The sequence below is a fragment of the Acinetobacter sp. A3 genome, from assembly GCF_012371415.1.
Classification (GTDB): Bacteria; Pseudomonadota; Gammaproteobacteria; order Pseudomonadales; family Moraxellaceae; genus Acinetobacter.
On record NZ_JAAZQW010000002.1, the window covers coordinates 1 to 53,156 of the forward strand.

At 42.1% G+C, this 53,156-nt stretch carries 48 protein-coding genes, 3 tRNA genes and 1 pseudogene; 33 read left to right on the forward strand and 19 right to left on the reverse strand.

The annotated features are described in order from the left end of the window. The 12 genes and pseudogenes from HHA42_RS01200 to HHA42_RS01255 all read left to right on the forward strand — a co-directional run. A pseudogene (locus HHA42_RS01200) lies at positions 1-120 on the forward strand (elongation factor Tu); the annotation flags it as partial. Between the two features lie 51 nt (positions 121-171). After that, positions 172-247, forward strand: a tRNA-Trp gene (locus HHA42_RS01205). A 74-nt stretch (positions 248-321) separates the two neighbouring features. Beyond that, entirely contained in the window at positions 322-762 is a 441-nt protein-coding gene (gene secE / locus HHA42_RS01210; RefSeq protein ID WP_168417626.1) for a preprotein translocase subunit SecE, read from the forward strand. 7 nt (positions 763-769) lie between these two features. Further along, the gene (nusG, locus tag HHA42_RS01215; RefSeq protein ID WP_004975770.1) at positions 770-1,303 is read left to right on the forward strand and encodes a transcription termination/antitermination protein NusG; all 534 of its coding nucleotides are present in this window, start codon (positions 770-772) and stop codon (positions 1,301-1,303) included. Positions 1,304-1,420: 117 nt separating this feature from the next. Next, positions 1,421-1,849, forward strand: a complete 429-nt coding sequence (gene rplK, locus HHA42_RS01220) for a 50S ribosomal protein L11 (RefSeq protein ID WP_168417625.1) — start codon at positions 1,421-1,423, stop codon at positions 1,847-1,849. Positions 1,850-1,852: 3 nt separating this feature from the next. After that, positions 1,853-2,548, forward strand: coding sequence for a 50S ribosomal protein L1 (gene rplA / locus HHA42_RS01225; protein ID WP_168461829.1), 696 nt, complete (start codon positions 1,853-1,855; stop codon positions 2,546-2,548). Positions 2,549-2,867: 319 nt separating this feature from the next. Further along, positions 2,868-3,374 (forward strand): 50S ribosomal protein L10, encoded by a 507-nt coding sequence (gene rplJ, locus HHA42_RS01230; RefSeq protein WP_019836123.1) that lies wholly within the window; start codon positions 2,868-2,870, stop codon positions 3,372-3,374. Positions 3,375-3,422: 48 nt separating this feature from the next. Further along, positions 3,423-3,794: a 50S ribosomal protein L7/L12 gene (gene rplL, locus HHA42_RS01235; protein WP_168417622.1), complete on the forward strand. Its 372-nt coding sequence runs from the start codon at positions 3,423-3,425 to the stop codon at positions 3,792-3,794. Between the two features lie 307 nt (positions 3,795-4,101). Further along, positions 4,102-8,190: a DNA-directed RNA polymerase subunit beta gene (gene rpoB / locus HHA42_RS01240; protein ID WP_168417621.1), complete on the forward strand. Its 4,089-nt coding sequence runs from the start codon at positions 4,102-4,104 to the stop codon at positions 8,188-8,190. Positions 8,191-8,327: 137 nt separating this feature from the next. Continuing rightward, positions 8,328-12,527: a DNA-directed RNA polymerase subunit beta' gene (gene rpoC / locus HHA42_RS01245; RefSeq protein ID WP_168417620.1), complete on the forward strand. Its 4,200-nt coding sequence runs from the start codon at positions 8,328-8,330 to the stop codon at positions 12,525-12,527. A gap of 154 nt (positions 12,528-12,681) precedes the next feature. Then, the gene (locus HHA42_RS01250; RefSeq protein WP_168417619.1) at positions 12,682-13,242 is read left to right on the forward strand and encodes a hypothetical protein; all 561 of its coding nucleotides are present in this window, start codon (positions 12,682-12,684) and stop codon (positions 13,240-13,242) included. A 111-nt stretch (positions 13,243-13,353) separates the two neighbouring features. Then, the gene (locus HHA42_RS01255; protein ID WP_168417618.1) at positions 13,354-13,710 is read left to right on the forward strand and encodes a DNA transfer protein p32; all 357 of its coding nucleotides are present in this window, start codon (positions 13,354-13,356) and stop codon (positions 13,708-13,710) included. Between the two features lie 104 nt (positions 13,711-13,814). Here HHA42_RS01255 and HHA42_RS01260 read toward each other — a convergent pair whose 3' ends face one another. Continuing rightward, on the reverse strand, positions 13,815-14,666 hold the full coding sequence (locus tag HHA42_RS01260) for an alpha/beta hydrolase (protein WP_168417617.1): 852 nt from the start codon (positions 14,664-14,666) through the stop codon (positions 13,815-13,817). Positions 14,667-14,874: 208 nt separating this feature from the next. After that, positions 14,875-15,360 (reverse strand): DUF4442 domain-containing protein, encoded by a 486-nt coding sequence (locus HHA42_RS01265; protein WP_167845719.1) that lies wholly within the window; start codon positions 15,358-15,360, stop codon positions 14,875-14,877. 121 nt (positions 15,361-15,481) lie between these two features. On the opposite strand from HHA42_RS01265, the gene HHA42_RS01270 reads away from it, so the two are divergent. From HHA42_RS01270 to htpG, 5 genes are all read left to right on the forward strand, one after another. After that, positions 15,482-16,357 carry an alpha/beta fold hydrolase gene (locus HHA42_RS01270; RefSeq protein ID WP_168417616.1) on the forward strand — a complete coding sequence of 292 codons (876 nt, stop codon included), beginning with the start codon at positions 15,482-15,484 and terminating at the stop codon, positions 16,355-16,357. A gap of 107 nt (positions 16,358-16,464) precedes the next feature. Beyond that, positions 16,465-17,841 carry a Na+/H+ antiporter NhaC family protein gene (locus HHA42_RS01275; protein ID WP_168417615.1) on the forward strand — a complete coding sequence of 459 codons (1,377 nt, stop codon included), beginning with the start codon at positions 16,465-16,467 and terminating at the stop codon, positions 17,839-17,841. Positions 17,842-18,412: 571 nt separating this feature from the next. Further along, positions 18,413-19,015 carry an OmpW family outer membrane protein gene (locus tag HHA42_RS01280; protein WP_168525151.1) on the forward strand — a complete coding sequence of 201 codons (603 nt, stop codon included), beginning with the start codon at positions 18,413-18,415 and terminating at the stop codon, positions 19,013-19,015. 206 nt (positions 19,016-19,221) lie between these two features. Then, positions 19,222-19,527 (forward strand): lysozyme inhibitor LprI family protein, encoded by a 306-nt coding sequence (locus tag HHA42_RS01285; protein ID WP_252726288.1) that lies wholly within the window; start codon positions 19,222-19,224, stop codon positions 19,525-19,527. A gap of 94 nt (positions 19,528-19,621) precedes the next feature. Continuing rightward, positions 19,622-21,538 (forward strand): molecular chaperone HtpG, encoded by a 1,917-nt coding sequence (htpG, locus tag HHA42_RS01290; protein WP_168525155.1) that lies wholly within the window; start codon positions 19,622-19,624, stop codon positions 21,536-21,538. A 129-nt stretch (positions 21,539-21,667) separates the two neighbouring features. Here the strand turns inward: htpG and HHA42_RS01295 are convergent, their stop codons facing one another. The 4 genes from HHA42_RS01295 to HHA42_RS01310 all read right to left on the reverse strand — a co-directional run bounded on the left by HHA42_RS01295 (position 21,668) and on the right by HHA42_RS01310 (position 25,133). Further along, positions 21,668-22,750, reverse strand: coding sequence for a hypothetical protein (locus tag HHA42_RS01295; RefSeq protein WP_354667081.1), 1,083 nt, complete (start codon positions 22,748-22,750; stop codon positions 21,668-21,670). 168 nt (positions 22,751-22,918) lie between these two features. Then, positions 22,919-24,433 (reverse strand): hypothetical protein, encoded by a 1,515-nt coding sequence (locus HHA42_RS01300; protein ID WP_168525159.1) that lies wholly within the window; start codon positions 24,431-24,433, stop codon positions 22,919-22,921. A gap of 10 nt (positions 24,434-24,443) precedes the next feature. Beyond that, a complete protein-coding gene (locus HHA42_RS01305) occupies positions 24,444-24,623 on the reverse strand; it encodes a hypothetical protein (RefSeq protein ID WP_168417609.1) in 180 nt (59 codons plus the stop codon). A gap of 345 nt (positions 24,624-24,968) precedes the next feature. Then, positions 24,969-25,133, reverse strand: coding sequence for a hypothetical protein (locus tag HHA42_RS01310; protein ID WP_168525161.1), 165 nt, complete (start codon positions 25,131-25,133; stop codon positions 24,969-24,971). Between the two features lie 373 nt (positions 25,134-25,506). Between HHA42_RS01310 and HHA42_RS01315 the strand changes: the two genes are divergently transcribed. Continuing rightward, on the forward strand, positions 25,507-25,707 hold the full coding sequence (locus HHA42_RS01315) for a dodecin family protein (RefSeq protein ID WP_168417607.1): 201 nt from the start codon (positions 25,507-25,509) through the stop codon (positions 25,705-25,707). 102 nt (positions 25,708-25,809) lie between these two features. Here the strand turns inward: HHA42_RS01315 and HHA42_RS01320 are convergent, their stop codons facing one another. Beyond that, a complete protein-coding gene (locus HHA42_RS01320) occupies positions 25,810-26,511 on the reverse strand; it encodes a DsbA family oxidoreductase (protein ID WP_168525163.1) in 702 nt (233 codons plus the stop codon). Between the two features lie 207 nt (positions 26,512-26,718). On the opposite strand from HHA42_RS01320, the gene HHA42_RS01325 reads away from it, so the two are divergent. Further along, positions 26,719-27,468 (forward strand): hypothetical protein, encoded by a 750-nt coding sequence (locus tag HHA42_RS01325; RefSeq protein ID WP_168525165.1) that lies wholly within the window; start codon positions 26,719-26,721, stop codon positions 27,466-27,468. Between the two features lie 113 nt (positions 27,469-27,581). Then, complete coding sequence (locus HHA42_RS01330; RefSeq protein WP_168417604.1) at positions 27,582-27,854, forward strand: hypothetical protein; 273 nt, start codon at positions 27,582-27,584, stop codon at positions 27,852-27,854. 128 nt (positions 27,855-27,982) lie between these two features. Here HHA42_RS01330 and fadA read toward each other — a convergent pair whose 3' ends face one another. Both fadA and fadB read right to left on the reverse strand, forming a co-directional pair. Continuing rightward, entirely contained in the window at positions 27,983-29,155 is a 1,173-nt protein-coding gene (fadA, locus tag HHA42_RS01335; RefSeq protein ID WP_168417603.1) for an acetyl-CoA C-acyltransferase FadA, read from the reverse strand. Between the two features lie 12 nt (positions 29,156-29,167). After that, on the reverse strand, positions 29,168-31,321 hold the full coding sequence (gene fadB, locus HHA42_RS01340; protein ID WP_168525167.1) for a fatty acid oxidation complex subunit alpha FadB: 2,154 nt from the start codon (positions 31,319-31,321) through the stop codon (positions 29,168-29,170). Positions 31,322-31,802: 481 nt separating this feature from the next. Between fadB and lpxO the strand changes: the two genes are divergently transcribed. Both lpxO and HHA42_RS01350 read left to right on the forward strand, forming a co-directional pair. Beyond that, entirely contained in the window at positions 31,803-32,717 is a 915-nt protein-coding gene (gene lpxO, locus HHA42_RS01345; protein WP_168417601.1) for a lipid A hydroxylase LpxO, read from the forward strand. A 115-nt stretch (positions 32,718-32,832) separates the two neighbouring features. Beyond that, the gene (locus tag HHA42_RS01350) at positions 32,833-33,249 is read left to right on the forward strand and encodes a PH domain-containing protein (protein ID WP_168525169.1); all 417 of its coding nucleotides are present in this window, start codon (positions 32,833-32,835) and stop codon (positions 33,247-33,249) included. Between the two features lie 89 nt (positions 33,250-33,338). Here the strand turns inward: HHA42_RS01350 and HHA42_RS01355 are convergent, their stop codons facing one another. After that, positions 33,339-34,403: an AAA family ATPase gene (locus HHA42_RS01355; protein WP_168525171.1), complete on the reverse strand. Its 1,065-nt coding sequence runs from the start codon at positions 34,401-34,403 to the stop codon at positions 33,339-33,341. Between the two features lie 185 nt (positions 34,404-34,588). Between HHA42_RS01355 and uvrC the strand changes: the two genes are divergently transcribed. The 3 genes from uvrC (at position 34,589) to pgsA (ending at position 38,007) form a co-directional block, all read left to right on the forward strand. Continuing rightward, positions 34,589-36,388, forward strand: a complete 1,800-nt coding sequence (gene uvrC, locus HHA42_RS01360; protein ID WP_168460423.1) for an excinuclease ABC subunit UvrC — start codon at positions 34,589-34,591, stop codon at positions 36,386-36,388. Positions 36,389-36,520: 132 nt separating this feature from the next. Beyond that, positions 36,521-37,315 (forward strand): thioesterase family protein, encoded by a 795-nt coding sequence (locus HHA42_RS01365; protein WP_168525173.1) that lies wholly within the window; start codon positions 36,521-36,523, stop codon positions 37,313-37,315. A 104-nt stretch (positions 37,316-37,419) separates the two neighbouring features. Beyond that, complete coding sequence (pgsA, locus tag HHA42_RS01370) at positions 37,420-38,007, forward strand: CDP-diacylglycerol--glycerol-3-phosphate 3-phosphatidyltransferase (RefSeq protein WP_168460419.1); 588 nt, start codon at positions 37,420-37,422, stop codon at positions 38,005-38,007. Positions 38,008-38,067: 60 nt separating this feature from the next. Here pgsA and HHA42_RS01375 read toward each other — a convergent pair whose 3' ends face one another. Continuing rightward, positions 38,068-39,870 (reverse strand): ABC transporter ATP-binding protein, encoded by a 1,803-nt coding sequence (locus tag HHA42_RS01375; protein WP_168525175.1) that lies wholly within the window; start codon positions 39,868-39,870, stop codon positions 38,068-38,070. 145 nt (positions 39,871-40,015) lie between these two features. Here HHA42_RS01375 and HHA42_RS01380 point away from each other — a divergent pair, with 145 nt between their 5' ends. Then, positions 40,016-40,633, forward strand: coding sequence for an alpha-ketoglutarate-dependent dioxygenase AlkB (locus HHA42_RS01380; RefSeq protein WP_168525177.1), 618 nt, complete (start codon positions 40,016-40,018; stop codon positions 40,631-40,633). Between the two features lie 35 nt (positions 40,634-40,668). On the opposite strand, the gene HHA42_RS01385 is transcribed toward HHA42_RS01380, so the two are convergent. The 4 genes from HHA42_RS01385 to recN all read right to left on the reverse strand — a co-directional run bounded on the left by HHA42_RS01385 (position 40,669) and on the right by recN (position 44,340). Beyond that, positions 40,669-41,451, reverse strand: a complete 783-nt coding sequence (locus HHA42_RS01385) for an IclR family transcriptional regulator C-terminal domain-containing protein (protein ID WP_168525185.1) — start codon at positions 41,449-41,451, stop codon at positions 40,669-40,671. 123 nt (positions 41,452-41,574) lie between these two features. Further along, positions 41,575-42,018, reverse strand: coding sequence for a Holliday junction resolvase RuvX (gene ruvX, locus HHA42_RS01390; protein ID WP_168417592.1), 444 nt, complete (start codon positions 42,016-42,018; stop codon positions 41,575-41,577). After that, positions 42,011-42,565, reverse strand: coding sequence for a YqgE/AlgH family protein (locus tag HHA42_RS01395; RefSeq protein ID WP_168417591.1), 555 nt, complete (start codon positions 42,563-42,565; stop codon positions 42,011-42,013). Before HHA42_RS01395 ends, ruvX begins: the two co-directional genes overlap by 8 nt. A gap of 113 nt (positions 42,566-42,678) precedes the next feature. Next, positions 42,679-44,340: a DNA repair protein RecN gene (gene recN, locus HHA42_RS01400; RefSeq protein WP_168525187.1), complete on the reverse strand. Its 1,662-nt coding sequence runs from the start codon at positions 44,338-44,340 to the stop codon at positions 42,679-42,681. Between the two features lie 478 nt (positions 44,341-44,818). On the opposite strand from recN, the gene HHA42_RS01405 reads away from it, so the two are divergent. The 3 genes from HHA42_RS01405 to HHA42_RS01415 all read left to right on the forward strand — a co-directional run bounded on the left by HHA42_RS01405 (position 44,819) and on the right by HHA42_RS01415 (position 47,041). Continuing rightward, positions 44,819-45,142, forward strand: coding sequence for a pyrimidine/purine nucleoside phosphorylase (locus tag HHA42_RS01405; protein WP_168417589.1), 324 nt, complete (start codon positions 44,819-44,821; stop codon positions 45,140-45,142). Between the two features lie 178 nt (positions 45,143-45,320). Next, positions 45,321-46,070: a 23S rRNA (guanosine(2251)-2'-O)-methyltransferase RlmB gene (rlmB, locus tag HHA42_RS01410; RefSeq protein WP_168525189.1), complete on the forward strand. Its 750-nt coding sequence runs from the start codon at positions 45,321-45,323 to the stop codon at positions 46,068-46,070. Between the two features lie 41 nt (positions 46,071-46,111). Beyond that, on the forward strand, positions 46,112-47,041 hold the full coding sequence (locus HHA42_RS01415; RefSeq protein WP_168417587.1) for a DMT family transporter: 930 nt from the start codon (positions 46,112-46,114) through the stop codon (positions 47,039-47,041). Here HHA42_RS01415 and coaE read toward each other — a convergent pair. The 4 genes from coaE to pilB are packed head-to-tail and all read right to left on the reverse strand — an operon-like array spanning position 47,038 to position 51,485. Next, positions 47,038-47,646, reverse strand: a complete 609-nt coding sequence (gene coaE / locus HHA42_RS01420) for a dephospho-CoA kinase (RefSeq protein ID WP_168525191.1) — start codon at positions 47,644-47,646, stop codon at positions 47,038-47,040. The genes HHA42_RS01415 and coaE overlap by 4 nt on opposite strands. Before the next feature lie 9 nt (positions 47,647-47,655). Next, entirely contained in the window at positions 47,656-48,516 is an 861-nt protein-coding gene (locus tag HHA42_RS13575; protein WP_168525193.1) for an A24 family peptidase, read from the reverse strand. Then, positions 48,516-49,742, reverse strand: coding sequence for a type II secretion system F family protein (locus HHA42_RS01430; RefSeq protein ID WP_168417584.1), 1,227 nt, complete (start codon positions 49,740-49,742; stop codon positions 48,516-48,518). The genes HHA42_RS13575 and HHA42_RS01430 overlap by 1 nt, the downstream gene beginning before the upstream one ends. 30 nt (positions 49,743-49,772) lie before the next feature. Then, entirely contained in the window at positions 49,773-51,485 is a 1,713-nt protein-coding gene (gene pilB / locus HHA42_RS01435; protein WP_168417583.1) for a type IV-A pilus assembly ATPase PilB, read from the reverse strand. Between the two features lie 277 nt (positions 51,486-51,762). On the opposite strand from pilB, the gene tpiA reads away from it, so the two are divergent. From tpiA to HHA42_RS01455, 4 genes are all read left to right on the forward strand, one after another. Then, positions 51,763-52,554, forward strand: a complete 792-nt coding sequence (gene tpiA, locus HHA42_RS01440) for a triose-phosphate isomerase (protein ID WP_168417582.1) — start codon at positions 51,763-51,765, stop codon at positions 52,552-52,554. A gap of 13 nt (positions 52,555-52,567) precedes the next feature. After that, positions 52,568-52,897, forward strand: coding sequence for a preprotein translocase subunit SecG (gene secG, locus HHA42_RS01445; protein WP_168417581.1), 330 nt, complete (start codon positions 52,568-52,570; stop codon positions 52,895-52,897). 53 nt (positions 52,898-52,950) lie between these two features. Continuing rightward, positions 52,951-53,035, forward strand: a tRNA-Leu gene (locus HHA42_RS01450). Between the two features lie 49 nt (positions 53,036-53,084). Next, positions 53,085-53,156, forward strand: a tRNA-Met gene (locus HHA42_RS01455).

Genomic DNA, 53,156 nt, shown 5'->3' on the forward strand with positions numbered 1-53,156 from the left:
AACGTAGAAATGTCAGTAGAATTAATCCACCCAATCGCAATGGACGCTGGTTTACGCTTCGCGATCCGTGAAGGTGGCCGTACTGTAGGTGCGGGTGTTGTTGCTAAAGTAACAGCATAATTATAGAATGTGTAAAACAGGTCGGGAGCTTTGGCTCTCGATCTGTGCTGTAGGTCAGTAGTTCAATTGGTAGAGCGTCGGTCTCCAAAACCGAATGTTGGGGGTTCGAGTCCCTCCTGGCCTGCCACTTTTTTTAAAAGAAGCTTGATGTCGGCTAATCTAGTCATATAATAAGTCGCGAATTCTACGACGAGTACAAAAATGTCGAATGATAAATCGCGTGACGCATTAAGCGACGCGCCAATCCCTCAAAGAAATAATTCTGCTGAAGTTGTTCAATCAGGTTCTCCATTAGACTATGTGCTATGGGGTGTTGCCTTGGTTTTATTCATCGCAGCGATGATGGTAAATCAACATCTTCCGGCATATTGGGCACCAGCAAATGATATTTGGGTGCGTGTTGGGGTAATTTTGACTTGTATCGTTGTGGCATTAGGTTTATTATACGCCACCCATCAAGGCAAAGGCTTTGTTCGTTTGCTTAAAGATTCGCGCATTGAATTGCGTCGAGTCACTTGGCCTACTAAGCAAGAAACAGTAACCACATCGTGGCAAGTGCTCGTGGTTGTTGTGGTCACCTCAATTGTGTTGTGGTGTTTTGACTATCTGTTAGGCTGGGCAATCAAGTTTATTATCGGGTAAAAGAGCTATGAAACGTTGGTACATTATTCATGCCTATTCAGGTTATGAAAAACAAGTGATGCGTTCGCTTAATGATCGAATCCAGCGTAGCGCTGTTGCCGATAGCTTTGGTGAAGTTCTTGTTCCTACCGAAGAAGTGGTAGAAATGAAGGATGGTAAGAAACGTAAGTCAGAGCGTAAGTTCTTTCCAGGCTATGTATTGGTCGAAATGGAAATGAACGATGAAACTTGGCACATTGTTAAAGAATGTCCAAAAGTTTTAGGTTTCATTGGTGGTACAGCGGAAAAACCTGCGCCAATTACGCAAAAAGAAGCTGATGCGATTCTTGCACGTGTACGCAATACTGGTGAGGCACCTCGTCCAAAAACGATGTTTGAACCAGGAGAAGAATTACTTGTTATTGACGGTCCATTCACAGACTTTAAAGGTGTGGTGGAAGAAGTTCAATATGAGAAGTCACGTTTAACGTTGACGATTAATGTATTTAACCGACCTACACAGGTTGAGCTGGAATTTCGCCAAGTCGAAAAATCAGTTTAATTTAGGTTGGTTGTAAAACGCCCGATTTATTATGAGTCGGGCATTGTTGTTGTAACGGTATCGTTACTTGAAAATATTGGGGAGCCTAGCGGCGTTTGTACCCAGAGGTAATTTGAAATGGCTAAGAAGATTGACGGCTATATCAAGCTGCAAGTCCCAGCTGGTAAAGCGAATCCATCTCCACCTATTGGTCCTGCACTAGGTCAACGTGGTGTTAACATCATGGCATTCTGTAAAGAATTCAATGCTGCTACACAAAAAGTTGAACCAGGTTTGCCAATTCCTGTAGTGATCACTGTGTACAACGACAAGTCGTTCACATTCATCATGAAAACTCCTCCTGCTGCTATTCTTCTTAAGAAAGCTGCAGGCATTCAAAAGGGTTCAGCTGTACCTAACAAAAACAAAGTTGGTAAGTTGACTCGTGCTCAGTTAGAAGAAATCGCGACTACTAAAGAGCCAGATTTAACTGGTGCTGATTTAGACGCGCGTGTGCGTACCATTGCTGGTTCTGCACGTTCTATGGGCTTGGATGTGGAGCTATAAGACATGGCAAAGTTAACTAAGCGTCAAAAAGCTATTGCAGCTGCAGTAGAAGCGAACAAAGTTTACACTTTGGAAGAAGCGGTTGAAGTATTAAACAGCCTTCCTGCTGCAAAATTCAAAGAATCTTTGGATGTTGCTGTAAACCTAGGTGTTGACCCACGTAAATCTGACCAGGTTGTTCGCGGTGCGACGACTCTTCCTGCAGGTACTGGTAAAACTGTACGTGTAGCTGTTTTCGCTCAAGGTGCTGCTGCAGAAGCGGCTAAAGCTGAAGGCGCAGACGTAGTTGGTTTCGATGATCTAGCTGAAAGCATCCAAGCGGGTAATCTTGACTTTGATGTTGTAATTGCTGCTCCAGATGCAATGCGCGTTGTAGGTAAGTTAGGTACGATTCTTGGTCCACGTGGCTTAATGCCAAACCCTAAAGTGGGTACTGTAACTCCTGACGTTGCAACTGCAGTTAAAAATGCAAAAGCAGGTCAAGCACGTTACCGTGTAGACAAAGCGGGTATCATCCACGCTGCGATTGGCCAAGTAGGTTTTACTGCTGAAGCTGTTCGTTCAAACGTTGAAACTTTAGTTGCTGACTTGAAAAAGTTAAAGCCTGCAACTTCTAAAGGTGTTTACATCAAAAAGATCACTTTAAGCTCAACTATGGGCCCTGGTCTTACTATTGATGTACAAAACGTTTCTAACTAAGTCTGACTTAGCAAGAATTTTAAAGTCCTGAAAAGTCTCCTTCTTCCTCTGGGAGAAGGTTGGGATGAGGGTTAAACCTCTCCCTAGCCTCTCCTAGCAGGAGAGGGGATATTCAGGCGGACTTTGAATTGGTAAATGAGAATTTATCAGCGTCAAAGACCTCAGGCGAAAGTGGTTTTATGCTGCTTTCTTAATATCCCAGCCTGGGTAGACGCGGTGGTGTGATTTATTCATCCTCCGCGTGTAAATTCAGTTTTGAATTTACGAATTGGGAGTGTACTTCGTGTAAGTACATAAATCACCGTTAGGAGGTTTTACAATGGCTCTTCTTATCGAAGACAAAAAACAGATCGTAGCAGAAGTAAACGAAGTTGCTTCTAAAGCGTTCTCAGCTGTTGTTGCTGACTATCAGGGTTTAAGCGTTGAGCAATTAACGGCTCTACGTGTTGAAGCGCGTAAATTAGGCGTTACTACACGTGTTGTACGTAATACTTTGGCAAAACGCGCTCTTCAAGATACGCAATTCACGATCTTGAACGACAACCTTGTTGGCCCAACAATTTTAGCTTTCTCGACTTCTGAAGACGACATGGGTGCAGCTGCACGCTTGTTCGAAGAATTCGCTAAAACAAACAAAGCATTTGAACTTAAAGCTGCTGCATTTGACGGCAAACTTTACCAAGGTGCTGAAGTTAGCGTAATTGCGAATCTTCCGAACCAAGAAAAAGCGCTTACTATGCTTGCAAACGTTCTTCAAGCTCCTATTTCGAAATTGGGTCGCCTTATTACTGCGCTCAAAGAGAAAAACGAGTCAGAAGCTGCATAAGCTGAAATTTATTTCCACACCATTCAATTTCCATTTGGAGTTATTCTCATGGCTTTAACTAACGAAGAAATCTTAAACGCAGTTGCTGAAAAAACTGTTCTTGAACTTGTTGAACTTATCTCTGCTTTTGAAGAGAAATTCAATGTATCAGCTGCTGCTGTAGCTGTTGCTGCTGCTCCTGGCGCTGCTGCTGGTGCTGCAGAAGAGCAATCAGAATTCAATGTTGAGTTGACTTCTTTCGGTGCGAACAAAGTTGCTGTAATTAAAGCAGTTCGTGAAGCTACTGGCCTTGGTCTTAAAGAAGCTAAAGACATCGTTGAAGGCGCTCCTTCAGTGATCAAAGAAGCTGTTTCTAAAGAAGAAGGTGAAGAGCTTAAGAAGAAACTTGAAGAAGCTGGTGCTACAGTTACACTTAAGTAATCTTAAGGGGAGTCGATTATTTTACAATCGGCTCCAAAAAATGGCTGATGGCTCTTGGGTCATCAGCCTTTTTGCGTTACAATTATCGGCTCGATTTTTGTTTGAATGATGGAAAAACCATCAAAAAGAATATAAATCAATATAATCAAACGCTTACCAATATTTTTCCATATTTGAAAATATTGTTAAGCGTTTTAATACCACTAAAAATTGCAGCATTTGTAAAGAGTGGTGGCCATATCGGCCTGCGTAATTCCTTCTAAACCCGTTCTGCAGGCGGGTTTAGTTTACTTTCCGAGGACTCCAGATGGCATACTCATATACCGAAAAGAAACGGATCCGTAAGAATTTTGGTAAATTGCCCCAAGTGATGGATGCACCGTACTTGCTTTCGATTCAAGTCGACTCGTACCGTACATTTCTACAAGATGGCAAAACTCCAAAAAGCCGCGAAGATATCGGTCTCCAAGCCGCATTTCGTTCAGTTTTTCCTATAGAAAGTTATTCTGGCAATGCTGCTTTAGAATTTGTTGAGTATAGTCTTGGTAAGCCTGAGTTTGACGTGCGTGAGTGTATTCTCCGCGGCTCAACTTATGCGGCACCAATGCGCGTAAAAATTCGTTTGATCATTAAAGATCGCGAAACAAAATCAATCAAAGATGTGCGTGAACAAGAAGTCTATATGGGCGAAATGCCTTTAATGACGGATAACGGTACTTTCGTAATTAACGGTACCGAGCGTGTGATCGTATCTCAATTACACCGTTCACCAGGTGTGTTCTTTGACCACGATAAAGGTAAAACCCACTCGAGCGGTAAAGTGTTGTATTCAGCACGTATCATTCCTTACCGTGGCTCATGGTTAGACTTTGAATTCGATGCCAAAGACTTGGTGTATGTACGTATTGACCGTCGTCGTAAATTATTAGCGACTGTGGTATTGCGTGCATTAGGTTATAGCAACGAACAAATCCTAGACTTGTTCTTTGAGAAAGTACCTGTCTACTTAGACATGGGTAGCTACCAGATTGACCTTGTACCAGAACGCTTACGTGGCGAAATGGCGCAATTCGACATCACTGATGCTGACGGTAAAGTGATTGTTGAACAAGGTAAACGTATTAATGCGCGTCACGTACGTCAAATGGAAGCTGCTGGCCTAGAAAAACTTTCAGTTCCAGATGAATACTTGTACGAACGCATCACGGCAGAAGACATTGCTTTACGTGATGGCGAAGTGATTGCTGCAAACACGCTGTTAAGCCATGAAGTCATGGTTAAAATTGCTGAAGGCGGCGTAAAACAGTTCAATATTCTGTTCACCAATGACATCGACCGTGGTTCTTTCATTGCCGATACTTTACGTGCAGATACTACAACGGGTCGTGAAGATGCGCTTGTAGAAATCTACAAAGTGATGCGTCCAGGTGAGCCACCAACGAAAGAAGCAGCTGAAAATCTGTTCAATAACTTGTTCTTCTCTTCTGAGCGTTATGATTTATCGCCAGTTGGTCGTATGAAGTTTAACCGTCGTTTGGGTCGTCCTTACGAAGTGGGTACAGATCAGAAGTCGCGTGAAGTTGAAGGTATTTTGTCAAATGAAGACATTACCGACGTACTGAAAACCTTAATTGAAATCCGTAACGGTAAAGGTGAAGTCGACGACATCGACCACTTAGGTAACCGTCGCGTGCGTTCAGTAGGTGAGATGACAGAAAACCAATTCCGTGTTGGTTTAGTGCGTGTAGAACGTGCTGTTAAAGAGCGTTTGTCTCAAGCTGAAACAGACAACTTGTCTCCGCAAGATTTAATCAACGCGAAGCCAGTGGCTGCTGCAATCAAAGAATTCTTTGGTTCAAGCCAATTGTCTCAGTTCATGGACCAAAACAACCCATTGTCTGAAATCACGCATAAGCGTCGTGTATCTGCGCTTGGTCCAGGTGGTTTGACACGTGAACGCGCAGGCTTTGAGGTGCGTGACGTACACCAAACTCACTATGGTCGTGTATGTCCAATTGAAACGCCTGAAGGTCCAAACATTGGTTTGATTAACTCACTTTCTGTGTATGCCAAAGCCAACAATTTTGGTTTCTTGGAAACACCATACCGTAAAGTCGTTGAAGGCCGTGTGACTGAAGAAGTTGAATACTTATCTGCAATTGAAGAAGTCGGCACAATTATTGCGCAAGCGGATTCAAGCGTAGACCAAGATGGCAACTTAACAGAAGAATTCGTATCTGTACGTCACCAAGGTGATTTCGTGCGTATGCCACCAGAGCGTGTAACGCACATGGACGTATCTGCACAACAGGTTGTTTCTGTTGCAGCATCACTGATTCCATTCCTTGAGCACGATGACGCCAACCGTGCCTTGATGGGTTCGAACATGCAACGTCAAGCGGTTCCAACTTTAATTGCCGACAAGCCACTTGTTGGTACAGGTATGGAAGCCAACGTAGCGCATGACTCAGGTGTATGTGTGATCGCGAAACGTGGTGGTCGTATTGAATATGTTGATGCGTCACGTGTGGTGATTCGTGTTAACGAAGAAGAAATGATCGCAGGTGAAGCAGGTGTGGATATCTACAACCTGATCAAATACACGCGTTCGAACCAGAACACTTGTATTAACCAAAAAGTTTTGGTGAAGATGGGTGATAAGGTTGGTCGTGGTGATGTATTGGCTGACGGTCCATCGACTGATGGCGGTGAGCTTGCGCTTGGTCAGAACATGCGCGTTGCGTTCATGACTTGGAATGGTTACAACTACGAAGACTCGATCTTGCTTTCTGAGCGTGTACTTCAAGAAGACCGTCTAACGTCGATTCACATTCAAGAATTGTCATGTGTTGCACGTGATACCAAATTGGGTGCTGAAGAAATCACAGCTGATATTCCAAACGTAGGCGAAGCTGCACTGTCTAAATTAGACGAGTCAGGTATTGTTTATATTGGTGCTGAAGTGACTGCGGGCGATATCCTTGTAGGTAAAGTAACACCTAAAGGTGAAACGCAATTAACACCTGAAGAAAAATTGCTTCGTGCAATCTTTGGTGAAAAAGCGGCTGACGTTAAAGATTCATCGCTTCGCGTGCCATCAGGTACTAAAGGTACAGTGATTGACGTTCAAGTGTTTACCCGCGATGGTCTTGAAAAAGACGAACGTGCGCAAGCAATTGAAAAAGCACAGTTAGATGCATATCGCAAAGACTTGAAAGAAGAATACAAAATCTTTGAAGAAGCTGCACGTGAACGTATCATCCGTTTATTGAAAGGCCAAGAGTCTAACGGTGGCGGTACAACCAAACGTGGCGACAAGCTTTCTGAAGATATGTTGTCAGGCTTGGCTTTAGTGGATTTACTTGAAATTCAACCAAGTGATGAAGCGATTGCTGAACGCTTAACGCAAATTCAAACCTTCTTGAAAGAGAAGAGCTTTGAAATTGATGAGAAATTTGCTGAGAAGAAACGTAAACTTTCTACAGGCGATGAGCTCACTACAGGCGTGTTGAAAGTTGTTAAGGTGTACTTGGCTGTTAAACGTCGCATCCAACCGGGTGATAAGATGGCGGGTCGTCACGGTAACAAAGGTGTTGTATCTAACATCTTGCCAGTAGAAGACATGCCGCACGATGCTAACGGTGTACCTGTTGACATCGTATTGAACCCACTAGGTGTACCATCTCGTATGAACGTGGGTCAGATTCTTGAAACACACTTGGGTATGGCAGCCAAAGGTTTGGGTGAGCAAATTGACAAGATGCTCAAACAACAACGTGAGATTGCTGAACTACGTGCGTTCCTAGACAAGATTTATAACAAAGTGGGTGGCGAGCAAGAAGATCTTGACAGCTTAACTGATGATGAAATCTTGGTATTGGCGGGTAACTTGCGTGCAGGTGTTCCATTGGCTACTCCAGTATTTGATGGTGCTGAAGAAGGTCAAATCAAAGAATTGCTTGAACTTGCTGAATTACCACGTTCTGGTCAGACCGTATTGTATGATGGACGTACAGGCGAGAAATTCGACCGTCCTGTGACTGTAGGTTATATGTACATGCTCAAACTTAACCACTTGGTGGATGACAAGATGCACGCACGTTCTACAGGTTCTTACTCACTTGTAACGCAACAGCCGTTAGGTGGTAAGGCACAATTCGGTGGTCAGCGTTTCGGTGAGATGGAAGTCTGGGCACTTGAAGCATACGGTGCTGCTTATACGCTGCAAGAAATGCTCACTGTGAAGTCGGATGACGTTGAAGGTCGTACCCGCATCTATAAGAACATTGTAGATGGCAACCATTATATGGATCCGGGCATGCCTGAATCATTTAACGTATTGACCAAAGAGATCCGTTCTTTAGGTATCAACATTGAACTGAAAAATGGTGACTAAGTAACCATTGCATCCCCCTTGCGAAGCCAAGCTTCTCACCGTTTTAAATGGGCAAGGGTGGATGATTCAGTTAAAAAACAATATTTGTGACCCAGTTGGGCTGTGAAAACCAAGCGCCCAGCACACGGAGAAAAAAATTGAAAGACTTGCTCGATATCATGCGCAAAAAGACGGATTCAGACGGTCATGCTCCAGTAGAGTTTGATCGTATCCGTATTGGTCTTGCGTCACCAGAAATGATTAAGTCATGGTCTCACGGTGAAGTTAAAAAGCCAGAAACCATTAACTATCGTACGTTCAAACCAGAACGTGATGGTTTATTCTGTGCCAAAATTTTTGGTCCAGTAAAAGATTACGAATGCTTGTGTGGTAAATACAAGCGTATGAAATACAAAGGCGTCATTTGTGAAAAATGTGGCGTAGAAGTAACGACTGCAAAAGTTCGTCGTGAGCGTATGGGTCACATCGAACTAGCTTCTCCAGTTGCACACATTTGGTTCTTAAAATCACTTCCGAGCCGTATTGGTCTATTGTTAGACATGACTTTACGTGATATCGAACGTGTATTGTATTTTGAATCTTATGTGGTGACTGACCCAGGTATGACACCATTTGAGAAATACCAACTTCTCAATGACGAAGAATACTTCAATGCTTTAGAAGAGCATGGTGATGAATTCACAGCGAAAATGGGTGCTGAAGCGGTTCAAGATTTGTTGAAAGACATCGATCTTGAAGCTGAAATTGCGCGTTTACGTGAAGAAATTCCACAAACAACTTCAGAAACTAAGCTGAAAAAAGCATCTAAGCGTTTGAAGTTGATGGAAGCGTTCAAAGAGTCGAACAACAAGCCAGAATGGATGGTGATGAATGTACTGCCTGTACTTCCACCAGACCTTCGTCCGCTTGTACCACTTGAAGGTGGTCGTTTCGCGACTTCTGACTTGAACGACCTTTACCGTCGTGTGATTAACCGTAACAACCGTTTGAAGCGTCTTCTTGACCTTGCAGCGCCAGACATCATCGTACGTAACGAAAAACGTATGCTACAAGAGTCAGTAGATGCGTTGCTAGATAACGGTCGTCGTGGTCGTGCAATTACTGGTTCTAATAAGCGCCCGCTTAAATCTTTGGCAGATATGATCAAAGGTAAGCAAGGTCGTTTCCGTCAGAACTTACTTGGTAAGCGTGTTGACTACTCTGGTCGTTCGGTAATTACTGTAGGTCCAAACCTACGTCTGCACCAATGTGGTCTTCCGAAGAAAATGGCACTTGAGCTATTCAAGCCGTTCATCTTTGCCAAACTACAAGCTTCAGGTCAAGCAACTACCATTAAAGCTGCGAAGAAAATGGTTGAGCGTGAAACGCCAGAAGTTTGGGACGTTCTTGCATCTGTGATTCGTCAACACCCAGTGATGTTGAACCGTGCGCCAACGCTTCACCGTTTAGGCCTTCAAGCATTTGAACCGATCCTGATTGAAGGTAAAGCGATCCGTCTTCACCCGCTTGTCTGTGCTGCGTTTAACGCCGACTTTGACGGTGACCAAATGGCGGTACACGTACCATTAACACTTGAAGCTCAGTTAGAAGCGCGTGCGTTAATGATGTCGACCAACAACATCTTATCTCCTGCGAACGGTGAGCCAATCATCGTACCTTCTCAGGACGTGGTCTTGGGTCTTTACTACATCACACGTGATGCTGTAAATGCCAAAGGTGAAGGCATGGTGTTTGCGGATACTCACGAAGTAAACCGTGCGCTTGCAACAGGTCAGGTAGATTTACACGCTCGCGTAAAAGCTCGTGTACACCAAACTGTAATCAATGAAAATGGCGAGCGTGAGCAACAAACGATTGTTGTCGACACTACACCAGGTCGTTGCTTACTTTGGGAAGTTGTGCCTGAAGGTTTAAGCTTTGAGCAAATTAACCTTGAGATGAACAAAAAGAATATCTCGAAGTTAATCAACTCTTGCTACCGTAAATTGGGTCTAAAAGATACAGTTATCTTCGCCGACCAATTGATGTACTTGGGCTTCCGTCAAGCGACACGTTCAGGTGTGTCTGTGGGTATGGAAGACATGGTTATTCCGCCACAAAAACAAGCAATTATTGAAAAGGCAGAAACTGAAGTTCGTGAAATTGAACAACAGTTCGAGCAAGGTTTCGTAACTGCAGGTGAGCGTTATAACAAAGTGGTCGATATTTGGGCGCGTACCAACGACCAAGTTGCTAAAGCGATGATGGACAACTTGTCATTCACTACTGTGAAAAACAAACAGGGTGAAGACGAGAAGCAAAAATCATTCAACTCGATCTACATGATGTCGGATTCTGGTGCGCGTGGTAGTGCGGCACAGATTCGTCAGTTGGCGGGTATGCGTGGTTTGATGGCGAAACCAGATGGTTCGATCATTGAAACCCCAATTAAAGCGAACTTCCGTGAAGGTTTGACGGTACTTCAGTACTTCATTTCAACACACGGTGCGCGTAAAGGTTTGGCCGATACCGCATTGAAAACAGCGAACTCAGGTTACTTGACACGTCGTTTGGTAGACGTTGCACAAGACTTGGTGATCACTGAGCCAGATTGTGGTACCTATGGTGGTTTAGTGATGACTCCATTCATTCAGGGTGGTGATGTCATTGAAAACCTAGGTACACGTGTATTGGGTCGTGTGACTGCTGAAGACGTGAAGAAAGCGGGTTCAGACGAAGTTATTCTGCCACGTAATACACTCATTGACGAAAAACTTGCAAACTTCCTTGAAGAGCAAGGTGTCGATGAAGTGAAAGTGCGTTCAGTCGTGTCATGTGAATCGACCTTTGGTGTATGTGCGAAGTGTTATGGTCGTGACCTAGCACGTGGTCACTTGGTAAACCCAGGTGAATCTGTAGGTGTTATGGCTGCTCAATCGATTGGTGAGCCAGGTACTCAGTTAACCATGCGTACATTCCACGTGGGTGGTGCAGCAAGCCGAACTTCTGCAGCGAACAGCGTACAAGTGCGTAATAAAGGTTCAGTACGTTTCCACAACGTGAAAACTGTACAACACGCTAAAGGCCACTTGGTATCTGTATCTCGTTCAGGTGAAATTGGTATTGCCGATGAGCTTGGTCGTGAGCGCGAACGCTATAAACTGCCATACGGTGCCTCAATCTTGCTAAAAGATGGCGAAGCTGTAGAAGCAGGCGGTATCGTTGCGACTTGGGATCCGCACACACATCCACTTGTAACTGAAGTTGCGGGTAAAATCCGTTTCAGCCAGATTGCTGATGGCGTGACTGCAACCTCGAAAACAGATGATGCGACTGGTATGACCACAGTTGAAATCTTGCCAGTGACTTCACGTCCTGCGTCAGGTAAAGACTTACGTCCTGCAGTCGTATTAGACACTGTGGATGGTGGTGAACAATTCTACTTCTTGCCACAAAATACCATTCTTTCTGTGCGTGATGGCGAAAGCATTGGTGTGGGTGACGTCATTGGTCGTGTTCCACAAGAATCTTCACGTACTCGTGATATTACCGGTGGTTTACCACGTGTTGCTGACTTGTTTGAAGCACGTAAACCTAAAGAGCATGCGATTCTTGCAGAAGTGTCTGGTATCGTGAGCTTTGGTAAAGAAACCAAAGGTAAGAACCGTTTGGTAATTACACCGGATGATGGCTCTGAGATTTACGAAGAGTTGATTCCAAAATGGCGTAGCATCAACGTGTTTGAAGGTGAGCATGTGAACCGTGGTGAAACCATTTCTGATGGTCCACAAAACCCACATGACATCTTGCGCTTGAAAGGTGATGTCGCGTTAACGAATTACATCGTGAATGAAGTTCAAGACGTTTACCGTTTACAAGGTGTAAAAATCAACGATAAGCACATTGAAGTAATCGTACGTCAAATGTTGCGTAAAGTCGAAATCACCGATGGTGGCGATACTAGCTTCATTAAAGGCGAACAAGTGGATTACATCCGCGTGGTACAAGAAAACCAAGCAGTATTGGCACAAAACAAGTTCCCTGCGAAGTTTGAACGTCAATTGATGGGTATTACCAAAGCATCGCTTTCAACGGACTCGTTCATTTCTGCTGCATCGTTCCAGGAAACAACACGTGTGTTAACTGAAGCAGCTGTAACAGGTAAAGAAGATGACTTACGTGGCTTGAAAGAGAACGTGGTTGTAGGTCGTTTGATTCCTGCAGGTACTGGTTTGGCGTATCACTTGGAACGTCGTCGTCAGGAAGCTGAAGCTGCAGAAATTGCGTTGGTTAATGACTTCTCTGATGTCGACCAAGCATTAAGCCAAGCATTTAGCGATGAATTCAACGATTTGTAATTCAAACTGAATACATGAATCTAAAAGACGCCTCTCGGGGCGTCTTTTTTTATGTGTCACTTTAAACTCAGATTTTGCTTTAATAAAACTAGAATATTTCTTATAGTGGAATCAGAACAATTTAAAAATATGATGAAAAACTAGGGGATAACACATGAAATTTACAGGTATTGTATTGGGTGTATCGGCAATGTTGATCAGCTTGCCAATTCTTGCGGCACCAATGCCGCATAGTATTGTGGTGAAAGATAAAGCGATTGTGCCTGTATTGAAAACTGAAGTGACTCGTAAAGTTGCAGGTGAGCCACCTGTACGTCATGTGGAATCGACAATTTTTGAAGTCAGTAATCAGGGTAAAGATATTGTAGCCAAAGAAGTGGTATTTGATGATGATCAAAGCCAGTTTTCAGAGAAACAGTTGGGTTTACCTGTGATTCAAAAGGGCGGTGTGATTGTTCCTACTTCAAAAATTGAGCTGAATAAAACCCTAAAACAAGATGGACAGATTCTTTCAGAAGTCAAAAGTATTGATGCGGAAGGTGTGGAATATAAGCAAGGACAAGCACCTATTCACCGTACTTTGAAGTTGGATCAGGTAAAAACACCTGAAACCAAAGAAACGATTTCTCATGCAGTTTTTACTGAAGATGGACAAACCACAAGAGATGTCGTGCTTTTGGAAGAAGATGGTGCTGAATCATCTATTCAGCCTTAAGTCTTTTACAGAAATACCTTCATCTTACTGTGCTTGGTAACAGTTTTTTCAAAGTTGTTACCGCAATATGCACTAAGCTGAGAGCGAATAGACCGAGGGGGAGTAATCACCATGAAAAAAGTATTGAGTGTATTGGCAATTGCCACAGTATCGACCATGTTTATGGCAGGTTGTGAAAGCATGAGTTCTAATGACCAGCGTATTGGCGCTGCAGCATTAGGTGGTGCCGTTGGTGGCGCAGCGGGTAACAGCGTAGGTGGTAGTGTTGGTGCAGCAGCAGGCGCAGGTGCAGGTGCGGCAGTTGGAAGTAAAACCCAAGATGGTTCTAACCGTAACGCAACCTATAGTGGAATTGGCGGTGCGATTGGTTCAATTTTAGGTAAAGAAGTGATAGGTGGTAACGCAGGCGCTGCAATCGGTGGTGCTGTTGGTGGTGGTGCTGGTGCAGCTATCGAGCAAAAGCGTTAATTCTCAATACGACGAATAGACAAGCCATCCTACTGAAGTACTGATACTTCAGTACATATAACGCAGAATCTTATGATTCTGCGTTTTTTATGCAAGTTGAAAAATTAATGCATTTGGATAAATTGATTGACTGCTTGAGTATAGGCATTATTTTGCCCCAATGATCTGTTGATTTCAGCATGTGAAAGTCGGACAGGCAATAACTGGGTTTGAGTCCCGAATTTCTGTGCTTGTTGAATAAATTGCCGAGCTTGAATACAGGATTGATCTGCGCGGATGGTTGAACATACAGCGAGAAATGCAGGTAGAGCTTGGTGCAACTGAGCTATCGGAGAAAGAGCTTTCCAGTTGGATGGCTGATCACCAAAGGCTTGATCATAAAAACGTGCATGACGTGTTTGCATAATCTTTTCTATATCATAAGCAGCGCTATCTAAAGCAACTGTAGCACGCCAAGGTTTAGGCTGAGGGGCCAGCCAATGGGGACGAACGGTTAATAGACTGACCAGATGTGCGCCCGCAGAATGCCCCATAAGTACCAAACGTTTTGAGTCAGCATGCCAATGCGGTGCCTGATTTTGGATATAAATAAGCGCTTGAGCTATATCCTGAGTTTGCTGCTGTACGGTCACATCCGGAATTAATCTATAGTTGATAGACACAAAAATCCAGTTTTGCTTGTTCCAGTAACTCAGCTTATTTTTGACCACAGCAGCATGATTTTTATCACCTATTTTCCAAGCACCCCCATGGACCATCATCATGAGCGGTGCAGGTGTTTGATCTGTGAGCACTTTGGCCGGGAAATAGACATCCATCACTTGTTGAGGATGAGGTCCATAAGCCACATTTTTCAAAGTCTGCACTTTGGTAAATGTATTCGGCTCCAAAGCATGGATAGATGTCGATGAATAGAAACAAAGTAGGGAAAAGATCGGCACAAGAATTTTTTTCATTTTAATGATCCTTTAATTTTAAATACCATCAATGTTTATAATTTTTATGATCCACTGATGTATCAACAGTAATACTTTAACTGATCTATACCTGCTAAAAAAGAGTTGCGAAGTTTGTCGGTGATATCGATCTTTTTGTCTTTTGATTAAAATTATATTACCCACAACGCAGAATCATTGGATTCTGCGTTTTTTGTGAGTTAAAAAATTATGCTGCTACAGCTTTGGGCTTTTTACGTCGGATATATACCGTCTTATGTACTTCGGCAATGCGTACACCAGATTCGTCCAAAATATTTAAGCTATATTGGCGTGTGATCGGCGCATAATTTTCGGTCAGTTGTTTAACTTCATTAATTTCTTCTGGGCTGAGGCGAATATCTGCATATACCGTGCTACGACCAGGGGCAAGAAACTGAATGCTCGCAGCTTTATCCCAAACTATATATTTGGAACCCAAGTGATGCATCAGAATGAGCATATAGAAAGGATCGACCATCGAATATAGGCTGCCACCAAAATGCACCCCAACAATATTTTGGTTTTTTCGGGTCAGCGGCATTTTGACTCGCACATGATATTCAGCTAAATCAATCTGATCAATTTCGATACCCGCACCGCGATAGGGCGCATAACGATTTAAAAAATATTTAGAAATAAGTGGAATACTTTGTAGTTTTTTAAGCAGATTCATGTGATTTTAACTATATCTTTCAAGTCTGGATACCTTATATTAGTCTAAAATTTAGGCATCAATATGGCATGTTTTGTTATGCTGAGTGCAACAAAGGTCAATAAAAATAAAAAGGATGTTTATGCAAGCGCAAACACAATGGATTGAAACTTCAGATAGACAAAAACTGTATGTCAAAACTTGGGGTGAGCCTCACTTACCTGCGCTGATCTTGGTGCATGGCTATCCTGACCATCAAGAAGTCTGGGAGCGGGTCATTGCGCTGTTGGTGAAGGATTTTTATATTGTGAGTTACGATGTGCGCGGAGCGGGGCAGTCTTCGGCACCACATTCTATGCGTGCTTACAGCTTACCGCAATTGGCTACAGATTTAATGTATGTGGCCAATGCCGTGTTGGGGCAGCGAGCATTTCATTTGGCCGCACATGACTGGGGTTCGATTCAGTCTTGGGAAGCTGTGACCAGCCTAGAATTTAAAGGGCGGATTTTATCTTACAGTAGTATTTCGGGCCCATGTTTAGATCATGCAGCATTCTGGATGCGTAAGCAATTTGCACAACACAAACTCAAATTTCTGAAACAAATCCGTAAGTCTTGGTATATTGCCGCATTTCAATTGCCAATGGTTGCACCTATGCTGTGGCATTTTTTTAAACCTGAGCAATGGCGCAACGTGGTCATGCGTTTAGAACGTCATACAGATATTGCTATGAATCCACATGTTGCACAGGATGGATGTCACGGGGTTCAATTGTATCGCGCCAATTTTATTCCACGCTTACTCAAGCCACGACCGCGTTATGCAGTTTGTCCTGTACAGGCAATTGTATTGAAGTACGACCAATTTGTGAGTCCTGAATTGGCCGATGAAATGTCACATTGGGTTGAGCATTTTCAACGAGTAGAATTGGCGGCCAATCATTGGGCAATTCTTAGTCAGCCACAAGCTGTTGCTACAGCCATCCGTGACTTTGCTTATAAGCATGAAAATCAGTGATTTTTACCTGATCATCGTTAAATTCATTTGTCGGAGTTGAATGTTTGGTCAACTCCATCATTCATAATCTCTGATAAAATAGCTTCTTTTTAAAATTTACATCTCTTATGTTCGCAATTCTTGCTGCCATCACAATCATGTTTGGATTGTCGCTGGCTCGTGTGCCTGTGGTTTTTGCCTTGGTGATTGGTGCCGTTTCTGGTGGTTTACTGGCTGGTTTGGGCTTACAAGGAACTTTAGATGCCTTTAACAATGGCTTGGGTGGTGGTGCGAAAATCGCGCTGGCTTATGGTATTTTGGGTGCATTTGCATTGGCTTTAGCACGTTCAGGTTTACCCGATTTATTGGCCTATAAACTTATTCGTACTTTAACTGGCAGTCAAAATAGCAAAGTTCAGAATCGGGTCAAATATCTGATTTACTTTACTGTGGCTTTGGCAGCAGTGTTCTCGCAAAACCTGATTCCTGTGCATATTGCATTTATTCCTGTGTTGATTCCACCGCTGTTGAGTGTATTCAATCACTTGAATTTAGATCGTCGTGCTGTGGCATGTTTGCTCACATTTGGTTTGGTGGCAACCTATATGTTCGTACCAGTAGGTTTTGGTGCCATCTTCCTGAACGATATTTTGGCGCATAACATCAATACTTTTGGTGCACCTTATGGCTTTGCCATTCAGAATCAAGATATTCCTGCCGCAATGTTTATTCCTGTATTTGGGATGTTCATTGGGCTATTGATCGCGTTGTTTGTGAGCTATCGCAAGCCAAGACACTATCAAGATGTGCTGGTAGAACGTACCCAAAGTATTTCCAGTGAATTAAATTCAAATACAAATGAGCAAGGTACTGAAAAACCTCAGATTGCTAAATTTACCTTGTGGATGGCTGTATTTGCGATTATTGCAACGCTAGTCGTACAACTCTATTCGGATTCCATGATTTTGGCGGGCTTAGTGGGTGTTGCCATTTTAAGCTGTGCAGGAATTTTTAAATGGAAAGAAGCCGATGATGTCATTATTACGGGTATGCGTATGATGGCATTGATTGGTTTTATTATGATTGCGGCACAAGGCTTTGCCGCGGTGATTGAAGCCACCAATCAGGTACCCGCTTTGGTAGAAGCCTCTGTAGAATGGATTGGTAATAGCAAGGCTTTAGCAGCCTTTTTAATGTTGCTGATTGGTTTGCTTATTACGCTGGGCATCGGTTCGTCATTTTCGACGGTACCAATTTTAGCGATTATTTATGTACCATTGTGTCTACAGTTTGGCTTTAGCCCAGCAGCAACCATTGCCATTATTGGTACAGCAGCGGCGTTAGGTGATGCAGGTTCACCAGCCTCAGACTCAACTTTAGGCCCAACTTCAGGATTAAATATGGATGGGCAGCACGACCACATGAAGGACAGTGTGGTACCGACTTTTATTCACTTTAATATCCCATTGATCATTTTTGGTTGGATTGCAGCGATGGTGCTGTAAATCATCACCAAAATGCGTAAGCGCACGTGTTCAGAATAGGCTGGGCACGTTGCAGCACGGTGTTAAAACAACAAAAAAATAAACTTCAATTTCATCCTCACATCTGCCGATTGCATCTCAATACACGATTTTAAATCTCTAAACAAAATAGTCTGTTTTCATTGTCATCAGCTTCATATAATAGAATGAAGATGATTTTAATTCTCTTTATTTAATTTTAACAATTTTTATTGATTTTCTATGATTTAAAAATAGAAAATTCTGAGTGAATTAATCAATTTAAAATAAATTTGTTTAATTTTTAAATAAATATAAGATGTATTTTAAATAGATATTTTAATTTAATTTTAAATAAAATTGAGTAATATAGTCGGGAAATAATAATATAAACTTTATTAATTAACTAGGGTTTTAAAACCAAGTAATTTGGTCTATTTAAAATAAATTTATATAATAATGAACAGCTTATAAAATAATTAAAATATTATGTTTAATATATGTTGCATATTAACAGTGATCATGTTTAATATTAATTAAGCGTTAAGATTTTTATTCTAAAGGTGGTTTTAAAATGTTAAAGCAAGTTGCTCTAATTGCATTAATGGGGATATCTGCTTCTGCTATGGCAGGTCAATGGCAAGTTAAAGTTGGTGGTTCGGTTTTAGCACCAACTCAAGATACAACAGTGGCTCCTGGCGTTGTTGCTGAAGCAGATCATGAATATGCATTTACACCATCTGTAGAATATTTCTTTAATGACAATATCTCTGCAGAGCTTCTATTGGCTACACCAATCAGCCATGATGTGTTGGTAAATGGTGATAAAGCTGCAAAAATTAAGCATTTACCGCCAACTTTAACGGCTAAATATCACTTTAAAAACTCAACCCGTTTTACACCATACATTGGTGTGGGTGGTACAGCATTTGTTGCTTGGGATGAAGAAGGTTTGGCTAAAGATGTAAAAGAAGACTTTGGTTTTGCAGGTCAAATTGGTTTTAACTTCCAACCAGCTGATGCGAAAAACTGGGGTGTCTTCTTTGATGCACGTTATGCACAATTGAGCCCTGAAGTTACGTTAGCTGATGATACAGCTGAAGCATTGGGTGTTCAGAAGTTTGATTTAGACATCGACCCAATGGTATATACCATCGGTTATAGCTACAAATTCTAATAATTGCTAGCCCTTTATAATAATAAAAATCAGCGCAACCCCATCTTTATGATGGGGTTTTTTATTGCAAAAAATAACAAATGTGCAAAATGAAAAGATTGAGCGTATAGGCAATGTTCATTTAAATTTTGAAGAATAAAGTAGAGTATGAAGAATAAGGAAATATGATGTTTATAAAATATAGTTGGATTTTTTGTGCCTGTTTCATGCACAGTTCGTTTAGTCATGCAGCTAGTTTTTCTTGTGAGAAAGCCAAAACACAAACGGAACATGCCATTTGTGAACATCGTGCGGTCAATGATGCCGATGTGAAAATGGCCACCACCTATCGTATAGTCAGTCATTTAGTTGCGATGGGTACACGCTCACAAATTCGTGATGAGCAATTTCGCTGGTTAGAATTACGTGATCGTTGCGGCAGTTCACTGTCATGTTTAACTCAGGTGTATGATCTACGTCAGCAAAAATTGAATGAGCACCTGAATCGTCTCTATCAACGCGCACCTTTTTAAATTTTTCTAGATTTAGGCTTGAAAAATCAGGACATCACTCCAATTCATTAACACATCCAACAATAACCATGTTTATGAATTTAAGGAGTGATGAATGAGCGAGCATAGCCAAAAACATAGTTTCCAAGCCGAAGTGGCACAATTATTACATTTGGTGACCCATTCTCTTTATTCCAACCCTGAAATCTTCTTGCGTGAACTTATTTCTAACGCATCAGATGCCTGTGACAAATTACGTTTTGAGGGAATCAATCATCCTGAATATTATGAAAATGATCCTGATTTACGTGTACGTATTCGTCTAGATCAAGAAAACAAAACCTTAACCATTTCAGATAACGGCATTGGGTTAAGCCAACAGGAAGCGATTGATCATTTAGGCACGATTGCAAAATCGGGTACTAAAGACTTTATGTCTAAATTAACGGGCGATCAAAAAGCCGATGCACAATTGATTGGTCAATTTGGTGTGGGTTTCTATTCAGGTTTTATCGTGGCCGATAAAATTACCGTAGAATCGCGCCGTGCAGGCCTTGCTGCAGATGAGGCAGTGCGTTGGAGCAGTGCCGGTACAGGTGAATTTGATGTTGAGCAAATTCATAAGGCAGAGCGTGGTACGGACATCATTTTGCATTTGCGTGATGATGCATTGGATTATTTAGAAAGCTATAAAGTAAAGCAGATTGTGAATAAATATTCTGATCATATTAGCTTGCCAATTCAAATGCAGAAAGAAATCTGGCAGCAAGAAGAAGCTGCTGAGGGCGAAGCTCCCAAAGCTGGACAATATGTTAAAACGGATGAATGGGAAGCGATTAACTCGGCCAGTGCCTTGTGGACGCGTAGTAAAAGCGAGATCAGCGAAGAACAGTATATTGAGTTTTATAAAAACTTAAGCCACGATTTTGATGCACCTTTGGCATGGGCCCACAACCGTGTGGAAGGCAGTACGGAATATACCCAGTTGTTGTATGTGCCAAGTAAAGCACCACACAATATTTTCACCCGTGAAGCTAAAGCGGGTATTAAATTATATGTAAAACGCGTCTTTATTATGGATGAGGCAGATAACCTGATTCCAAATTATCTACGCTTTGTGCAAGGTGTGGTTGATAGTGCAGATTTGCCGTTAAACGTCAGTCGTGAACTACTTCAAGAAAGCCGTGATGTGAAAACTATCCGTGAAGGCAATACCCGCCGTGTTCTGAACATGTTGGATAACCTGGCTAAGTCTGAAGATGAAAAAGACCAAGAAAAATTCAAGCAATTCTATCAAGAGTTTGGTTCAGTCTTAAAAGAAGGCTTGGGTGAAGACTTTGGTAATCGTGAGCGTATTCTAAAATTATTGCGTTATGCGACCTCGAATAATGATGAAATGAGTACATCATTGGCGGATTATAAAGCGCGAATGAAAGAAGGCCAAAAAGCGATTTATTATGTAACGGCTGATAGCCTGAATGCTGCTAAACACTCACCGCAACTTGAGTTATTTAAGAAAAAAGGCATTGAAGTGTTGTTAATGGCAGAACGTGTAGATGAATGGGCGATGAATTTTGTCCAAGAGTTTGACGGTACGCCATTGCAAAACGTATCTAAAGGAGCGGTCGATTTAGGCGATCTGCAAGATGCTGAAGAGAAAAAGGCTTTAGATGCGGCAGCGAAACAATTTAAACCAGTGATTGAACAATTGTCTGCGTCTTTAAGTGCTAAAACCAAAGAAGTACGTGTGACTACCCGTTTGGTGGATTCACCTGCATGTTTGGTGACAGGTGAAGGTGAGCTGTCGCCACAATTGATTCGTATGTTGAAAGATGCAGGTCAGCCTGTACCTGAGAGCAAACCAATTTTGGAAATCAATCCTGAACATCCATTGGTGCAAAAGTTACAGGCTTCAAATCAGTTTGATGATTTGGCGCATGTGATTTTTGATCAGGCTGTGATTGCTGAAGGTGGTTTACCTGAAGACCCGGCTGAATATGTGAAACGCATTAACAGTTTATTATTAAAATAAGTTGTTAAAACTCTGTTTTAAACTTGATTCACTGTGTGGCATGCGGTGAATCAGTGGAAAAAACCAAGCCCTGACGACATCAGGGCTTGGTTTTTATGGGAGGCTGTAGGATTTTAAGAAGTAGATCGTTTAGAACATAGCTTCTAAACGAACTAAAGCCCCTAAATAATGATTACGATCTTCGCGATCATCATTCAAATAATTGACATCACCCTGAATAAAGAACCATTCACGTAAAAAAGGTTGGCGCCAAGAAATAAACGGCCCCCAACTGTTTAAACGTAAGTCATCATCATGGTAATAACCACCCGTATAAACACCGTAGTTAAAGCGGTTACCTGCAAAGAATTGGTGTTGTCTAAAGGTGTAGTTATCCCAACGTAAATCATCCTCTTGTGCATCTGCATAAGTCAGGCTGAATTGATTGGATAAAAAGGCATGATCAGGACGCGCATGGATAAGTTCTAAGTTGGTTCTGAGATAGTTTTCGCTGTCGATACCATAACGATAAATTTGTTCGGCATGGAACGAGAAATCATTTTCCAGCGTCCAATCTTTAGAGGCTTTTAAACGCACATAAATATCATCGCCTGAACGCACCCCCAAATCGGCATCAGTCTCGAAAGGCAGGCGTTCGGCAAAATTAGACCAACGCAGGGCTAAAGAGCTGTTGTCTTCACGGCTACGTTTACCATCGACTGTTTTGTCTCCAGCATTGGCAGGGTTTTCATTGGTAATGGCTACGTTATTTTGCAATTCGTTATCGAGAGAGTCATCACCAAAAACCACACTGAGTTTCTTTTCAAGCGTAGGTAAATCGATTTTACCCCGAATACGTGGTTTGACCTCGTAATCATTATATTTATCCCAACGGCTATCCACTAAAACACGTAACGTAGCAGATGCGGGATCTTCGGGGCTCGGCTCGCCAAACCAGTTGTCAAGTTTATGCGCTGTTTTATCTGCCCAAAGACGAATCTTTTTTTGACGTTGGTCAAACCATGTTAAATGCTCAGTATCAGCTGTGCTGGGTACAATCGGGTCATTGGACTGTTCCGGTAAAATGGTAGGTGTTGCATCCACCCAACGTGGAATAGTGTAATAAAAATTGTTTTTTTCTACCGAACCTGGCGGAACCACAGGCAGCTCATAAGGCGGTGTTGCCGTAGCTGTATCTACAGTGATTTGGTTAGATTCTTGGGCAAATGTAATGCCAGTAACCCCACTCAAGAGACAGCTTAATATAAAGGGTGAAGTATGCTTTATTCTTGACATTATTTACTGATCTTTAAGCTATTTTCGTTAGTGTTGAAAATCTGTCAGATAAAAGCAAGCCCTAGCTACAAAATCATAATACAAAGGTTTATTTGAGTATCTGTTTTAGTTTTCCTGATGCATTTGAATCGCTTGGCAGAGTTGTAACGCATCAATGGGTTGTTGTAATTGTGAAATGATTTTTTGAATCATTTGCCAGCTAATACCGTGTTGACGGTCAAGTAGGATATGCGGAACGGCCTGCTCTGTGCGTGAGAGTTGCAAGCGCTTTTGCCCATGAATCAGGCGAATTTTTTGGCGCTCTTTCAATAAAATTAAAGGCGTCTGACTTTGTGCTTCACTTTCTTCAAACTGAATGAATTTTGTGGCATGAACATGTTGTACCGGAATAAAAGGAAAATAATTTTCTTGTTGCCAAACCACTTGTGCAGTGTGGCTATAACATTCAAATAAACGATCAAAGTCAAATAAATGAGACTGTAGTTTTTCCCAAGATATTTCACTGACTGCAGCAAGTTCATGTTCAAACTGTTGACAGAAACTGCGCATCAGCCGAATGGCCTGCATTTGATCTAAAGCACCGAGCAAGACTACATATTTGACGAATTTCCCATGAAGATCGGTTTGTTCAGCCACATAAACGGCACGAGCCAAAACCTGTTGTTGATCTTCTTCTGGCGTAGACAGATGCACCACCACATCGGCATATTGAGTGAGTTCAGGAACTTCGGGAACAAACACCCGATATAGCTCAGCGGATTCGTTTTGCACTAAGTTTAATGCGGAAATTGGGCAATCATATTGATTTAATTGCAAACTTTTTACTTTATTTGAGCTTGGCTTTACGATTGCTGTAGCTTGAGCAGTACTCAGTAAGGCTGATGTGGTATCAGTGTTATCGTTTGCTTCGCTTACTATTGGTGTCGCAATAACTTGATTTTCAATAGGCTCAAGTGCCATTTCTGGTTGGCTAGCTTCTGTACGCTCTATTTGTAGAGAGTCAGCCTTGGAGACAAGTGTAGGTTCTGTGATCAGATCAAAACTAATCATGTTCTCCGTTGTGCTATTTGTATCTGCTTCTGCCACAGCCACGGTTGGTAGAACTTGTGGTATCTGTTGCTCTGCTGCTTGTAATTGAGCAAGCTGAGTCACTTGGTTGAGTTCAGCATCTATTTTTAGGCAGTTGTACTGTTGCTGTTGTTCTAACAGCCAGCGATACGTCTGTTCTAAATCTTGAAATTCACTGAGTAATGCGCTGCGATTTTCTGCAGGAATTAACCAAATTTGCCAACCTGTACGGGCGTGATACAGCATCGCCCAGCCAGACTCAGGCTGTTGATACAGTGCAGTTTCCAATTCTTCAACTTGAGTAAAAACCCCACGGAAAGACTGTGCATATAAGCTTTGTTGTGCAAATTCCTGTGCCGTCTGAATAGGATCAAGCTGTGTTTTAAATGCGAGCAATTGTTTTTGAAAAATAGGTTCATCACAGCGCATAAAAATTTCTTTGATGCGTGTTTTAGCTTTGGCAGTTTCGTACAGACTTAATTTTTTAAGTGATAACGCACTGGTTAAATCATGTAATTCTTTAATAAGCAGTGATTTTTCTAATGTATTCATAGATGCACACTTAAATATGTTGTTGCGCTTTTTCTAAATAGCTGGCCAAGACGATATTCAAGGCCAGCTCGATCAGTTTATATTCAGCCGATTGTGGTTGAGGGTAGCGCTTGGCTAACTCAACCAAATGATTCACATCAATGTCTTGTGGTGAAATTTTCTTTTGTATAAGTGCTTGAAGTTGTTGCATAGGCATTGGCTAAAGCAATGAAAACAAATCAGTTTAATTATAGGCATTTAATAAAAAAATACATGCAAAAAATTGTCAGCTTTTGTGCTTTTTTTGACATTATTGACAAAAAGTGCGGTGTTTCTATAACAAATATTGAAAATTTTCTGAGACTGAATGCAAAGCATGGCTTTAAAAAGCCAATTTGAACTTAAATAGGATGAGATTTAACTTATATTCAGTTTGAAAGCAGCTCTCTTTTATTTCACTCAGCATATAAAAAAAGCAGCTGATGACAGCTGCTTTTTGGGAGAGAAAAGAATGGGAGATAAAATGGTTTGTTACGCCATGCAGTAACTAGAAAACTTAGGCTGCTTTCTTGTCTGCTGTTTCTGAGGTTGCTGCTTCAGAAGCAACGGTTTCAGTCGCAGCTTTTTTTGTAGGAAAATCGGGTACATGTACAATTTGAGCTGAAACATTTGCAGCCATAGCCAAAATTGAAACCACTAAAACAGATTTAAGCATATTCATGAGAATGTCCATTCAACATTTCTATGTCTATACATAGAAAGGGGAGGTGAGGGAGATAAAGTGAAATAAAAAATTCACATGAATCATAACAAAGTTTGAAATTTACAAAATGATCGTTTCGGCAATTTTTATAAAAATAACAATATAAAACAATGTATTAGAGTTTTAACTCTAGTTTTTAGTGCTGCTTTAAGTGATTGAGATATTAACAAAATTCAATTTTAAGCAAATGTAATAACAGAAAATTTATGTCAATTTTTGGCACTGTGAAAACATGTAATGTTTTGGCTGTGATTGGTTAAACAATAGCAAAAATGCTGCATTTTTATTCTATGATGAATCTCCAATAACGATAAAGGACAGTGAGACCATCATGGCAATTGCAAAAGTAGTAGAAGTTAATTCAAGTAGTGCAAAAAGTTTTGAAGATGCCATTCAGACAGGCATCGCCAAAGTGACGGAAACGGTTAAGAATGTCCAAGGTGCTTGGATTAATGAACAAAAAGTGGTGATTAAAGACAATAAAATTACTGAATATCGTGTAAATTTAAAAATTAGCTTTTTGGTTGAATAATATTTAAATCGCTTAAAAGCACAAAAAAATCCCGTTTCGGGATTTTTTTGTAGGTCTAAGTTTTTAGAAATAGCGCTATTTAGCATAGCCTATATTTCATACTTAAGCTTTAGGCTCAGGCAAATCACACTGTTCGCTATCACAGCTTGCAGCATCTTCAATGTCTAGATTTTGTGCTGTTTCTAAGGCTTTTTGCATGACTTGCAAAAACACTTCACGGGGTTGTGCACCTGCCAAAGCAATACGTTGATCAAATACAAAAAATGGTACACCTGTGACTTTCAATTGATCACGGGCAACTTCTTGGTCAAATTTAACAAAATCTGCATACTCATCTGAATTGAGCACATCATCCACTTCTACGGGATTTAGACCAATTCGTGCTGCCACATCTTCCAGTGTTTCACGCTCACCAATAGCAAGACCTTGCGTCATATAACTATAGAAAAACGCTTCTTTGGCTTCATTGCCCAAGCCCTTACTTTGCGCCAAATGCACCAAGCGATGTGCGTTAAAGGTATTGCCTGAATTGGCATTTTCCCATTGAAAGTCAATGCCTTCAGCTTTGGCCATTTCAGCAATATTGCGTTGCATGTCTTCAACTTCGGCTACACTACGACCATATTTTTGTGCCAAGCGTTCAGAATTGGAAACTTCCTGACGAGGTGGGGCATCTGGATCAAGTTCAAAACTGTGCCAGTGCACTTCTAATTCCACACCTGCCTCTTGAGCTGCAGCTTCTAAACGTTTTTTCCCGATGTAGCAAAAAGGGCAAACAATATCTGACCAAATATCAACGCGCATGAAAAATCTCAAATTCTATTTTTTACTAAGATGGGGATGCCGTACAAAATTTAAAGCAGTAAGTTCAAGGAAAATTGTTTTTGAGTGTCTGGTCAAATAGAAATTGGTATATTCCAATAGCTTAGTTATAAAATAAGTATGAAATCTATACAAATGTGATGGGCTTCACGGTAAGATAAAGCAAATATTAAAAATAAGAGGGCACTCATGCGACGGATAGTGCTAATCATTGGATGTGTAACGGTTATTATTTTTGGGTGGATGTTTTATCAATACAGCAGTCAGCAAAAACAAGTGACGCAATTACACGCCTATCAAAACGTGATTTATGAAAAAGCGGAACAGATTTTTGTACAGGCACAGGATTGGTCTAAACCGATTCAGATTAATGTACAAGACTCACGCTTAGAGGGTGATTATCAGGTCATGGCCAGTTTTGTGCTGAGCCATATGGTACAAAGTGCTGAAGCTAGAAATAGCTATTTGCGTGAACTCAAAGCTTTAAATTGGGATCAGTTTTTAGATCCACAGCGTTTGGCTGAAGATAAAAAACAGGACTATGCTGACACCGAAGCCATGCTGGCACAAGTACGTGCTATGGTGGAATTGTATCAGGAGCATTTAGAACAACATGAAGCAATGGCATTGGAGCAAATTGAGGCCTTGCCCATTGACAACAGTTTACGCCGTCATTTGGCAGAATCTTTAATTGAAAGCCGCCATAATGATCAGGGACATGCTTTGTATGAGTTGGAAAAACAGAACTTGGGCAAAGCTTATGTGTTATTTGCCATTTTAAAAAATAATAAATGGGAGCTGAAAAATAAGACTTTCATGTTTTATGAAGATGCACCATTAAAAGAATTTAATACGGTTTATCAAGAAATTGTGCAATTAAATCACCAAATGCAGCAAATCAGTCAGCATCATCAACGTGCTTTGCAAGCCAAGTTATAGTGCAGTTGTTTTAAACACTTACATCAAATTGTCAAAAGAATGTCATCTGCTGTTCAACTGTCTTGCCTAGACTGAGCCTGTTGATTTAACAGCTTGGTATAGGCAGGTTTGAGATGAACAACATTCAAGTCTTTGATGACATTCAACAACTGTATTTACAATTTCTAGAAAATAGAAACTACCCTAAACTGGAAAACTTAAATAATTGGGGAAAAAACCGTTTCTTTTTCAATCAGCACTTTCATTTGATTGAAGACTGGCATCAAACTGAACAAATCGTGATTGAATTTAATCAGCAATATTACTGTCTAGATACAGGTAGTGCGCCAGACTTTATGGATAAAGACCGTTATATGACTTGGTTGATGGGGGAGTTGCTGATTTAGTTGCGTGATCAAGCATTTATATTCAAATATAACTATGCAAAAGAATAAAATCTTAAAATTATAAATTCTGAAAACAATAAAATAAAAATCCCCGCATATTGCGAGGATTTTTTATTGCTTAAAACAAATTACACACGTTCAATAATGGTCGCGATACCTTGACCAAGACCGATACACATGGTCGCAAGACCGATTTGCGTATCTTGTTGTTCCATTACGTTTAACAACGTAGTGGTAATACGCGCACCTGAACAGCCCAATGGGTGACCGAGTGCAATTGCACCACCGTTCAAGTTAACAAGGTCTTGCTTGTCATAAATGCCTAAGCCTTTCAGTACAGACAAACCTTGTGCAGCAAATGCTTCGTTTAATTCAAAAGTTTGAATGTCGGCAATTGATAAGCCTGCACGCTTCAGTGCTTTTTGCGTTGCAGGTACAGGGCCGTAACCCATGATAGCTGCATCACAGCCTGCAACTGCCATAGAGCGAATCACAGCACGTGGTTTTAAACCTAAAGCTTGTGCACGTTCAGCAGACATAAGTAGCATTGCAGATGCACCATCAGACAATGCTGAAGATGTTGCTGCAGTTACTGTACCGCCTTTCGGATCAAATACAGGGCGTAACGCTTGGAATGCTTCAAGGTTGGCATCAGGACGAATTACCTCGTCAATGTCGCAAAGCTGTTTAAAGCCGTTTGCGTCATGACCTTCAATGCCAATGATTTCGTTTTTAAAACGACCTTCCTGCGTTGCAGCCCAAGCACGGCGGTGAGATTCCACACCAAACGCATCTTGCTCTTCACGCGAAATACCATTCATACGGCCCAACATTTCAGCAGTTAAGCCCATCATGTTAGATGCTTTGGCATAGTGCTTAGATGCAGCAGGGTTGATGTCGATACCGTGCATCATGCCTACGTGGCCCATGTGCTCTACACCACCAATGATGAAAATATCACCTTGATTAGTTGCAATTTGTGCCGCAGCCGTGTGGATGGCTTGCATTGAAGAGCCGCACAGACGGTTTACAGTTTGACCTGCAACAGTTTTTGGAAGATCAGCCAATAACGCAATATTACGGCCAATGTTCATGCCTTGTTCTAGGGTTTGGTTGACACAGCCCCAGATCACATCTTCAACTTCGTTAACATCAAACTGGTTACGAGCAACTAAAGCACGAACCAATTCAGCCGATAGGCTGTCAGCACGTACATTGCGGAACATACCGTTTTTGGTTTTACCCATTGCTGAACGTACGCCATCAACGATGACAACGTCACGTGGATTTAAAGTAGCCATTCACGTTGCTCCTTAACCGTAGAATTTTTTGTTGTTAGCAGCCATGTCACGCAACATTTGTGGCGCTTCATAAGCTTTTCCTAAGTGTGCATATTTGTCGCAAAGCGCAACGTATTCAGCAACACCTGTTTGGTCGATGTAACGGCATGGACCACCGCGGAATGGAGGGAAACCTACACCCATAATCATCGCCATATCTGCTTCAGATGGTGTCGCTACAATGTTGTCTTCTAAGCAACGAACAGTTTCGTTACAGAAAGCCAGCATCATACGGTCAATGATTTCTTGTGCATCAAATTCACGTTTTTCAGCAGTTGCAACAGATGCCACAAGCTCGTATGCAGTTGGATCAACCACTTTGGCTTTTTTGCCTTTGCGATCCAATTCATATTTGTAGAAACCAACGTCATTCTTTTGACCAAGACGTTTGTTTTCGTACATGACTTGGATAGAGCCTTTGTAGTCAGGCTTCATGCGGTCAGGGAAACCTTCTGCCATAACTTCTGCACCGTGAACGCCCGTGTCAATACCGACCACGTCCATTAAGTATGCAGGGCCCATTGGCCAGCCGAATTTTTCCATGACTTTGTCGACTTGTTGGAAGTCTGCGCCATCTTTAAGTAATAAGTCGAATGCACCGAAGTAAGGGAACAATACGCGGTTTACCAAGAAGCCTGGGCAGTCGTTTACAACAATTGGTGTTTTACCCATTTTTTGAGCAAGAACAACAGTGGTAGCAATCGCTTCAGCAGAAGTTTTTTCACCACGGATTACTTCAACCAATGGCATCATGTGCACTGGGTTAAAGAAGTGCATACCGACGAAGTTTTCAGGACGCTCTAGGTTTTCAGCCAAACGCGTGATTGAAATGGTCGATGTATTCGATGCAATAATCGTGTTTTCACGTACTTTAGATTCAGTTTCTTTCAGTACAATGCCTTTGATTTTTGGATTTTCCGTCACAGCTTCAATCACGATATCCACTTCTTTAAACTCGTCGTAGCTTAAAGTTGGGCGGATGCGTGCCAAAGTTTCACCCATTTTTGCAGGGGTTAACTTTTTACGTTCAACTTGTTTGGTCAATAAGCCATTGGCTTCTTTCATACCCAAAGCAAGTTGAGGATTACCAATGTCTTTCATGATGATTGGTGTGCCTTTGCTTGCCGCTTGGTAAGCAATACCACCACCCATGATACCCGCGCCTAGCACAGCCGCTTGGTTGACAGGGTGTGCACCTTTTTCATATTTCTTAGAAGTTTTCTTCACCACTTGGTCGTTGATGAATAAACCAATCAACGCACCTGCTTGTGGTGTTACAGCCGCTTTAGCAAAGCCTTCAGCTTCAGCTTTAAGTGCTTCGTTACGTGGTAAACTTGCACCGGCTTGTAAAGAATCAAGCATCAATTTTGGCGCAGGGTATTGTGCAGGGTTTGCTTTTGCCAGTACCGCACCTTTTGCTGTGTTGAACGCCATCATTTGTTCAAGTGGGTTCAATTTAACAGGGTCTAATTTTTCCTGACGCTTTGCTTTCCAGTCCAAACGACCTGCAATGGCTTGTTTAACCAAATCAAGCGCAGCATCTTGCAATTTGTCTGCAGCAACTACGGCATCTACAGCACCATCTTTGAGTGCAGCATCTGGGCGTTTAGGGTTCGCCATTGCCATCCATTCAACGGCATTGTCGATACCAATAACGCGGCTTAAACGTACCGTACCACCAAAGCCTGGGAAAATACCCAGTTTAATTTCTGGTAAGCCCACTTGTGCTTGGTCAGACATTACACGGTAGTCACATACCAAACACATTTCAAAGCCACCGCCCAATGCCATACCATTGATCGCAGCAACTTTAGGAATGTCTAAATCTTCAAAAGCATTGAAGATGTCGTGAACAGGCAATGCCCAATCCACAATGGCTTGTTCGCCTTGAGCGAAGTTTGCACCAAATTCGGTGATGTCTGCACCCACGATAAAGGTTGATTTCGCAGAAGTGACGATTAAACCTTTCACTTCATTGTTTGCTTTAACAGCCTCAATCGCAGCTTTAAAGTCTTCAATCGTTGCACGGTTAAATTTGTTGACCGACTCACCTTGTAAGTCAAAGCGGAATTCTGCAATTCCGTCCGAAAGCATTTGGACGGTAATGGCATTGCCAGCGTGGATCATGCCTGATCTCCTTTATTTTGGAGGACTTCTAAGTTGATGTTATGAAGCGTGTGCGATAGTCCTGCACACATATATGCCTCGCTAATCTTACGATAACTATATCGAAAAAAAATATAGCAAGTTGTATCAAGCCGTGACGCAAGGGTCATGATTTTTATCGCAGCATTGAATTGCTTTTTGACCTAATTTTAAAACTGTTTTTTTAAAGTTCTATGAAAGTGTTTGTTTTCTATTTTATTTTTAATTTTGAACAGTTGCAGGTGAATCCTTGAAAAGCTTAAAAATAATACAGTATTGCGATGCTATTTTCGGCAGAAAAGTCAATTCACGGTAATTCCAGCAAAACTTTGAGCAGTATCTGTAGAAAAAATTAGCAGCTGCAATGCTGTGTTCTATTTTTGGACATGACCGCTTGCGGCAAATTGGCTAAAATATTCGGCATTTTAAATTTTGAGTTGTGTTCAACAACTTTGGTTGTTCTATGTTGAAGTGGATTATTTTGGCGATTTTTATCGCTTCAGCGTTGTATATTCAACAGCGTGGTAAGGTGCGTCATAGTTTTTATCGTCAGTTCTTTGACCATTCTACGATTTTGGCACCGATTAACTATTTAATGTATCTGTTTTCAAAAGTGCCGAATCGACCGTATATCGACACGCAGTACTTTCAAGATTTAAAAGTACTGGATGAAAATTGGGAAATGATTCGTGATGAAGCCAAGGCTCTGTATGAGCAGGGTGGCATTAAAGCCTCAAGTACCTACGATGACTTGGGTTTTAACTCATTCTTTAAAACAGGCTGGAAGCGTTTTTATTTAAAATGGTATGACTCGGCACACCCATCTGCAGCAGAATTATGCCCAAAAACCACAGCTTTATTAAAAACCTTGCCAAGTATTAAAGCAGCCATGTTTACCGAGCTTGCACCCGACAGCCGCTTGGTGCGTCATCGTGACCCGTACGCAGGTTCGTTACGTTATCATTTGGGACTGATGACACCAAATGATGAGCGCTGCTTTATTGATGTAGATGGTGAGCGATATTCATGGCGTGATGGTGAAAGTGTGGTGTTTGATGAAACCTATATTCACTATGCCGAAAATGGCACTGATCAAAACCGTATTATTTTCTTTGCCGATGTTGAGCGTCCGTTAAAATCACGCTTGATGCAAAAGTTTAATCACTGGTTTGGTAAGAATGTCATGACTGCAGCCAGTTCTCCGAATGAAGCAGGTGACCAAACGGGCGGCTTAAATAAAGTCTTTGGTTATGTTTACCAAGTACGATTAAAAGCCAAAGCCTTAAAGGCCAGAAATAGCCGTCTGTATTACTTCCTAAAATGGTTTTTGATGTTAGGTATTTTCTTCCTGATTTTTATTCGTCCTTATCTGTTTTAAATCATCACAACGCCTTTCGGGGCGTTTTTTTATGGCATTTTTCCATAATTTCAGTTTCAGGCTTCAATTTCACGCTGCTTTTATGTATAGAATGAAGCAACTTAGGGGAAAATTTATGCAAACGTTTCGTTCTAAAAAAGATTGGTGGGTCTTGGCCTTTGTGATTTGTATGTCAGGCTTATTAATTCAATTATTGCTGACCATGTATGCCAAAGGCACGATGCCTGCATTTCCAGTACATACGGGGGTATATATCATCACAATTTTTGTGTTGTGGTGGCCTATTTTTAATACTCGCTATCAGGTCGATGCAGAACGCTTGCAGATTCGCTGTATGTTTTTAAAGTGGGATATTCCACGTGCCAATATTCAGAAAATATCTAAAACCAATAATTCTGTGGCATCACCCGCCTTATCTTTAAAACGTTTAAAAATTGATTATGTGCAAGCAGGGCAGTCAAAATTTGTATTGGTTTCACCTAAAGATCAAGCCAAGTTTAGTCAGGCATTGGGAATAGAAATTACTGACTAATCTGCAGAATTTGAAAGCATCGCCCATACATATCACGGCATATAAGTGTCAAAGCATTGAGGATGAGCATTATCATCCTCAACCAAAGATCAATCTATTTGAATGTGTAATGCGCCTGCATTGCAATCCAGACATAGCTCTGTCCGTTCAGGATAGCTTAAAAAATACAGCGCTAAAATGGGTTCTAGCTCGGTACGGATTTTGCGCCCCAAATGCCGAGCGCCGTAACGAATATCATGCCCTTGATAAAAATATGCTTTGGCTGAAGCTGTTAGCTGAACTTGGCGCTGCTGATGTTGCAGGCGACGATTTAATTTTTCCAACTCAATTTCAACCAGTTGTGGCAAAGCATCGGCAGATACAGCCTGATAATGCAAGCTGCGGTCAATCCGATTTAAAAATTCAGGGTCAAATCTGCGTTGCATGACTTTTTCAATGATTCGTTGAGTTGGCATGCGTGTTAGGCACAGTTGCTGTAATTTTTGCGGCAACAAATTTAGTTTATCCAAGTATTGCTGTGCCGCCTGTGCCCCCACATTGCTGGTCATAAAAATCATGCAATTGCGAAAGTCGATGGTTTTGGTGCCTGCAGTTAGGGTCAGTTTGCCTGTATCTAACACATTCATTAAGCCACGAAGCACTTCAGTTGAAGCTTTTTCCAGCTCATCAAATAGCATAATGCCTGGACGGGTATGTGAGCCTGCAATGGCAGTTTCGTCAAATAAACTGTGTCCTTCTTTGGAGCCGACATAACCGGGTGGTGCACCTGTCAGTGCTGCAGCATAATGTTCCTGCGCCAAGGTATTCATATCGATACGGCAGAAAGCATCGGGACGGCCGTAAATGGCTTCGGCTATCAGGCGTACTGTTTCAGTTTTTCCCACACCTGTTGGGCCAAGCATTAAGGTCACAGAAAGTGGTCGTTCTGTACTGGAAAAATCGGCCTTGACCACATACAGCATTTTTTCAATTTCATTCAGTGTAGCATCTTGTCCAATAATCCGCTGACGCAACAACTGCATGACGTGTGCAGGTTCAAAATGAAAGCGTGGTTGACCAATCAGGCGATCTTTTTCAGAGTTGTGTAGATTAGGACGGGTGGGTTTGGAGGTCGCGGGTTGAATAATATGTAGGCCGTGTTGCGTGGTCGTCATCCTGCACCTTTGTTTTGCTGACAAGATGCCTGAGCATAGCAAACCTTGTGTTGTGAACTAATCGCTTTTAGCACTGAGTTGATTGTTTTTGTGGATAGATCCTGTAATTGGCTACAGGATAAAGCTTGAAAAAGTCAGCTGAAGCATCACATCATGTAGACAATGCAGCGATTATAGGATGACTCGTGAACCCAAACGCACGTGAGCATATTGAGAAAATTTTGGCAAACATGACCCAGTTGCCTGGGGTGTACCGTATGTTGGGTAAAGACGGAGAGTTGTTGTATGTGGGCAAAGCCAAAAACTTAAAAAATCGTGTGTCGAGTTATTTTATTAAGACCATTGAGCATCCGAAAACTCAAGCCTTGGTTGCACGTATTTATGATATTGAAACTTTGGTGGTGCGTTCGGAAACTGAGGCCTTATTGCTTGAACAAAATCTGATTAAGCTGCATCGCCCACCGTACAATATTATGCTGCGTGATGATAAGTCTTATGTTTACATTTTTGTCTCGGCAGATCAGCCATACCCACGTATTGCCAGTGGACGTGGCAAAGGCAAGCATCAGGTCGGGAAATTCTTTGGGCCTTATCCGAGTGCCTATAATGCTCGTGATACTTTGGTGGTGTTACAAAAGTTGTTTAATGTGCGGCAGTGCGAAAACAGTTATTTTGCCCAGCGGCAGCGCCCATGTTTGCAATATCAGATCAAGCGATGTTCGGCGCCGTGTGTGGGACTGATTTCACCCGAAGAATATAAAGAAGATGTCAATAATTCGATCCGTTTTTTACAGGGCGACAGTAAAGAGCTGAATCAGCAATTGATTAGCAAAATGGAAGCCGCTGCCGAAGCATTGGAGTTTGAAAAAGCGGTCTTTTACCGTGACCGTATGGCATTGCTACGTGATGTGCAGGCACAGCAAGCCATTTATAAGCTCAAAGGTGAGGCCGATATTATTGCCATTGCACATCAGGCAGGGGTGACCTGCGTGCAAATTATGCATGTGCGAAATGGCAAAATGCTGGGTGGGAAAAGTTATTTTCCAGACATGCTAGGTGATGATTTAGGGCAAATGCTGGCCGACTTTATTGCCAACTTTTACTTTCAGGTGGCCGATGAAATTCCTGCTGAATTGATTGTGAATGTGGATGTAGCAGATTGCAAAGAGTTAGAACAAGCCTTACAGCAACACTTCGATAAAAAAGTCCAGATTAAGCATAAGGTGCGTGAAACCCGTGCCGAGTGGCAAGAGCTGGCAGAAATGAATGTGCAGCATGCCATTAAAGGTAAATTGGCCAATCACTTTGAATTAAACGAGCGTTTTTATCAGCTTGAGCAAGTGGTTGGCCGGCCTATTGATCGGATTGAATGTTTTGATATTTCACACACTATGGGCGAAGACACAGTGGCATCTTGTGTGGTGTTTGACAGTGGTGGCATTCGCAAACGTGATTATCGACAATTTTCCATTCAGGATATTCAGGCGGGAGATGATTATGCCGCCATGCGTCAAGCGCTGACTCGTCGTTATAAAAAAGCCATGTTGCCCGATTTATTGCTGATTGATGGCGGTAAAGGGCAGTTGAATATGGCGATGGAAGTCATGCAGGAATTAGGGCTAGATGCCTTTATGATAGGGGTGTCTAAAGGTGAAGGACGTAAACCCGGGTTAGAAACCCTGCATTTTACCGATGGCAATAAAATTCAGTTGCCTGAAGACCATAAAGCCTTGCATCTGATTCAGCAGGTACGTGATGAAGCACACCGTTTTGCGATTACCAAACACCGTGCCAAACGTGATAAAAAGCGTGGTTCATCGGTACTAGAAGTGATTCCGGGTTTAGGGCCAAAACGTCGTCGTGATTTGCTCACGCATTTTGGTGGCATCCAAGGGGTACTTAAAGCCTCTGAAAAAGAGCTGACCTTAGTGCCAGGACTGGGCGAGGTGATGGCACGTACTATTTATAAAGTGCTGCATGAGTGATGGTTTTATCCATAAAAGCAGTATTTCTGCAAAGGTAAATAGCAAAAAAGCGCATTGACTCTGCCGTCATTGAACATTCACATCCAATCGAAACGCTGTAATATCGACAACATCATCGCTTAAGGAAAAACCATGTCGTTGCTACAGACCTATCAGGCCATTGCCGAACAAGAATGGATCGATATTCCGCAGGGTTGGTTACAAGGACGCACCATTTATGGTGGGTTGGTGGCAGGCTTGATGATGCAAAAAGCTCAGTATTGTATTGCTGATCCTGAAAAGCGCTTACTCAGTAGCAGCGTGACTTTTGTTGGACCTGTACAACAAGGTCGGGCACGTCTTACAGCTGAAATTCTGCGGCAGGGTAAGTCAGTCACTAGCATTGAGGTGCGTTTGTGGCAGGATGATGCCGTACAAAGCATTTTGATTGCCAGTTTTGGCGTAGCACGTGAATCTAGTATTGTGGTGCAGCAAGAACGTACTGCACCAAACTTTGCACCTATCAGTGAATTACCCGTCACGCAGCATCACCCCCTAGCACCTGAGTGTTTTCAGCAAATGGATTTGGTCTGGGCAGAAGGGCAATATCCATTCAGTGCCAGCCATAAACCTGATTTTGCAGGGTGGATGCGCTTTAAGCCTGAACAGCACAGCAATCGCGCCATGAATATTGCAGATTTAATGGTGGCATTTGATATGTGGCCACCTGGGGTATTGCCGATGTTTAGTCAACTTGCACCTGCCAGCTCTTTGACGTGGCATGTAACCTATGTCAATCCTTTGCAAAATCAGTTACATGACTGGATGAAATATAAAGTATTTACCGATCATGCCAGTCATGGTTATGCCACCGAATACGCACACCTTTGGGATGAGCAGAATCGTTTGATTGCAATTGCCCGACAGACCATCACCGTGTTTGCCTAGTGACACATTCTGCCATTTCGTATAAAGTGAAGCCTATTCACGATGACAAATCCTCAAAAACTTGTGAATGAACAGCGTATAGAGGGGAAACATTGGCGGTGTCTATGACAACAGGTCGTATCCTGAACATTCCAAATATATTAACTTTGGCTCGAATCGCCTTGATTCCTGTATTTTTGTTGGTGGCTTATTGGCCGCCTGCAATGGGCGTAAATGGTTACGATGGCGGTATGACACGTCATATTCTGCTGACTTCTATTTTTGTGATCGCTGCTGTTACAGATTGGTTTGATGGCTATTTGGCACGTTCTTTAAATCAGACTTCTGCATTTGGGCGTTTCCTAGACCCTGTAGCAGATAAACTGATGGTGGCTGCGGCATTGATTGTGTTGGTGCAATGGCAACCCACTATTTCTATGGCTTTTGCTGCGATTGTAATTATTTCTCGTGAAATTACTGTATCTGCATTGCGTGAGTGGATGGCCGAATTGGGCGCACGTACAAGTGTGGCCGTGTCTACTGTAGGTAAATACAAAACTGCATTTCAAATGATTGCAATTTCAGTATTTTTATTGAACTGGCAACCTTTAGAAATGTTGGCGTATTTACTGCTTTATACCGCTGTGATTTTAACGCTTTGGTCGATGTTTATTTACTTAAAAGCTGCTTGGCCGTATTTGAAACAGCCTTAAAGCAGGCTTTAAACAGAGCTTCCTCATAAAAAAGTGCTTCCATCCTGAAGCACTTTTTTATTAGCTATGAGTTTCTTCTTCGGCATCGTCTTCAAAGGTTTTGGCAATTTTTTCAATATTTAAGTTCTTTGCCATCGCATCAAAAATTTCTTTATAGACCCCATTTTGATGATAAAGCGTGTCATGTTCACCATGTTCTGCAATTCTGCCCTCCTTCATGACATAGGTGTAATCGGCATCAATAATTTGCGATAAGCTGTGTGAAATGATGATGACCGTGCGTCCCTGTTTGATTTCATCCAGACTTTGCTTGATTTGTTCAGTTGCAATAGCATCCAGACTTGCGGTGGGTTCATCTAAAAAAATAATTGGCGGATTTTTAAGGAACATTCGAGCCAAGGCAATCCGTTGTTGCTGACCACCAGAAAGCATCAGGGCATCTGCATCATAAGCCTGTGGTAATTGTAAAATTTGTTCGTGAATAGAGGCTTTTTTGGCAGCCTGTATGACATCTTCTAAACTGGCGTCGGTTTTGCCATAACGAATATTTTCAAAAATAGAGCCTTGGAAAATATGATTCTTTTGTAAGACCAAGCCAATATGATCACGTAAATACTGGGTGTCGATCTGTTGTATGTCTATTCCATCGAGTTGAATCGTACCATTTTGCGGTTCATAGAATTTATCTAATAAACTAATCAGAGTCGATTTTCCCGCCCCAGACAAGCCGACCAAAGCGGTAATTTTATTGGGTTGAATCTGCATCTGAATATCTTTGAGTGCATGGTGTCCATTGGGGTAAAAAAAGTTAATGTTTTTGAGGTCAAACTGCCCGCGAATGACTGGCTTTTGTGTACCACTCGGCTCGATTTCATCATCGGCTTCCAGAATTTGGAAGAAGCTTTCTGAATAGATCATGGCATCATTCACTTCATCATAAATACGATGCAATGAACGGATTGGCGCAGAAACGTTGCTAAACAGCAACACGTGATACATGATCATGCCAATGCTCATTTGCCCATCCAAGACAAAATAAGCCGTTAAAATAATGATCAGCACCACCCCAATTTGTTCAATAAAGCTTTTGAGACCATCAAATAAAAAACTGGTTTGGCGGGTTTGCATTTGGTTATGCGTGAGTGTTTTTTGCAGCGTGAGTTGTTTTTCTGCCTCTATACTTTCTCGGTTAAAGGATTTAATCACGGTAATCGAGTTAATGATGCTGAGAATCCCTTGGCTTTTTTTCTCACGTCCATCACGCAAATTACGTCGCCAACTGCCTAACTTTTGCGCTTGCAGATAGGTCAGCCAAAAATAAATCGGAACAATAATTGTAGCGACCAAGCCTACATATACATTGGCATAATACATCAAGCCTAAGGCCACGAATGCACTGGTAAATAGCGGTAAAATATCAATAAAGAAAATTTGGACTAAGCGGGTGAGTGAACCAATCCCGCGGTCTATACGTGTTTGTAATTTGCCTGCTTGGTTGTTGTCTTGATTAAAAAAAGCCAAACGGTAACGTAAAAACTTTTCAATAATGCCTTGAGCTAAATCTTGTGAGACAAAAATACGTAGTTTTTCACCGTAAAACTTCTGCCCAAATTGCACAAAGGCATTGATGATTTCTTTGCCCAGTAAAATTGCTGAAATGGTGATTAAGATATGCCAGCCTGCCGCAAGTCCTTGTCCTGCTTCAATTAAGGCATTAATGCTATCGACTGCATATTGTAAAGTGAGTGCATTGACTTGGGCGGTGAATGAGCCAATTAAGGTCAAAATCAGGGTTGCAACCACCAACATTCGGTAGGGACGAACAAAGGGACGCAATTTCTGAAACAAATTCCATAAATTCATAGGCTGTTATTTTTATAAGCAGGTTTGCTTTAAGTCTAAGGATGAAGCCATCTACTCACAAGCCAAGATCCTGTATCATTTTGTGTGCAATCTTTCGTTTAACGTTTAAGTTAGATGCTAAACAAAGCTAATTACTGGAGTTGCCATGAATCTGGAATTGTTTGCACCTGAACGATGTGACAATGTGTTGCCTTACGATGGTATTGTTCAGGATTATGGCGTAGTGCTAAGTGCAGAGCATAGCGCACGTTATTTGGAATATTTTTTACAGCATTTGGCATGGCAAGCCGATGAAGGCCTGCTATTTGGTCAGTATTATCGGACCCAGCGCCAAGTGGCATGGTATGGCGATGAACAGTATCAATATCGGTATTCGGGTGCTTTAAAGCAGGCTCATGTTTGGCAACCTGCCTTGTGGCGACTGAAACAGCAAGTTGAGCGTTGGGTGGGGCATCCCTTTAATTCGTGTTTGGCAAATTTATATCAAGATGGTACGCAGGGTTTGGGGTGGCATAGTGACGATGAGCCAAATTTAGGGAAAAACGCCGTCATTGCTTCATTGAGTTTTGGTGCAACCCGTAAGTTCAGCTTTAAGCATAAACGTACGGCAAATAAAGTGGAGCTTTTATTGCGGAGTGGTCAGTTGCTGGTGATGCGAGGTCAAACACAGCAGCATTGGAAACATGCTTTAATTAAATCGAGTAAAATTTTACAACCCAGAATTAATCTCACTTTTCGCTATTTTCATAGCGTTTCTAAATAAGATCATCCTCAGATTAAAATTTTGCCATGCTAGGCCTAGTTCACATCTAGGCTTAAATCGGTATTCAGGGTTTCAACCTGTTTTTCAATTTGTTGGGCATTATCCTGCAAAATTTCAATCAATTTTTGCAAATTCACAAATTCAAAACGGTTTTTTGAAGCCAGTAACGTTAAAGCATAAGGTGCGTCTTTAGATGAAAAGCGAATCGGGACAGACAAACCTGCAATTTCTGCACTCAGTTCGCCATTTGAAAAATAATAGCCTTGTTTTTTAATTTTGCGCATCTGTTGCAAAAAGTCGTCTTCATTCTGTGCAAAGTTGACCTGTTCCAATTCAGTAGAAAAACGCTGGTAATAGTCTAAAATTTTTTGCTTGGGCAAGTGCGCCATAATAATTTTAGGGGATGAGCCAACATAGACAGGACGTGGGCAACCACGACCATACGAGAGTAATGGTGTGTCTTTGAAAATTTCATGGTGCACATCAATACACGAATCTTGATTGAGCTGGGTCAGTAAACAGCAAAACTCGGTACGTTCTGCAATTTTTTTCATAAACGGTGTGCTGATGGTGACCAATGGGTCTGTGGTGCGGGAAATATAATCTAATACCGCAATTTTGGGCCCAAGGGTGTAATCGCCAGAGGTGCCGCTCATGCGTTGTAGCAATTCTGCAGACACCAATTCTTTCAAATAGCGATAACTGGTGGGCTTAGATAAACCGAGTTCTGCACTAATGGTATCGACATTAATCACAGGACGAGAGGTCGAAAATAAGTCTAAGACCGTGAGAATCTTGCCAAAGCTAGACAGTGCCATGCGGATTTACTCATTCACACCAAAAGAATGATGTTACTTTATATCAAAAAATAGCCGAACAAATAGACTTTTTACAGATGGCTTTAGGCATTCCAGCGATCAATGCTGTTTTGGGACTAGCCTTTAAGGATTGATTGCCTGCGGATCGCGATACCAGCTTTCAATCAACAAGGCTGCAGCAATACTATCTGCCGCTAATTTTTTGCCCCGACCTTGTGCTTGATAGTGTTCAAGTTCATCACGTGCTTCACGTGTGGTCAGACGCTCATCGACCATAAACGTTTGAATATTAGTTTGGTGACGCAGACGTTTGGCAAACTTTCGTGCACGGGTAGATAGCTCAGACTCGCTATCATCCATATTTAAAGGCAGACCCACCAAAAATAAGTTGGGTTGATGTTGTTGCACAATTTTAAGCAGAGCATCCCATTGCGGAATGCCATCTTTCATCGGGAACAGCGCCAAAGGGCTAGCACTTTCAATCAGGGATTGTCCCACTGCCATGCCCATTTTTTGTGTACCAAAATCAAAGGCCATAATGCTCTGTGCTGATGATGTTTCAGGCATGACCAATCTCTGAAGATAACCAAGTGCGGTCTACGCCCATTTTCCGATAGGCAGCATCCCAGCGGTCGTCATAGGGTAAATTAAAAATCAAGTCCATGTCTGATTCGCAAATCAGCCAGTCGCCTCGCGCAATTTCCTGTTCAAGTTGTTGTTTGCCCCAACTGGCATAGCCTAGCGCAATTTGATAGCGACCTACGCCTTCGTTGTGGGCAATCGCATCTAAAATATCTTTAGAGGTGGTAATACAGACGTTTTCACCCACTGCAATAGACGAATGCCAAGTTGGCTGACCAGTGTGTAAAACAAAACCTGCCTCAGGTCGCAATGGGCCACCTTGTAAAACCTCGTGAGGATGCACATTATCGGCGTCTATATCTAAATCATTCAGTAATTCCTTGATCTGAATGCCAGAAGGACGGTTGATAATAATGCCTTGCGCACCATCTTCATCATGACGAGCCAAATAAATAACGGTATTTGCAAAAAAATCGTCATTCATATCGGGCGGGGCAATGAGACAGCGATGCGTCAGATATTGTTTGGTCACCTAAGCAATTCTCCTTAAAAACAGTTGCTTCTAGAAAAAACCTATTCCTTTAGGGTACACGTTACTTGAGCTTTGCGATTTCACCAAGCTCTTTTTGTGACAGAGTTGGTTTTTTAAGCCTGTTGAAACTTCAACTGACGTAATTGTTTGGCATGTTGCAAGGTGGTATCGCTAATTTCAACACCGCCCGTCATGCGTGCCAGTTCTAAAATACGTTCGTCTTCTTCTAATTCAACAATGGTGCTGCTGGCAGGGTCAGTTTGACGTTTTTTCACTAAAAGATGTTGATCGGACTGTGCCGCCACTTGTGCCTGATGGGTAATACATAAAATCTGTACATGTTGTGCCAAACCTGCCAATAAGCGTCCGACAATTTCCGCAGTACCACCACTGATGCCGACATCAATCTCATCAAAAACCAAGACTTCGGCTTCAGTTTTTTCGGCATTCATAACTTGCATCACCAAGGCAATACGCGATAACTCACCACCAGAAGCCACACGCGCTAAAGGTTGAGCTGGAATACCTTTATTGGCGGTAAATAGCAATTGAATAAAGCTTAAGCCTTCGGCAGAAACTTGCTCCAGAGGTTCAAATTTAAATTCAAAATGTGCCTCAGGCAGTGCCAATTGTTTGACTTGCTCAGTCAGTTGTTTGGCCAATGGAGCGGCTGCCTCACGACGAATATCATCTAAATGCTGTGCTTTGGCTAAAAAGTCCTGATGCGCCACTTCAACTTGTTCTGCCAAAGTTTCAGGGTCTTCCAATTCATGCAGCGCAGTGAGTTCGGCTTGCCATGTTTCGTATTCCTGTTTGAGCAATTCAGGTTGAGTACGATACTTGCGTGCTAAACGATGGAAAACCTCAAGTTTCTGATTGAGTTCTTCCATGCGCTCAGGGTCAAAACTTTGACGGTCAATAAATTGGCGCAAGTTTGCTGTTGCATCATCCAATTCACTTTGTGCATTGAGCAGCGAATTATAGATTTCAGACAGTTGCTCACTACGCCCTGCATGTGATTCTAAGCGTCGAATAATAGATGCAATTTCTTGGGTGATATTCGGTTCAGCTTCATCTAGCGCATTTAGACTGTAACTACAATCTTGCATGATATGTTCATGGTGGCTTAGACGATCAAACTCTTGCTCAATCTCTTTGTAATCTAATTGCACCAAGTCTTCGAGTTCTTCCAACTGTAAATTCAGCGTTTCCATGCGTTGTTTACGGGTGGCTTGCGCATCCAGTGCGGCTTGATGCTGACGGATATTTTTTTGCCAAGTGCTATAGGCATCACGCACCGCTTGGGAGGGCGCATAAAAATTATAATAACGATCGAGCCAATGCTTTGGATAAGGCGGCTCAAGCAATTGTTGCTGACTATGCTGACTATACAATTGTACCAGCAAGCGCCCAATTTCTTTGAGCTCTGCCAAACTACTTGGACGACCATTAATCCAAGCCTTGCTGCGTCCTGTGGCAAAAATCACACGTCGTAAATGGATTTCTCCGGACTCGTCTGCTAACTCATGTTCTTTGAGCCATAGTGCTTCGGGGCTGTGTTCCTGATAGCTAAAGCTGGCAGTTACATCAGCCTTATCTGCACCAAAACGTACATAATTGGTATCGGTACGTTCACCTAAACAGGCAGAAAGCGCATCTAAAAGTAAGGATTTACCTGCACCAGTTTCCCCAGTTAGGACGTTAAACCCAGTTTCAATATCCAAGGCTAGGTGATCGGCAAGGGCAAAGTTAATCAGTGTTAAGTGAGTCAGCATAAACGCATCCAAGCTGCGAAAAGTGGCAGTTAAAAAGAGTCAAGTTTTTTGATATGCCACATTGCGGCTGTTATTTTCAATCAAAGCATCTTCGAGTCTATTTAATTCTAGCTTAAATTACAGCGCAAACAACAAAAAATGCAGCAAAGTCCAGATCATTTCATCTTATGGTCATTGAATCAGGGCATGCTTTACTTGGGGAGTTTTAAGTGCAGTTTGAGCGGGGAAGATGTGCCTGTCTAGGCAGAATGGGTGAACTACTTCACATTCAGCTTTAGCACTTTAGTCGCGGGAGCTTGGTGCATATTTGTGGATAGGAGCGGCAAGACCTTAGACAGCATGTATAGCGTGCTCTGCATTGTCTGGGGGATGGTCAACTTTACGCTAGCCCCTTTGTAAACACAGATTGATTAGTTCTGAGGACAGAATTAAACTACATCAGTCAAAAATATAAAAACGCGTTACCTGGAGATTACGCATGTCAGCTCAGTTTGATCATGTATCAGTTGTAAAAAAATCGAATGTCTATTTTGGTGGGCTATGCATCAGTCATACTGTGCAGTTTGAAGACGGCACCAAAAAAACATTAGGGGTGATTTTACCGACCGAACAAGCCTTAACTTTTGAAACGCATGTGCCTGAACGCATGGAAATTATTTCTGGTGAATGTCGTGTGAAAATTGCAGACAGCGAAGAAAGTGAATTGTTCCGTGCAGGTCAGTCATTCTATGTGCAAGGTAGCAGCCGCTTTACCATCGAAACTGACGATGTTTTAGATTACGTGTGTCATTTCGAAGGTTAATCAAGAGTAGGGTATTTTACATTCTCAACACAGTTTGCCTGTCAAATAATCAGAGAAATTGAGTTAAGAAATTTTCCCCTGAATCGGTTAAACTAGCTCTATTGAAATCCTGTAAAGTCAGCTTTGCAGGATTTTTCGTTTTCGCTGTTTTATTGGTGCATTAATTTAGAGGTCGTTCATGGCAAAACCTGAATATTATTATGGCGTTCACTCGGTGGAGTCATTATTGGAGCTTGAGCCAGAGCGTGTTTTAACTCTATTTACCTTAAAAGGGCGTGATGATCAGCGTTTGCAAAAAATTCTGGAACTGGCAGAGCCATTTGGCATTAGTGTGCAAAAAGCCAGCCGTGACAGTTTAGAAAAATTAGCAGGTCTACCTTTTCACCAAGGGGTGGTGGCGGCAGTGCGCCCACATCCAAGCTTGAATGAAAAAGACTTAGATAGTTTGTTGCAAGCGGATGCTCAGCCATTACTTTTAGCACTCGATCAAGTGACTGATCCACATAATTTAGGTGCCTGTATTCGTACGGCTGCCGCAATGGGTGTTGCTGCAGTGATTGTGCCACGCGATCGTTCTGCAAGTTTGACCCCAACCGCACGCAAAGTGGCTGCAGGTGGTGCAGAAAAAGTCAAATTTATTCAAGTCACCAATTTGGCCCGTACTTTGGCACATTTGAAACAAGAGTTTAATGTGCGTGTGGTGGGTACCATGTTGGATGAAAAAGCCTTACCAATTCAGCAGTTCGATTTTACCGGTACTGCGGTGTGTGTAGTAATGGGAGCAGAAGATACGGGCTTACGTCCAATTACTCAGTCACAATGCGATCAAACCGTATTTATTCCGATGGCAGGCAATTTGCAAAGTTTAAATGTCAGTGTTGCAACAGGGATGGCACTTTATGAAGCCTGTCGCCAGCGCCAAGCTTAAGTACAGATACTGAATTTTTATTGGATTGATGCCTTAACACTGTGATTCATTTATCTCCCCAAAAGCAGGGCTATGCCTTGGTATTGGTCACCATGTGTATTTGGGGTGGTTTTACCTTAACCGCACGGCTCAATGCACAATGGCAGATCAGTGCTTGGGATATTACTGCCTTACGTTTTGCCTTGGCTTTTTGTATTTTAATGCCGATCTTGATCTGGAAAAAAGATACGGCATTTTTATGGAAAAAACAGCCATTTATTTTGGCAATGATTGGTGGGGTGGGTTATTGCCTGACCGCCTATAGTGCATTTCATTATGTCCCTGCCGCACATGCAGCTATCTTTCTGAATGGTTGTATTCCTGTCTGTACAGCTATTGCCGCTTGGGTGTTGTTCCGTATTCCATTTGATCGACATACTTGGATCAGCATTGCGATTATGCTTACCGCAATTGCCAGTATGAGTGTGTTGATGTATCAAGAAACAGGTGTCGCATTCGGTTTGGGGGATGGCTTGTTTTTCATCAGTGCCATCTGGTGGGGCATCTTTACTGTTTTACTTAGACAATGGAAGCTCTCGGCATGGCATGCCATGGCAGGTGTAGCAATCTGGTCGGCAATCGTCTATGTGCCAATCTACCTGCTGTTTTTCCCAAAACAACTTGGCGCACCTGAACCCATGCATTTATTGCTACAAACCATTTTTCATGGTGTATTCGTCGTGATTATTGCCACCTTAACGTATGTTGAAGCAATTAAGCGTTTAGGTGCATTTAAAGCGGGTAGTGTTGTGACTTTGGCGCCATTTATTGCCGCCATTCTTGCAGTGCCGTTGTTGGGTGAGCCTTTGAGCTTGGCAATTTTGTGTGGTTTATTGGGGATGGGGATTGGCGCGTTGCAACCTTGGCGTTGGTGGGCTAGACCTGATAGCTTAAAAGCACAACTAGAGCAGCAAAAAACACACACAGATTAGTGTGAGGATTGATTGGCTCGAGTTAAATACTGTTGGTGTAATACCTCCAGTTTGCTATACAAATGATCTAAATGCCCATCATTCAGCACAATATCATTGGCCAAGCGCTGTTTTTTAGCACGTGGCATTTGTGCCTGAATAATTTTATGAATTTGTTCAACCGTTTGACCATCTCGTTGAGATGCTCGATGAATTTGTAATGCTTCGGTCGCATCAATGAGTAAAGTGTGTTGCGTCAGTTGATGTTGATTGGTTTCAAAGAGCAATGGTGAAACTAAAATTACATATGGGCTGTTGGCCTGCTGCAATTGCTGAATAATTGACTCACGAATTGCAGGATGAGTAATTTTTTCCAAGGCTTGGCGGGCGCTCGGTTCTTTGAAAATATGTTCACGTAAGGCACGGCGGTCAAGTTCGCCATTTTCAAGTAAAACCCAGTCACCAAATTGTTGTTGAATTTGGGTCAGTGCGGGTTGTCCTTTTTGTACCACTTCTCGTGCGACAACATCAGCATCGACCACGTGAATGCCTTGGGTCTCAAACCATGCACTGGCTGCAGATTTACCGCTGCCAATTCCTCCCGTTAGACCCAAAACAAAACGCATGTGCTGTCCTTATTGTCCTAAATAAACTTTCATGATTTGCTCGCCCCATAAAAAGGCAATCCAGCCTGCAATTGCAATATAAGGGCCAAATGCAAAAGGTTGGTTCTCTTTACGGATTTTTAGCAGAATAATGCCAATAATAGCGCCAACCAAAGAAGATAAAAGCACAATCAGCGGCAACATCATTGGACCCATCCAAGCGCCTAAGGCTGCAAGGAGTTTAAAGTCGCCATAGCCCATGCCTTCTTTGCCTGTAATAATTTTAAACAGGTAATACACTACCCATAAGCATAAGAAACCAATGACATAACCCCAAATAGCAGAGGTAGGTGAGGTGTAGATGGCATAACTGTTGATCGCTAAACCCAATGCAGCCAAAGGCAGGGTATAGCGATCTGGCAAGAGTTGAGTGTCGAAATCAATAAAGGTGAGGGCAATTAAGATATAGGTCAGTAGCAAGCCGAACAGCATTTGCACAGTTGGACCAAATACTGCAACCACAATCAACGCACAAACTGCGGTTAAAACTTCAATCAGTGGATATCGCGCACTGATAGGGTTTTGACAGTGCCCACATTTGCCACGTAAAACTAACCAGCTCAGGACAGGAATATTTTGATACCAACGAATAGGCGTATGACATTTAGGGCAAGTCGAGGCAGGTTTGCTTAGCGTGATTTTGCTTTCATCAATAATAGCTTGTTCTGGATGTAACAGCATTTGGCAGTCTGTACGCCATTCCTGCTCCATCATTTTTGGTGTGCGGTATATGACCACATTCAAAAAACTGCCAATACATAAACTAAAAAGTCCAACTGCGATGTACAACGCAGTTGGATTTTGAATAAAATACGCGATTAATTCTTGCATTAAACCACAGAACCCATTTGGAAGATTGGAAGGTACATAGCCACAACCAAACCACCGACTAAAATACCTAACACAGACATAATCAGAGGTTCCATCATCGAGGTTAAACCATCTACTGCATTATCTACTTCGTTTTCATAGTGGGTTGCAACTTTATCTAACATGGCATCGAGTGCACCAGACTCTTCACCAATCGCCACCATTTGCACGGCCATCGCTGGGAATTTGTTGGTAACACGCATGGCGAATTGTAGTTGCTGACCTGTAGCGACATCTTCACGAATTTTCATGACCGCTTCTTCATAGACCACGTTATTGGTTGCTCCAGCAGTTGATTCCAAAGCATCAATTAATGGTACACCCGCAGCGAAGGTCGTGGCTAAGGTACGGCTATAACGTGCAATAATGGCTTTATAGACCAAATCACCAAAAATAGGTGCTTTGAGTGCAGCTTTGTCCAAGAAATCACGGAATTTTTTACTCCGTTTTTTAGCTTCGAGGAAACCTGCAATAATGACACCAATTACAATAATCAGCAGGAACCAATATTTCTGCATCCATTGTGACATGTTTACCACCATTTTAGTGAAGGCAGGTAAGTCTGCACCAAAAGAGCTAAACAATTCTTCAAACACAGGAACAACTTTTACCATCAAAATAATGGTCACAATCACAGCTACTACAATGACCGTTGCAGGGTATTTCATGGCTTTTTTGATTTTTTGTTTTAACAATTCGCTCTTTTCTTTATAGATTGCAACACGATCTAGCATAGTTTCCAGCGCACCTGATTGTTCACCAGATTCCACTAAAGAGCAGAATAAGTTGTCAAAATATTGAGGATATTTACGCAATGCACCAGCAAAGGTATTCCCGCCTTCAACCTCGCCTTTAATGCCCAGTACCACTTCACGCATGGCAGGGTTTTCTAGACCTTCGGCAACAATTTCAAAGCTTTGTACCAAAGGCACACCTGCTTTCATCATCGTGGCAAGCTGACGCGTGAAAATCGTGATGTCGAGCGTTGACACCCGTTTTTTCATTAAGCCATCAAGAATATTCTTTTTCTTTTGGCGAATGGTCTTGATGGTAATTCCTTGTTTACGCAATGTGACTTTTGCCAAAGCCATATTACGCGCTGGAATTTCCCCTTTAAGCTTAGCCCCTTTGCGGTCAATCCCCTCATAAACGAAGGTGGGCATCATCTGTGCTTTTTTGACAGCCATGCGTATTTATCCTTATTTTAAATATTACATCTATTCACTGGTCACACGATTGACTTCTTGAAGTGAAGTCACCCCCTGCATGACCTTAAGTAACCCCGAGCGACGTAGATTGTTAAACCCCAATTTTGCTGATGCTTCAGCAATTTGGATGGCATTGCCATCCTCCATAATAAGTTTGGAAATTTCTGGTGTGACTTTCATCACTTCATAAATACCGACACGTCCTTTGTAGCCTTCACGACATTCAGCACAGCCTACTGGTTGGTAGACCTGAAACTCTGGATTGTTCAAGTCGGCTTCTGTAAAACCCATTTCCAATAAGCTTTGTTTTGGAATATCTGACGGTGTTTTGCAATACGAGCATAGGCGTCGAGCCAGACGCTGTGCAATCACCATATTGACTGAAGTCGCAATGTTAAAGGATGGTACTCCCATGTTGCGTAAACGGGTTAAAGTTTCTGGTGCACTGTTGGTATGCAGTGTTGACATCACCATGTGACCCGTTTGTGCTGCTTTAATTGCAATTTCTGCTGTTTCTAAGTCACGAATCTCACCCACCATAACAATGTCAGGGTCTTGACGTAAGAATGATTTCAGCGCTGCAGCAAAGGTCAGACCAACTTTATTGTTGACGTTAACCTGATTGATCCCTTCAAGGTTAATTTCCACAGGGTCTTCGGCAGTGGAAATGTTGGTGTCTTCTCGGTTTAGAATGTTTAAACCTGTATAGAGCGATACCGTTTTACCCGAACCTGTTGGACCTGTGATCAGTAACATACCTTGCGGTTTGTCCAGAGCTTCCATAAACAAAGCTTTTTGTTCAGGCTCATAACCCAAGGCATCAATCCCAAGCATGGCGCTAGATGGATCTAAAATACGCAGTACAATTTTTTCACCGAACAAGGTTGGCAAGGAGTTAACACGGAAGTCGATGGATTTATTCTTAGACAGTTTAAGTTTAATACGACCATCTTGCGGCACACGTTTTTCAGAAATATCCATTTGCGACATGACTTTCAAGCGTGATGCCATACGATTGGCTAACTGTAATGGTGGATTGGCAATTTGACGTAACACCCCATCGACACGGTAACGCACGCGATAGGTTTTTTCATAGGGTTCAAAGTGTAAGTCCGAGGCACCCATACGAATCGCATCAATCAGTAATTTATTGATGTATTTGACGATAGGGGATTCATCGCCCTGTGGCTCATCTTCTGTGGCTTGTTCTTGTTCGTTGTCGCCTTCGTCAAAGTTGAGTTCAAAGTCATCATCTTCAAACTCAAAAGCAGATTCACCTGCGAAGTTCTGCTCAATCAGTTTGGCCAGTTTGTCATGTTCAACCACAATTGCTTCAACATTCATTTTACTGTTGAAACGAATCGCATCCATCGCTTCGATATTGGTTGGGTTACTGGTCGCAACGTAAAGTAAATTATTACGTTTAAAAATAGGCAGTAGGCAATATTTGCTGAACAGCTTTTCATCGATGCCTTCACGCACAATCAAAGCGGAATCATAGACACCTAAGTCAAAAATAGGTTCACCAAATTCATTGGAAATTTTTTCAGCAATCAGCAAAGGTGAAATATTCAGGTTCTGAATGAGATAGGGAACAATGTCAATTTTTTCTTTTTGTGCAGAGGCAATCGCAGTTTGCATGTTTTCAGCAGAAACGAGCCCATCTTCGACCAAACGCCGAATAAAACCTGTGAATCTAGGTGTAGCTTGTTGTACTGACATTCCCCAACGTCCTCAAATTTAAGATTGTTTATAATTGGTATCGTAAAATTATACTTTTGTTGCATAAAAATACCATATCTGAAAGTGCTGTCACCACCTAAGTATCGCTTAAAAGCATGAACCAGTTACATTAATCTGTTAAAAAAATTGTAAGTCTTGCCCTGAAAAGATACTTCATGCTGAGCTTTGATGCAAAGCTTGCACAAAAAACTCAGCAGAAATGTGATTTGCGTGTAGAATGTGCGCGATTAAATGAATTGTTTTTGTAGGTTATTCTATGTCGGCTACGACGATTAAGCCTTGGGTGGTTGGCAATTGGAAGATGAATCCGATGCATGCCGACGCTCAGCAACTTATTTCTGAATTTAAAACATTATTACAAGAAAGTCCTGTAGATGCTGAAAAGTGTCATTTGGGTGTTGCCCCTGTAACGTTGGCATTAGCGCAAACGCAGGAGGCATTGGCTGATGCAGTGCGTCCTGTTTATACCGTAGCGCAAGACCTTTCACGTATTGCAGGCTTGGGGGCTTACACGGGTGAGGTGAGTGCAGAATTACTTAAAGATAGCCAGGTTGAATATGTGTTGGTCGGACATTCTGAACGCCGCGAGCTGTTTGCAGAAACACCAGCCATTTTGAATGAAAAAGTAAAAAATGCCTTGCAGGCGGGGTTGACTGTTATTTACTGCGTTGGCGAAAGTTTGGAACAGCGTGAAAATGGTCAGGCAGAGCAGGTGGTATTACAGCAAATTTGTGATATCGCTGCAGTGGTTGAAGCAGAACAATGGCAGAAAATTGTAATTGCTTATGAGCCAATTTGGGCTATTGGTACGGGTAAAACAGCATCTCCTGAAGATGCTCAAGCCATGCATGCTAAAATTCGTGAAGGTTTAAGCCAAATAACTAGTTTTGCCGTGACTTTACCGATTTTATATGGTGGTAGTGTAAAACCAGAAAATGCCGTAGAGTTAGCAGCTTGCCCAGACATTAATGGTGCCTTGGTGGGTGGTGCATCACTGAATGCAGCATCGTTCCATCACATTGCACAAGCCTTTGCAAATACACAATAATGAGGAGTTCAGCATGCAAACATTTGTGCTGGTAGTACATATTATCTTGGCCATTTTAATGATTGGACTAATTTTGGTTCAACATGGTAAAGGTGCAGATGCGGGCGCTTCTTTTGGTGGCGGTGGTGCTGCAACTGTATTTGGTGCTTCGGGTTCGGGTAACTTCTTGACCCGTTTGACCGCAATTTTAACGGCATTATTTTTTGCCACCAGTTTAACTTTGGCTGTCTTTGCCAAGAAACAAACGACAGGTGCATATAGTTTGCAGACCGTACAAAATACTGTACCAGCACAACCTGTATCGCCTGAAACTTCACCAACTGCGCCTAAAAGCGCTGAATAATTTTATTTAGCACTTTCTTTTTGCGCATGATGCGACTAGAATGCGTCACAGCTGCGGTGGTGGTGGAATTGGTAGACACGCTACCTTGAGGTGGTAGTGCTTTCGGGCGTGGGGGTTCAAGTCCCCCCTTCCGCACCAACTTGTAATCCAGAAAACATAAGTTGGTGTTAAGCAGCAAATCTGTTGATGCGGGATGGAGCAGTCTGGTAGCTCGTCGGGCTCATAACCCGAAGGTCGTTGGTTCAAATCCAGCTCCCGC

Bases quoted from the DNA above. Each gene is read 5' to 3' on its own strand.
- HHA42_RS01275 (WP_168417615.1), top strand. From the start codon at position 16,465: ATGTTCGCAATTCTTGCTGCCATCACAATCATGTTTGGATTGTCGCTG.
- secG (WP_168417581.1), top strand. From the start codon at position 52,568: ATGCAAACATTTGTGCTGGTAGTACATATTATCTTGGCCATTTTAATG.
- HHA42_RS01300 (WP_168525159.1), bottom strand. From the start codon at position 24,433: ATGAATACATTAGAAAAATCACTGCTTATTAAAGAATTACATGATTTA.
- HHA42_RS01365 (WP_168525173.1), top strand. From the start codon at position 36,521: ATGTCGTTGCTACAGACCTATCAGGCCATTGCCGAACAAGAATGGATC.
- lpxO (WP_168417601.1), top strand. From the start codon at position 31,803: ATGTTGAAGTGGATTATTTTGGCGATTTTTATCGCTTCAGCGTTGTAT.
- HHA42_RS01350 (WP_168525169.1), top strand. From the start codon at position 32,833: ATGCAAACGTTTCGTTCTAAAAAAGATTGGTGGGTCTTGGCCTTTGTG.
- HHA42_RS13575 (WP_168525193.1), bottom strand. From the start codon at position 48,516: ATGCAAGAATTAATCGCGTATTTTATTCAAAATCCAACTGCGTTGTAC.
- rplK (WP_168417625.1), top strand. From the start codon at position 1,421: ATGGCTAAGAAGATTGACGGCTATATCAAGCTGCAAGTCCCAGCTGGT.
- recN (WP_168525187.1), bottom strand. From the start codon at position 44,340: ATGCTGACTCACTTAACACTGATTAACTTTGCCCTTGCCGATCACCTA.
- fadA (WP_168417603.1), bottom strand. From the start codon at position 29,155: ATGGCTACTTTAAATCCACGTGACGTTGTCATCGTTGATGGCGTACGT.
- ruvX (WP_168417592.1), bottom strand. From the start codon at position 42,018: ATGCCTGAAACATCATCAGCACAGAGCATTATGGCCTTTGATTTTGGT.
- pgsA (WP_168460419.1), top strand. From the start codon at position 37,420: ATGACAACAGGTCGTATCCTGAACATTCCAAATATATTAACTTTGGCT.
- HHA42_RS01330 (WP_168417604.1), top strand. From the start codon at position 27,582: ATGAACAACATTCAAGTCTTTGATGACATTCAACAACTGTATTTACAA.
- HHA42_RS01325 (WP_168525165.1), top strand. From the start codon at position 26,719: ATGCGACGGATAGTGCTAATCATTGGATGTGTAACGGTTATTATTTTT.
- HHA42_RS01250 (WP_168417619.1), top strand. From the start codon at position 12,682: ATGAAATTTACAGGTATTGTATTGGGTGTATCGGCAATGTTGATCAGC.
- nusG (WP_004975770.1), top strand. From the start codon at position 770: ATGAAACGTTGGTACATTATTCATGCCTATTCAGGTTATGAAAAACAA.
- HHA42_RS01385 (WP_168525185.1), bottom strand. From the start codon at position 41,451: ATGGCACTGTCTAGCTTTGGCAAGATTCTCACGGTCTTAGACTTATTT.
- HHA42_RS01320 (WP_168525163.1), bottom strand. From the start codon at position 26,511: ATGCGCGTTGATATTTGGTCAGATATTGTTTGCCCTTTTTGCTACATC.
- rplL (WP_168417622.1), top strand. From the start codon at position 3,423: ATGGCTTTAACTAACGAAGAAATCTTAAACGCAGTTGCTGAAAAAACT.
- HHA42_RS01260 (WP_168417617.1), bottom strand. From the start codon at position 14,666: ATGAAAAAAATTCTTGTGCCGATCTTTTCCCTACTTTGTTTCTATTCA.
- HHA42_RS01315 (WP_168417607.1), top strand. From the start codon at position 25,507: ATGGCAATTGCAAAAGTAGTAGAAGTTAATTCAAGTAGTGCAAAAAGT.
- HHA42_RS01255 (WP_168417618.1), top strand. From the start codon at position 13,354: ATGAAAAAAGTATTGAGTGTATTGGCAATTGCCACAGTATCGACCATG.
- rlmB (WP_168525189.1), top strand. From the start codon at position 45,321: ATGGCAAAACCTGAATATTATTATGGCGTTCACTCGGTGGAGTCATTA.
- pilB (WP_168417583.1), bottom strand. From the start codon at position 51,485: ATGTCAGTACAACAAGCTACACCTAGATTCACAGGTTTTATTCGGCGT.
- HHA42_RS01375 (WP_168525175.1), bottom strand. From the start codon at position 39,870: ATGAATTTATGGAATTTGTTTCAGAAATTGCGTCCCTTTGTTCGTCCC.
- HHA42_RS01310 (WP_168525161.1), bottom strand. From the start codon at position 25,133: ATGAATATGCTTAAATCTGTTTTAGTGGTTTCAATTTTGGCTATGGCT.
- HHA42_RS01305 (WP_168417609.1), bottom strand. From the start codon at position 24,623: ATGCAACAACTTCAAGCACTTATACAAAAGAAAATTTCACCACAAGAC.
- rplA (WP_168461829.1), top strand. From the start codon at position 1,853: ATGGCAAAGTTAACTAAGCGTCAAAAAGCTATTGCAGCTGCAGTAGAA.
- rpoB (WP_168417621.1), top strand. From the start codon at position 4,102: ATGGCATACTCATATACCGAAAAGAAACGGATCCGTAAGAATTTTGGT.
- HHA42_RS01380 (WP_168525177.1), top strand. From the start codon at position 40,016: ATGAATCTGGAATTGTTTGCACCTGAACGATGTGACAATGTGTTGCCT.
- rplJ (WP_019836123.1), top strand. From the start codon at position 2,868: ATGGCTCTTCTTATCGAAGACAAAAAACAGATCGTAGCAGAAGTAAAC.
- tpiA (WP_168417582.1), top strand. From the start codon at position 51,763: ATGTCGGCTACGACGATTAAGCCTTGGGTGGTTGGCAATTGGAAGATG.
- HHA42_RS01405 (WP_168417589.1), top strand. From the start codon at position 44,819: ATGTCAGCTCAGTTTGATCATGTATCAGTTGTAAAAAAATCGAATGTC.
- coaE (WP_168525191.1), bottom strand. From the start codon at position 47,646: ATGCGTTTTGTTTTGGGTCTAACGGGAGGAATTGGCAGCGGTAAATCT.
- HHA42_RS01265 (WP_167845719.1), bottom strand. From the start codon at position 15,360: ATGAATCTGCTTAAAAAACTACAAAGTATTCCACTTATTTCTAAATAT.
- HHA42_RS01430 (WP_168417584.1), bottom strand. From the start codon at position 49,742: ATGGCTGTCAAAAAAGCACAGATGATGCCCACCTTCGTTTATGAGGGG.
- htpG (WP_168525155.1), top strand. From the start codon at position 19,622: ATGAGCGAGCATAGCCAAAAACATAGTTTCCAAGCCGAAGTGGCACAA.
- fadB (WP_168525167.1), bottom strand. From the start codon at position 31,321: ATGATCCACGCTGGCAATGCCATTACCGTCCAAATGCTTTCGGACGGA.
- HHA42_RS01355 (WP_168525171.1), bottom strand. From the start codon at position 34,403: ATGACGACCACGCAACACGGCCTACATATTATTCAACCCGCGACCTCC.
- HHA42_RS01280 (WP_168525151.1), top strand. From the start codon at position 18,413: ATGTTAAAGCAAGTTGCTCTAATTGCATTAATGGGGATATCTGCTTCT.
- HHA42_RS01270 (WP_168417616.1), top strand. From the start codon at position 15,482: ATGCAAGCGCAAACACAATGGATTGAAACTTCAGATAGACAAAAACTG.
- secE (WP_168417626.1), top strand. From the start codon at position 322: ATGTCGAATGATAAATCGCGTGACGCATTAAGCGACGCGCCAATCCCT.
- HHA42_RS01285 (WP_252726288.1), top strand. From the start codon at position 19,222: ATGCACAGTTCGTTTAGTCATGCAGCTAGTTTTTCTTGTGAGAAAGCC.